Here is a 55,932-nt window from a genome sequence, read left to right as displayed (position 1 = left end):
CGACCGGCGCGCAGGAGCGGCCGTGGCCGGTGCCGGGCTGGACGTTGCCCGGCGTGATGGGCGTCGGCGCCGCGCAGACGCTGCTGAAAGCGTCGGGCCTCGCACCATCGGCCGACGCCGTGCTCGCGGGGAGCGGCCCGCTGCTGTGGTTGTTCGCCGCGCAATTGCTGAATGCCGGCCGGCGCGTGCGCGCGCTGATCGACACGACGCCGCGCGACGCGTGGCGCCACGCGCTCCCGCATGCGCTGCCGGCGCTGCGCGGCGCCGACTATCTGCTCAAGGGCTGGCGCATGCTGCGCGCGGTGCGCGATGCCGGGATTCCCGTGTATCGCGGCGCGACCGATATCCGCATCGGCGGCGACGACCGCGCCGAACGCATCCGCTTTCGCGACGCGCAGGGCGTCGTGCAAACGCTCGACACGTCGCTCGTGCTGCTGCATCAGGGCGTCGTTCCGTCGACGCAGCTCGCGCGTTCGCTCGGCTGCGCACACGAATGGGACGAATCGTCGGCGTGCTGGCGGCCACAGTGCGACGCGCGCGGCCGCAGCAGCGTGCCGCACGTGTGGATCGCGGGCGACGGCGCGGGCATCGGCGGCGCGCGGGCGGCGGCGCTCGCCGGCGAAGTGTCCGCGCTCGACATCGCCGCGCGACTCGGTGCGCTCGACGCGCAACGCCAGGCCGCACGCGAACGCCCGGTGCTGCACGCGTTGCGCCGCCATCTCGCGGTGCGCCCGCTGCTCGACGCGCTGTACACGCCGCCCGCCGCGCTGCGCCGCCCCGACGACGACACGATCGTGTGCCGCTGCGAGGAAGTCACGGCCGGCGAAATCCGCCAGCTCGCGGCGCGCGGCTGCCAGGGGCCGAACCAGATGAAGGCGTTGACGCGCTGCGGGATGGGACCGTGCCAGGGACGCTGGTGCGGCACGACGGTCGGCGAACTGATCGCCGACGTGCAGCGGCGCAGCGTCGGCGACGTCGGTCACTACCGGATTCGCGCGCCGATCAAGCCGGTCACCGTCGGCGAGATGGCCGACGCACTCGACCTGTCGAACGATTTTCAGCGCGGCGAATTTCCGAGCTGACGCGCCCGCCCACTCTTCCCCACACGAACGGAGCCTGACCATGAAGACGCGCCTCACGATTCTCCTTTCCGCCGCCGCGATGGCCTTCGCGTCGCTGGCGTCGGCGAAGGAATGGACGACCATCCGCATCGGCGTCGATCCGACCTACCCGCCGTTCGAGTCGACCGCGACCGACGGCAGCGTGAAGGGTTTCGACATCGATCTCGGCAACGCGCTGTGCGCGAAGCTGAAGGCGAAATGCGTGTGGGTGTCGAGCAGTTTCGACGGGCTGATTCCGGGGCTGCAGGCGCGCAAGTTCGACGTGATCCTGTCGTCGATGGCCGCGACCGAGCAGCGGCGCCAGCAGATCGACTTCACCGATCGCCTGTACCGCAACCAGACGCGATTGATCGCGCGTACCGGGTCGGGGCTGCTGCCGGACGCGGCGAAGCTCGCCGGCAAGCGCGTCGCGGTCGAACAGGGCACGATCCAGGAAACCTACGCGCGCGAGAAGTGGGCGGCCGCGAAGGTCGAGGTCGTGCCGTACCCGAGCTACGACCAGGCGTATGCGGATCTCGTCACCGGGCGCGTCGACGGCGTGCTGATGGATGCCGTGCAAGGCCAGCTCGGGTTCCTCGCGACACCGCGCGGCAAGGGCTTCTCGTTCGCGGGCGGCGTGGTGTACGACGCGAAGATCATGGGCAACGGCGACGCGGCCGGCGTGCGCAAGGCCGACACCGACCTGCGCGACGCACTCAATCGCGCCATCGCGCAGATTCGCAGCGACGGCACGTACAACCAGATCCAGTCGAAATACTTCGACTTCGACATGTACGGGAACTGACGGTGAATACGGGGGCGGTTCGGTTGGCGTCGCGCCGTCTCCAGGTTGTACGGATAAGTCCTTTTGGGACATAATCCATCAATCTTGAGTCCAACAAGGTCTGACATGCTCGACATCCGCCAGCTTCAGTACTTCATCGCGGTCGCGGAAGAGGAACACGTCGGCCGCGCCGCCGAACGCCTGCATATTTCGCAATCGCCGCTCAGCCGCCAGATCGCGCAGCTCGAGGAAAAGCTCGGCCTCACGCTGTTCGAACGCAGCCAGCAGCGCATTCGCCTGACGCGCGACGGGCGCACGTTCCTCAGCGAAGCGCACGCATTCCTGCGCCACGCGAACCGGCTCGAATCGCTCGCGCGCCGGCTCGGTCGCGGCGACGAAGGCGGCCTGTGCATCGGCTACCTCGAAACGGCCACGCACTCGGGCGTGCTGCCGCGCGCGCTGAAAACGCTGCGCGCCGGGCGCCCGTCCGTTCACATCGCTTTGTACAACTATCGATCGGCCGCGCAGCTCGAAGGCTTGCGCGAGCGCAGCCTCGACATCGCGCTCGTCACCGAGCCGCCCGCGCCGGACGATCCCGAACTCGAATCGACGAAGGTGCTGGACGATCCGATGCTGCTCGCGATGCCCGACGGGCATCCGCTCGCGAAGAAAAAGACGCTCGTCGCCGACGATCTCGCCGCGCAGGCATGGATCGGCGTCACGCAGCAGGACAGTGCGCCGCGTCACGGCGCATTCGTCGCGGCCTGCGCGAAGGCCGGCTTCTCGCCGGACATTTCGGTGGAAGCGACCGAGCCGCTCGCGGCGCTCGGCCTCGTGGCCGCGGGGCTCGGCGTGACGATGATCCAGCACAGCCTGCGTCACCAGGTGCCGGAAGGCGTCGTGCTGCGCGAGCTCCCGTGGTTCAGCTATCGCACGCCGCTGTGGGTCGCGTGGCACAAGGTCAACCTGCGGCCGCTGGTCGGCATCTTTCGCGAGATCCTGACCGGCGAGGAGGTCGTCGCGGCAGTCTGAAATTGAATCCATGAAAGCGCGGGGCGTTGTTGCAGCGCGACGCCTTGCGCGCCAGTGAAGACGGTGCCGATTGCTTCGCTACCCTGATCTTTGATGCGCGGTGCGCGACCCGTGATCGACGCGTGCCGCAGATGCGACGCCTTCGCTCAGTTCGCTGGCCGGAATGTACGGCAGCCAGTCGGGCAGCGACCCGAAGCCGCCGATCAGGTGCCAGACCGTGTCGGCCGACGCCGCGATCTCGATACCTGCAGGGGCCTGCGCCATGTCGTCACCCTTCACGATCCACGCTCGGTCGGCAGCGGCGCATTGGCCGCGATCAGACCTTGTTCGCGCATCTCGCGCCAGAAGTCCGCCGGAATCGCCACGTTCAGCGCCGCCTGGTCTTCCGCGATTCGCTCCGGACGGCTCGCGCCCGGAATCACCGCGACGGTGGCCGGATGCGACATCGAGAACTGTAGCGCGGCGGCCTTGATCGGCACGTCGTAACGCGCGGCGATCGCCTTGATCCGGTCGACCTTCGCGAGGATGTCCGGCGACGCCTTCTGGTATTCGAAATGCGTGCCGCCCGCGAGCACGCCCGAGCTGTACGGGCCGCCGACGACGATCCCGACGTTCCGCGCGGCCGCCGCCGGCATCACGCGTTGCAGCGCGCGCTCGTGATCGAGCAGCGTGTAGCGGCCGGCCAGCAGCATGCCGTCCGGTTGCGGTTCGGCAAGGTCGAGCACCAGCTCGATCGGTTCGACGCGGTTCACGCCGAGACCCCATGCGTCGATCACGCCTTCCTCGCGCAGCTTGCCCAGCACGCGGAACGCGCCCTTGCGCGCCACTTCGAATTGCGCGAGCCATTCGTCGCCGTAGAAGTCCTGCGCGATGTCGTGCACCCACACGATGTCGAGGCGGTCGGTGCGCAGGCGCTTCAGGCTGTCCTCGATCGAGCGCAGCGTCGCGTCGGCCGAGTAGTCGTTGACGATGCGGTTCGGCCGGCCGTGTTCGAACAGGCCGCCCTTTTCGCCGAGATCGCGCGCCGACACGTCTTCGATTTCGTCGAGGATCAGGCGGCCAACCTTCGTGCTCAGCACGTATTCGTCACGCGGATGGTTCGCCAGCGCGTCGCCGAGGCGGATTTCCGCGAGGCCGGCGCCGTAGAACGGGGCCGAATCGAAATAACGGATGCCGTGTTGCCACGCGGCTTTGACGGTAGCCGCGGCTTCCGCGTCCGGGATGTTGCGGAACATGTTGCCGAGCGGGGCGGTACCGAAACCGAGGATCTTGTTGCCGGGCAGCTTGTCTTTGAGACTCACGATTTTCTCCAGGGAAAGATGGAAAGCGCGTTCAGTCTAGGCACGCGGGTTAAGTCTGTCCAAGACGGAATTCGACACAGTTGAGTCCCGTGAGGTCTGATGAGGCGATCGGCGGCCTGTTTCGATCCGCGGCTGCAGCGCGCTGTTCGGGCGAACGGCCCGACCGGCAAGGCTGCCGACCGAATTCACGTTCGATTCATGACTCAGGATCAAAAATGATTTGGTCGGGCGGCCATTTTTCCCGGCTGCCGCGATACCTATATTGGGTGCACGCGCAACGACATCGACGCGGTCGACGTTGGTTGCGGCTCACTCAACCACACAGGTACCCATGATGAAAACGCTCGTGTCCTCCACCCTCGCCGCCCTGATCCTTTCCGCACCGGCGCTGTCGTTCGCGCAACCGGCCGACCATCAACCGACCCGTGCCGAAGTGAAGGCCGAGATGGCCCGCCTCGCGGCCGTCGGCTACACGCCGGCGCTGGATCACAACCAGTATCCGGCCGCGATCGTTGCCGCCGAAAAGCGCGTGCGCGAAAACGCCGTCGCGCAGGCAGCGCCGCACGCCGCCCCGCTCACCGATGAAACCGGTTACGGCAGCGAACCCCGCACCACCGGCGAATCCGGCCGCGCGATGATGATCAACGGCCGCGACTCGATCTATCGCGGTCATTGAGTCACGTCGGCACGCACGAGAGCACGCCTTTCGATACGCGCACCCGCTCGTCCGTCCCCTCCGCATGGCCGGCCCGAAGCGCCTGAACAGGCATTCGGGCCGCGCGCCGTCGCTGCACGTCCGCCCCCTCGCCCTGCTCCGCGAAACCGCTCGCGCGTCGCCGTTGCGGGCTGCGATTCGTGACTGCGCAGTACAAGTTCTTATGCCGCTTCATCGGTTTATCCGCCGCGCGCCGCACACGATACTTCGGACCGTCCGGCGCCATGCGCCTCACGAAGATCCCGATGCCTTTCATTCGTTGCTCCGGGAGCGAGACGGGCCATGCGGCGCACGTCCCGCGAGATGTCTTGCGTCGCAGTATCGATGGCCGGCGCCGGCGGCGGAAGGCGTGAATCACTCAAACAGTTTTGCGCGGCGGGATGATCGGCCGTGTCAGACGAACCCTTCTTCGACCAGCGTGCAGCCGTCGGCCGTGATCGCGTGCCGCTGGCCACGCGGCTCCAGCGCTCCGGTGCTCGGACACGCGCGTGCCAACGTTACCGCGCGTCGGCGTCGCCGAGCGACCCGAGAATCCGGTACGCGACCTTCACGCGATCCTCGATCGGCACATTGCCGTTCGCGAGCATCACGATTCCGATCCGCTTCGCGGGAATGAACGCGACGTACGTGCTGAAGCCGCCGGTCGACCCCGTCTTGTTGATCCAGGTCGCGGGGTTCGGCGCGAGCGGCGGCTGGATCGCGCTCGCCGGCACCGCATCGAACAGCATCTTCGGCGCGTTGCCCGCGAGCAGCGTCGGCAGTGCGACCGGGTATGGATACTGTTCCCAGATCAGATCCTGCGTGAGCGGCCCCGCGCGGAAATAGCCGGTGTGCGTGCGTTCGATCGCGCGCCGCAGGCGCGGCGCCGTCGGGATCATCTCCATGTTCGCCTGCACGAAGCGCAGCAGGTCGGCCGCCGTGGTCCGCACGCCGTACGCGGGCTGCCACAGCATGCCTTCCGTCATCCGCACCGGCTTGCCGTCCTTCGTGTAGCCCTGCGCATAGTCGGCCATGCGCGCGGCGGGCACGTCGATGGTCGTGTGCGTCATCCCGAGCGCGGGAAAGAGCCGCTGCGCCATCAGCGTCGCGAAATCCTGGTGCGTCGCCTTCGCGGTGAGCCAGCCGAGCATGCCGATCGCGACGTTCGAATACGTGCGATGCGTGCCCGGCGCATATTCGGGCCGCCACGCGTCGAGATAGCGGATCAGGCCCGCGTCGTCGCGGATGCTGCCCGGCACCTGCAGCGGCGTCCCGCCCGGCGTGTGCGTGCCGAGCTGGAGCAGCGTCACGACGCCGAACGGCTTGCCCTGCAGCTCGGGCAGATATTTGGCCACCGGGTCCGCGAGCGACAGTTCGCCGCCCTCCTGCGCGTCCGCGGCGAGCGTCGCGGTCAGCGTCTTGCTGACCGAGCCGATCTCGAACAGCGTGTCGCCGGTCACCGGCTTGCCGGTTTGCCTCGACATCACGCCGTAGTCGAACACGTACGGCTTGCCGTCGGCGACGATGCCGATCGCCACGCCAGGGATCGCGTACTGCTTCATCAGCGGCGCGATCTGGCGCGTGACGGTGTCGTGGAGCGCGTCCTGCGTGACGGCGGCCGCGCGACCGGCCGTGGCGGTCGCGCATGCGGCGACGAACAGGGTCGCGGCGAAGCGTGTCGCGTTGAATCGCATGGGTGCGGTTCCTTTCCTTTTCTAATGGTTGCATGGACAACGGATGCGGTCGCGCCGTGTGCAGCGCGCGGCGGCCGGCCTGTCGAAGCAGGACTATCCGCTACCGCCCGGCCGCCAACAATCGACGATATGTTGCGCGAGCCGAAAGAAAAACTTATGAGATACGCGGCAAGCAGGATGGGGCCGCGCCCCGCTCGGAGCCGCATGCTCGTTTTTCAGGAAAACCTGTCGGTTTCAACTGCATCGAATCCGGCCACCGATTGGCGCCGTATCGAAAATCGACGAAAAAGAGATAAGTCTTGTCAGATCCGCGGGTGCCGGCCAGCGGCGCGATTGATTCATCCGCATGGATCGAAGTAGACTCGCGGAAGCAAAAAATAAAACCCATCCTGAGAGAAACAATGAATCGCCCTTTCCCGATCGCCCGCTCCCGCGTCGTCGGCTCCCGCGTGGTCGCGTGATTTTCACGCACCGACCGACCTGAACCGAAATACGCGACGCCGCCGCGTTGCTGCGCGCGCACGTTCGCCGTTTCGTCGTTGAGCCAGAAGAACCGCCAGGGTCCCGCGCACACCGCCCGCGCACGCCCTGCCCGACCGGAGAGTGAGCCCGTGACCGCAACCGTGGCCGCGTCGGCCTATCGGCCGCGCGATGTCGTCAATGCGCCCGACATCAAGGCGGCCATCGCGCGCCGCAGCGCCGAGCGCGGCGATCCGGCCGAGATCCTCGCGTGGCTCGGCAACCATTTCTTCCGCTGGGTCGTCGGGGCGTTCGAGCAGGCGCAGCCGCTCGCTTCGCTGGCCGATTACCGCGCGCTTGCCGGCGCCGACCGGCCGGCGCCCGAGTGGCTCGTGCGCCGGTTCCGCGCGCAATCGGCATCTCCGGCATCCGGCCCGACGCCCGATGCGGCGCTGCCGCCCGCCGCTGAACCGCCGCCGCTCTACTTCATCGATCCCGAGCACATGCTGCTGATCGACCGCGAACGCGTGCTGGTCGAATTCCTGCGCTCGCGTGCCGGCACGCGGCTCGCGCAGAAACTGCAACGCATCACCTGCGCGATGGCGCTCGACATGTGGGAGCGCGAGCACCAGCGGATGCAGGCGCGCCGCGACAAGGGCTGGGTGCCGAGCAGCGGCCTCGCGCTGCGCGAGGTGTTGCGCACGCCGAACGGGATCGTGTTCGAATTCGTCGGCGATCATCCGGCGCTGCGCGAGGAACTCGCGTACGAGTCGTACTACATGCAGCACTGTCTCGGCCAGTTCGCGGATCGCCGCCGGCTGCGCGGCGGCTACGGCGAGCAGTACGCGCAAGCCGCACGGGACGGCCGGCTGCGCCTCTTCACACTGCGCGGCGCGGGCAACCAGCCGCACGTGACGATCAGCCTGCAGGCGAGCGGCGACGGCCTGCGCATCGACCAGATCAAGGGCAAGCAGAATCGCCATCCGGTGCGCCGCTATGCGGACGACGTCCGCCAGTTCCTGCGCGCGCTCGCGCCGCGCGGCGAGCGTCATCCCGATTGCGAGGGCATGGGCCTCGTGTTCGAACCGGATGCGCCGGGTGCGGCCACCGGCGCGTGGACCTTCGTCACCGACGTGCGCTCGTCCGACCATCTGCTGAGCGTGATGAGCGAGAACTTCCACCTGATCGAGCATTTCGAGCAACCGCCGGCCGTGCTGCAATGGCTGCTGCTGCGCAATGCACCGTATGCGCTCGGCCAGTTGCGGCAGATCGATCCGGCCGTCGCGGCGGCCGCGCGCCATGCGTTGCCGGCCGATGCGCTGCCGGCCGCGCGCGCACCCGACGCGCCGCCGGCCGCGACCGCATTCGAGATCGAAGGCATCGCGATCGATCCCGCGCTGTGCGCGGCGTTCGCGTTGCCTGCGCCGACGGACGGGAGCGCGTCATGCTGAAACTACTGCTTGGCGCGGCCGTGCTGGGGCTCGTGTGGTACGTGTGGCGCGCGTTCCGGGTCGCCGCACGGATGGTGCACGAAGTCGACGCCGACCAGGCCGCGGGCGCCGACAGCACGGTGCCGGTGCGCCAAACCGCGGCCGTCAGGCTCGCGCAGGCGCAGGCCGAGCAGGCGCCGCCGAACCGCCGCCGCTGGGCGCTCGCGCTCGCCGACATCCTGCTGATCCGCAACGGGCTGCGCTGCGATTGCGACGACCTCGTCCATGCGCTGCCCGACGCGCAGCGCGAACAGCTCGCGCGCCAGGTACGGCGCGAACTCGACCTGCCGGCCGACCTGCCCGAGTGGCAGATCGTGCAGCGCGTGCCGTCGATCCTCGCGGGCTGGATTCGCGGCGTCGGCCGCTCGCACGACGGCTTCTACGAACAGCTCGCCGCCGTCGGGCGCGTGCGCGACGCACTCGCGTTCGATTGCGCGCGCACCGCGTTTCTCGTGCGCTGCATCGCACTGCTCGGCTGGGCGTCCGACCAGCACGCGTGGATCGTGCTGCTGCTCAATGCGCAGCGCGCGCAGGACAGCTTCGACAGCTGGGAAGACTTCGGGCTCGCGTATGCGCGGGCACGCCAGCAGTGGCTGCGCGGCAGCGGCCAGGACGGCCCCGCGTCGTCGCGCGCCACGCAGGAAGTGCGCGAATACCTGCGCAATCCGTCCGGAAACTGGCTTTCGCTGCCGTGGAAGCGCTACCGCATCTTCGACCCCCAACCCGTTTCGTCATGACCGCCGATACCGACATGTCCTCCGCTTGCGCCGACCTGATTCCGCCCGCGACGTCCCGCTGGTCCATTTGCGACGTCGACGCGCTGCTGCGCGCCGGCGACTATGCCGCGCTCGACGCGCAACTCGATGCCGCACTCGCCGCCAGCTTCGCCGATCGCACCGCCGAGGCGCGGTACGTCGACGCGCTGCCGGCCGACGTGCAGCCGTGTATCGACGCCGGCGCCGACGGCCTCGCGCGCCTGCGCGCATGGCAGGCCGCGAACCCGCGCTCCGCGCACGCGTGGCTGTGCGAAGCGCATTACTGGCACCACTGGGCCTACGAATACCGCGGCAGCGGCTGGGCCGAAACGGTGACCGAAGCCGGCTGGATCGGCGCGCATGCGTGCGCGACGCTGACGCTCGTCGCCGCGCTGCGCGCGCTGGTGCTCGCGCCGACGTTGTGGAGCGCGCCGATGGTGATCTTCACGAGCGTGTCGTCGTTCGGCGAACCCGAGTGGCTCGCGCAGCTCGTGCGCGAGCGCCGCTGGCCCGTCACCGAACTGCAGTTGAACGCCGGCGCCGACGACGCAGCCACGCGCACCGAACTGCAACGCATGTTCGCGCGTTCGGGACTGAACCCCGACGTGCCGGTCGCCTGCCCGCCGGAATTTCCGGACGCGCTGCCCGGCCCGGTCCAGGGCAAGAAGCTGCGCAAGGAGAAGTGGTACTGGATGGAAGCGACGCTGCACATCCACCCGAAGCTGTTCTTCCCGATGCGCACGTTCATCTGGTACATGCAGCCGCGCTGGGGCGGCTCGCACGATCACGTCCGCGCGTTCGTCGCGTCCGACGCGTGCGCGCACCTCGACGCGGTCGAAAAGGACCGGCTGCTGCACGAGATCTGGCGCGACGACTACGCCGGCAATACGCTCGATGCGGATGACGACGACGACGATGCGCGCCACGCGATCACCGCGACGCTCGCGCGTGCGCAGGCGGCGCTGCATCCGTATCACCGTTGGGAAACGCTGAGCTGGCTCGCGCACAGCCATTACATGCGCGAGGACTACGAAAAAGCGTACGCCCGCCTGCAGGAAGCGGAACGCGACCAGCCGATCGACAACGACCAGAAGATGGCGATCGGCGTGCGACTGGCGCTCAGTCTCGATCCGCATGGCGACTGGCTGACCCGCGCGATCGAACGTGCATCGGACGCTCGCGCGTGCACGGCGGCAATGATCCTGCGCGGCTACGGACATCGTACCGGCACGTTCGGTTTCGCCCAGGACGACGCGCGCGGCGATGCATGGCTTGAAGCGGCACGCGTGAACGAGCCCGGCTCGCTCGCATGGAACCAGGTCGCCACCGCGCTGGAGTACGAAAACCGGCGCCCTGCCGATGCCGTCGCCGTCTGCAAGCTTGGCTACGAGGCAGGCGGCGATTCGTGCGATTACCTGCTCGGTTGCTTCTACAAGGACGGCACGCATGTCGAGGCCGACCCGTACCGCGCCGCCCACTACTTCCGCGAGTCGATGGAAGCCGGCGGCAACATGGCCGCGTATCGGCTCGGCTACACGTACTACCACATCGGGCAGACCAGCACGGACCGGGCCGAACGCGCGCGCATGCAGGTCGAGGCCGTCGAGGCCGCGCGCAAGGCGCACGAGATGGGGCATACCGACGGCCTCGAGTGCATGCTGATGTTCATCGGCGACATCGACGACTATCCGTCGCGCCATCGCTACGTCGACGAACTGCGCCGGCATGCCGAAGGCGGCCACCCGGCCGCAATGGCCGCACTGTCGTTCTTCCTTGCCGACGTCAACGACAAGTCGCTGTACGACTATCGCGAGAGCGTGCGCTGGATCATGGGGGCGCAGGCCATCGCGCCGGACGACGAGTACGTGCGCACCATCACGCGTGTCAGCCACGAGGACGGCATGCTCGGGAAGCTGCGCTACAAGCTGCAGCGCAAGCAGATCAAGGCGCACGAGATTCCCGGCGCCGACAACGCGATGGTCTGAACGCGGGCCGACGCACGCCGCCGCTCGTCCGCGGGCCGTGCGTCCTGCCCGCGTATCACCGTGGCAGCCGGTCGAGAAACGCCAGCATCGCCGAGTTGAACCGCGCGGGCCGCTGCAGCGGCGCGAAATGGCTCACGCCGGGCAGGATCGTCAGCGTCGCGCCCGGGATCGTCCGCGCGAGGTACGCCGCATGCTCGGGCCGGATGAATTCGTCGTGCTCGCCCTGCACGATCGCAACCGGCACGGCGATCGCCGCGAGATCCTGCGCGGTGTAATTCGGTTGCGTGCGCATCATTTCGCTGACGGCCGCGACGAACGCGTCGAACTGGTCCGGTGTCGCGGACAGTCGCGCATAGTCCTTCCGATGCCGCGCGAAACAGCGGTCGATCAGCGGACTCGGCGCCATCTCCTTCGTGCCGCCCGGATCCATGTTGCACGCGAAGAACAACACGCCGGCCGCGCGTTCCGGTGCGCGGGCAGCCAGCATGAGCGCGATGCATGCGCCGTCGCTCCAGCCGACGAAGCGTGCACGGTCGACGTGCAGCGCATCGAGGACGGCAAGCACGTCCGATGCCATGCGTTCGTACGAATAGGGGCGGTCGTCGCGCGTGCTGCGGCCGTGACCGCGGCTGTCGATCACGATCGCGCGGTAGCCGGCCGCGAGCAGCGCCGGCACCTGGTTGCCCCAGTTGCCGCCATGGCCGAGGCCGCCGTGCAGCAGCACGACCGCCGGCCCCTGGCCGAACGACGCGTGCCAGATGCGCGCGCCGTCGTGGTCGAGCCATCCTTCGGCATCGGCTGCCGGCAGCGGCGTGCCGCCGTGCGCGTCGAAGCGAACGAGTTCGTCGTCGTCGAGTTCCGCGTTCATCGTTCAGCCGTCCTTGAGAGGGAGACGAACTGACGATTGTAATGCGTGCGGCCGACGCCGCCGCGGCCGCTCAGGCCTGCGTCGACACCAGCCCGCCCGACTGCGACCCGCCGGATTTTTCCAGCGCCGCGGCGAGTTGCGAGATCGCCGTCGCGAGCGCGGCCGAAATCGCGCTGGCTTCCGCGTTCAGCGACTGCTGCTCGACGGCCGCGGCCGGGTCGTCCTTGGCGCGCTGGGCCGCGGTGGCCATCTGCCGCTCCAAGGTCGCGAGCTGCTTCTGCAGCCGCTCGATCAGCGCCTTCAGCTGGGCGACCGCCGGGTCCTCCGACGATGCGCCCGCTGCGCCGGGCGTTGCGCCGGTGGCGTCGGTCGAATCCTTCGTGCCGGGAGTGCTCGACGTGCCAGTCACGGCGGTGGCGCCCGTTGTGCCAGTTGTGCCCGTCGTGCTCGCGGCATCCGTCGCGCCGCCGGTGGACGACGTCGCGGCCGGCGGGTTCGCGGCCACGCCGCTGTCAACGAGCGGCGATCGCGTGGTCGTGGAGAAATCGATCTGCATCGTGTCGGTCCGTGTGTCGGTAAACGAAGTCACAGGGGCGGAAATCGCCTTCCAGTCCGTTTACGGCATTCATCACACGAAACTTGAATATCGGGGTCGGGTAGATTGCCCGTTGATGATCGCAATTGATCGCGAAAGGGCCAGATTGGCAGCATGACGGCACTGGTAAAATCGCCGCTTCGCCGGCCGGATGCGCACGTCGGACGCCTCGTTCAGGCCCGACCGCGCGATGCCGCCGGCTCCGACTCCCGGACTTTCGAGGCACGGCATACAACGTATGCCGACGACGCCCTCGCGGCTTCCCCGAGTCGCCTTTTCCGTCCGCTTGCACGCGTACCGCACGGCGCTCACCGCCCGAGCGGCGAACACCGTGCGGCACGCATTCACTTCATTACGCATTCGAGGAACACACGATGGCCCGCATCGGCGCCTTCTGCATCACGACGTGGCTCGCCGCCGCGATTCTTTACTTCGGCCAGCACTCCGTCGCAATGATCGCGCTCAGCGGTGTCGTGGTATTCGGCGGGTTCGATCTGCTGCGTCCGTAACCGCGGTCGTGCGACCCGGTGCGGCCGTACCGCGCGCATCCCCGCGTGCGCGTCGCCGGCTCGCGTGCCCCTTCAACCCTTGAAGGGGCGCATGCCGCTCACGACCGAACGGCCCGCATCGTTCCGCGTGATCCGCGCCGCCGGCGTGCGCGGCTGACAACGCTTCGTCGAGCCGCGCGGTGATGTTTTCCGCCATCTCGCAGCTGATCCGCAAGCCGCCGACAAGTCCCGCCGAGCCCGTCAGCGCGGCAACGTCCTCAACGAAGACGGCCCGCCCGTCAGCGCGATCCGCTTGCCCGTATCGCGCAGCTTGCCGCCATCGACCGCATACAGCGCAAGCTGCCGTTCGACGTTGAACTGCACGATCACGTGCCGGCTGTCGGCGGTAAACGCGATGCCCTGCGCGGCTTCGCCTCCCGGCACCTCGCTCACCTTCACGGCCTGCCCGTCGCGGATCTCGAACAGCAGCACCTTGCCGATCTTGTGGCGGCCCGGGTTGTCGGCCGTCAGGTTCGAGCCGTCCATTGCCTGCACGGCGATCCACTTCCCGTTCGGCGAAATCGCGACGCCTTCCGGCAGCGACGGCACCGTCAAATACTGAACCGTGCGGAACGGCACGCGCGACACGTCGATCAGCGCGACCGAATCGGCGTCGCCCGCGAGCGTGCCGGTATAGCCCGGCAGCCCGGCGAGCCCGACGTTGCTGACGACGGCCCAGCGGTTGTCGCTCGACACGTCGATCGTGTAAGGCGCGACGCCCGTACTCAGCCGCGTGCCGCTGTCGGTCACCTTGCCGTCGTCGACGTTCAGCACCGCGATGCCCTGCTCGTCGCGCAGCGACACGAGCGCGTGCTTGCCGTCGTGCGTGAAGCTGATCCCGGCCAGCCGCTTCTTGCCGATTTTCAGGTTGCCGTCGAGCGTCACCTGCGTGCCGTCGATGCGCAGGATCGATACGCTGCCGTCGACGTTGGCGACGATCGCGAGCCGGCCCGCGCGGTCGATCGCGATCCCTTGCGGATGCGTGCCGAGCTCGACGCGCGTGATCGCGGGCGGCGCGCTGTCGAGATTCACGACCTGCAGGAACGTGTCGAACACGAGCTGCTTCGCGGCCGTGTCGTAGCGCGTCGGCGCGCCGACCAGCGCGAGCTTCGCGTCGGGCGTGATCGCGACGGCCTGCGGCGGCCCCTGGATGCCGTTCTCGACGTCGACCTGCAAAGCAACCTTCGGCGGGAACGTGCTGGCGTCGAGCAGCGTCAGCGTGTCGGCGGGCGGGGCAGGCAGATAGGTGTCGCGGCCCTCGACGCGTTGATACTTGCCGTCGTTGCCGGACACGATCCAGTCGGCGGCGTGCACGGCAACGGCCGTCGTGGCGAGGGTCAGCGCGGCGAGCAGGCGCGCGCTGCGCAGGCGGAAGGGATTCGAATGCATGGCGGTCGGTTCTCCGGATCGGTTGCGGACGCAATGGATTGCCCGGCCCTGCTGCCCGACGGGCCGGCGCCATCGCATGATGCCCGAAAGCGCGCGCGCCCGGCGTCTCGCACCCGGTTCGGTTCCGTCAATCCGTGCGTCGCGTGCCCGCCGACCACTCGACGATGTCGTCGAGCGGATACACCGGCCGCGCGAGCTGCTCGTAGCGAAACAACCCGTAGTCCGAGCTCGTCACGCCGCGGCTGTCGCATTCGACCAGCGCGGACGAAATCGGCACGAACACCGGCCGGCAATACATCCGCGACTTCAGCAGCAGGAAGCGCGCGCGGCGCGGATCGACGCCGACGCTCTCGAACACGCCGAGATCCCACGGCTCCTGCGTGCGCTCGGTGACGACGAGCGTGGCCGTGCCGATATCGAGCACGGCCGCGCGTCCCATGTACGCACGCTGCCCGGTATACGTCGGCCCGGTAATCACGTATTCGCCGTCGGTGATCACGCGCACGATGCCCGTCGCGCGAAACGGTTCGCGCCGCACGCCGCCGTGCGACGGCAACCGGTTGCCGACCGGCACCGTGACGGTCGCGCCGACGCCCGCGTCGATCAGCGCCGCGACCGCTTCCGGGTCGCACAACGGCCCGCTGACGATTCCGTCGAGCCCGTGCGCGAGCGCGGCTTCGAGCAGATCCATCGTGTCGCACGGGCCGCCCGACATGCAGTTGTCGCCGTGATCGAGCATCAGCACCGGGCGGTCCGCGCCGTCGGCGAGCGCCGCGGCCCGCGCGACCGATTCGGCGAGCGGCGCGCTGCGATAGACGAACGCGTCGCGCGCGTCCCAGATCTGCCGTGCGATGCGCTCGGCCACTGCGTCAGCCGCGGCGCGGTCGCCGTCGGCCACCACGACCACGCTGATGCACGGCGCGGGGATATCCGCGAGCGAGAAGCCGGGCAGGATCGACACCGCGAGCATGCCGTCCGCCTCGGCCGCGCGCGCGGCCTCCACCGCGCGCCGCATCGCGCCTTCGGCGCTCGCGCTGCGCAGCGTCGACGTCATCAGCGGCGGCTGCCGCCATGCGAGCACGGGCCGCGCGCGGCCGTGAATCCGGTCGAGCAACACGCGCGCCGCATGCTCGCCGGTCTCGACCATGTCGACGTGCGGATAGGTCTTGAAACTGACGATCACGTCTGCGTTGTCGATCAGCTTCTGCGTGACGTTCGCGTGCAGGTCGAGCGCGACCGCGATCGGCGCATCGGGCAGCGCCGCGCGCACGCGCGCGAGCAGGTCGCCCTCGCCGTCCGCGCTCTGCTCGGCGACCATCGCGCCGTGCAGGTCGAGCATCACCGCATCGCAGCCGGGCGCGGCGGCAACGATCGCGTCGCAGATCGCCGCATACGCGTCGGCCGCGACGGGCCCGCTCGGGTTCGCGGCCGCCGACACGGGCGTCACGATGTCCGCGCCTTCGCGCTCGGCCGCATCGATGAACGCGGCCATCGCGGTACGCATTCCGTGATTCGCGCGATACGCGTCGTCGCCCCAGTCGGGGCCGTGGCGGCCGAACGCGGCGAGCGGCGTCGGCACCGGCGAGAACGTGTTGGTCTCGTGGTTCATCCGGGCAATCAGGATCTTCATTGCGCGGCGCCCTCCGCGATCCCGGCCGCGCCCAGCATCGCGTGCAGCAGCACGTTGCAGCCGGCTTCCAGATGCACCGGATCGGCGTCCTCGATCTCGTTGTGGCTGATGCCGTCCTTGCACGGCACGAAGATCATCGCGGTCGGCGCGACGCGCGCGAGATACACCGCGTCGTGGCCCGCACCGCTGATCACGTTCATCGACGACAGCCCGAGTGCACGCGCGCCGGCACGGACCTGCTCGACCAGCGCCGGATCGAACGGCTGCGGCGGAAAGTACACGACCGGCTCGATGTCGATCCGCATCCCGGCCGCCGCGCCCAGGTCCGCGCATGCCGCACGCAGCTCCGCATCCATCGCCGCCAGCATCGCGTCGTCGGCCGCGCGCAGGTCGACGGTCAGCGTCACGCGGCCGGGAATCACGTTGCGCGAATTCGGGTGCACGTCGACCCAGCCCACCGTGCCGCGTCCATGCGGCGGATGCGCACGCGCGATCTCGTTCACCTTGCGCACGAGATCGGCCGCGACCAGCAGCGCGTCGCGCCGCAGTTCCATCGGCGTCGGGCCCGCATGTGCCTCCATCCCGTGGACGGTCACGTCGTACCAGCGCTGTCCGAGCGCGCCCTCGACCACGCCGATCGTCGTGTCGTGCGCTTCCAGCACCGGCCCCTGCTCGATATGCGCTTCGAAATACGCGCCGACCGGATGCGCGCCGTGCCCGTCGTCCGCACTGCCCGCGTAGCCGATCGCGGCCAGCGCGTCGCGCACCGACACGCCGTCGCGGTCGCATTGCGCGAGTGCATGGTCGAGCGTGAACGCGCCCGCGAACACGCCGGAACCCATCATCACCGGGACGAAGCGCGACCCTTCCTCGTTGGTCCAGACCGCCACCTCGAGCGGCGCGCGCGTGCGCACCCCGGCGTCGTCGAGCGTGCGCAGCACCTCGAGGCCAGCCAGCACGCCGTAGTTGCCGTCGAACTTGCCGCCCGTCGGTTGCGTGTCGATATGGCTGCCCGTCGCCACGGGCGGCAGGTCGTCCCGTTCGCCGGCGCGCCGCGCAAAGATATTGCCGATCGCATCGACGCGCACCGTGCAACCGATGTCCTGCGCCCACGCGACGAACAGGTCGCGCGCGTCGCGATCGAGTTCGGTGAGCGCGAGACGGCACACGCCGCCCTTGTCGGTCGCGCCGATCCGCGCGAGCCGCATCAGGCTGTCCCACAGCCGCGCGCCGTCGACGCGCAAGCCGGACGCCGCGACGCCCGGAGTCGAATCCTGTACTTGCATCGTTGCCATTCCTCGCATTGAAAGGGCACGGCTCATGCGACGCCGACGCCCAGGTAGCGGTCCTTCACGTCGTGATCGGCCGCGAACGCCGCGTTGCTGCCTTCGTAGACGATCACGCCCTGCTCGATCACGAAGTGGCGATCGGCGAGCTGCGTGCACACTTCGAGGTTCTGTTCGACGAGCAGGATCGCGACGCCGGCCGCCTTGATCCGCTTCAGTTGCTCGACGATTTCCTCGACGATCACCGGCGCAAGCCCCTCGACCGGCTCGTCGAGCATCAGCAGCCGCGGATGATTCATCAGCGCGCGACCGATCGCGAGCATCTGCTGCTCGCCGCCCGACAACTGCGCGCCGCCGTTGCGACGGCGCTCCTTCAGGCGCGGAAAGATCCGGTAGATATCGTCGAGCTGCCACGGCGAATCGCGACGCGCGCCGAGCCGCAGGTTTTCCTCGACCGACAGCAGCCGGAAGATCCCGCGATGCTCGGGCACGAAGCACAGGCCGCGCGCGGCGATCCGGTGCGCGGGCTGCCCGGACACCGGTCGGCCCGCGAACGTCACCGTGCCGCCGGTCGGCGCGACGACGCCCGCGATCGTCTTGAGCGTCGTCGACTTGCCCGCGCCGTTGCGGCCGAGCAGCGTCACTGTCTCGCCTTCGTTCACGTTCAGCGAAATGCCCTGCAGCACGTGGCTCTTGCCGTAGCACGCATGAACCTCTTTCACGTCGAGCATCATGCGCGGCCTCCGGTGATCATGTTGCCGAGATACGCGCTGCGCACGCGCTCGTCGCCGCGGATCGCTTCGGGTTTGCCTTCGACCAGCACGCGCCCCTGCTGCATCACCGTGATCGTGTCCGAGATGTCCATCACGATGCCCATGTTGTGTTCGATCAGCACGACCGTGTAGTCGTCGCGCAGGCCGCGGATCAGCGTCTTCATGTCGTCGAGATCGTCGATGCCCATGCCCGACGTCGGCTCGTCGAGAAAGATCGCGCGCGGCCGCGCCGCCAGCGCCATGCCGACCTCGAGCCGGCGCTGCTGGCCGTGCGACAGCACGCCGGCCGCGGTATCGGCGAAGCGCTGCAGGCCGAGCCGCTCGAGGACGTCGTCGACGATGCCGTCATGCGCGAGCGCACCGCGCGGCGGCGTCCACGGATTCAACGCCCGCCGCGATTCGACGCCCTGCGCGGCGACGCGCAGATTCTCGCGCACGCTCAGGTTCGGAAACAGGCTCGTGACCTGGAACGAGCGCGCGATGCCGCGCCGCACGCGCTTGTGATCGGGTTCGTGCGACACGTCGTGACCGTCGAACAGGATCGAGCCCGACGTGATCGGCAGCGTGCCGGTCAGCGTATGGAACAGCGTCGTCTTGCCCGCGCCGTTCGGGCCGATCACCGAATGCACGGTGCGCGGCATGATGCGCAGATCGACGCCGCCCAGCGCGGTGAACTTGCCGTAGCGCTTGACGATGCCGCGCGCTTCGAGAATCGCTTCGCTCATTGCCGCTCCTTGACCGTGGCCGCCGCGCGATCGCTACGCCGCAGCGACGCCACGATGCGTTCGCCCAGCCCCCACAACCCACGCTGCATGAACAGGCTGACCGCGATCAAGACGAGGCCGAGCAGCAGCAACCAGCGCGGCCACAGCGTCGACAGCCAGTCCGCGAACAGCACGTAGAACGCCGCGCCGAGCACCGACGCGAACAGGTTGCCCGTGCCGCCGATCACCGTCATCACGAGGATCATCTCGCTCGTGTGGTAGTCGATGTTCGACAGCGGCGCGATGCCCGTCATCAGCGCGTGCAGCGCCCCGGCCAGGCCCGTGACCGCGCCCGAGATCACGAACGCCGCGAGCTTGAAGCGCTTCACGTCGTAGCCGGCCGCCGCCGCGCGCGCTTCGTTGTCGCGAATCGCGAGCAGCGTGCGGCCGAACACCGAGCGCGATACGCGCAGCAGCAGCCAGAACACCGCGACGAACAGCACCGCGACGAAGCCGTAGTAGCGCCACGGCGAAGCGAGCGACACGAGCGGTTGCCCGAATGCGGCGAGCGCCGGGCGCGGGATGTCGAGCAGCCCGTTGTCGCCGCCCGTCACGTTCGGCGTCGTATACGCGAGGAAATAGAACAGCTGCCCGAACGCAAGCGTCAGCATCACGAAATACGTGCCGCGCTGCCGGATCGAGAACCAGCCGACGAGTGCGGCCGCGACGGCACCGAGCACCGCGGCCGCGACCAGCGCGGCCGTCACGGACGCGACGCCGCGCGTCAGCACGAGCCCCGCCGCGTAGCTGCCGAGCCCGAAGAAGATGCCCTGCCCGAACGACAACAGCCCCGTGTAGCCGAGCAGCAGGTTGCAGCCGAGCGCGGCGAGCGCGAACACCAGCACTTCGGTCGCGAGCGAGCCCGAACTCAGCACAAGCGGCAACACGCACGCGGCCACCACCGCGAGCCAGCCTTCCGGCCGCTGCAACACGCCGCGCCACGGCTGCGGGCGTTGCGACGCCGCCGCGCCCGGCGGCAGCGGTTTCGACGAATCGATCATGCAGCCCTCCCCAGCAAACCGTTCGGACGCAGCAGCAGCACGGCCGCCATCGCGACGTAGATCATCAGCCGCGCGCCTTCCGGCCACAGCGTGCTCATCAGGCTCTGCACGATGCCGACCAGCAGCCCGCCGACGAGCGCGCCGAGAAAATTCCCCATCCCGCCGACGACGACCACGACGAACGCGACGCCGAGCGCCTCGATGCCCATGAACGGATCGACGCCGCGGATCGGGGCGGCGAGTACGCCGGCCAGCGCGGCCGTCGCCGCGCCGAGCGCGAACACGAGGCTGAACACGCGGGTCACGTTGATGCCGAGCAGCGACACCATCTCCGTCGACTCGCTGCCCGCACGCACCGTACTGCCGAGCCGCGTGCCTTCGAGCACCCACCACAGCAACGCGGCGAGGACGGCCGTGAACGCGATCACGAACAGCCGGTACTTCGGGTAGACGAAGCCGCCCCAGATCACGACGCCGTTCAGCGCGTCGGGCGGCGGCACGTTGTCGCCGAGCGGCCCCCACGCGAGGATCGCGCACTCCTGCAGCACGAGCGCGAGCCCGACCGTCGCGAGGATGTGGAATTCATGCTGCTGCGCGTACACGTGGCGCAGCACCAGCTTCTCGACGATCCACGCGAACGCGCCGACGACGAGCGGCACGAGCGCGAGCGCGACCCAGAAATTCGCCGACCATTGCAGCGCCTGGTAGCAGAGGTACGCCCCGAGCAGGTAGAACGCGCCGTGAGCGAAATTCACGAAGCGCAGCAGGCCGAACACGATCGACAGGCCGACCGCGAGCAGGAAATACAGCATGCCCACGCCGATGCCGTTGACGATCTGCAGCAGATAGACGTTCATGGCTTCCGTGTCGGAAAGAAAGGTAACGGACGCCCGCGGCGCGCGATGCGCCGCGAACGCATGCACGGCGTCACGCGAGCTTGCAGCCCGTCTTGTCGAGCGGCAGGAACGACTGGCCGGCGCTGACGATGTCGGCATAGTCGTCCGCATTCTTCATCCGGCCCTTCGGCTTGCCCTTCAGCAGGTAGTAGTTCTTCAGCACCTGGTGGTCGCCCTTGCGGATTTCCTCCGGGCCCGTGAGGCCGTCGTACTTCATCCCTTCCATCGCCGCGACGACCTTCTTCGGATCGGCGCTGCCGGCCTTTACCATCGCGTCGATCAGGATCTTCGAGCAGATGTACGAACCCGCGAGGCTGTAGTTCGGGTTCGCCTTGAACGCGGCGTTCGCGCGCTTCACGAGATCGCGGTTCAGCGGCGAATCGATGCCGTGCCAGTACTGCGCGCCGAAATACACGCCGTCGCAGATGTCCGGCCCGAGCGCCTCGAACTGCTCGAGGCCCGATGCCCATGCGAGCAGGATCGTGCAGTTGCGCTTCATCCCGAAGCTGACGGCCTGGCGCAGCGTGTCCGACGATTGCGAGCCGAAGTTCAGGATCAGCAGCACGTCCGGCTGCGCGGCCGCCGCGTTCGTCAGGTAGCCGCTGAACTCCTTCTCGGCGAGCGAGTGGTAGCTGTTGCCGACGTGCTCGATGCCCTTCTCCTTGAAGACCGCCTTCGCGGCCGACAGCAGGCCGTCGCCGAACACGTATTGCGGCGTGATCGTGTACCAGCGCTTCGCCTTCGGCAGCATCTGGATCAACGGGCGCACCGTCTGCTCGATCGCGCCGAACGTCGGCACCGACCAGCGGAACGTCGCCGCGTTGCAATCCTTGCCGGTGATCTCGTCCGCACCGGCCGTCGTGATGAACACGCCGTCCGCCTTCTGGACTTCCTTGCCCATCGCCAGCGATTCGGACGACAGGATGCCGCCCGCGAAGAAGCGCACGCCCTTCTGCTGCGCGATTTCCTGCACGCGCCGCACGGCGGTCGCGGGCTTGCCCTCGGTGTCGAGCGCCGTATAGGCGAGCGGCGCGCCGAGCACCTTGCCGTATTGCTTGACGACGAGCTGCATGCCGAGATCGGCATACTTGCCGTTGGCGGCGAACGGGCCGGACATCGGCACCGGGCAGGCAAGCTGGATGGGCGAGCCCTGCGCGAACGCGACCCGGGACGACATGCTGCCGAGCGCGCCCGGCACGGCCGACAGCGCGGCCAGTTTCAACAGTTCTCGGCGATTCAAGTTGAGCTCCTCATGAACGGGGACACACGCGATACGACCGACTGCCAAACCGTGCCCACGCCACTCCTGGATGCGCGCCGCCGGTTGATCCTATTTATCATGATAAATAGAATGAACCTGATGCTAGAGTTGATCAAAATTGGTGTCAATCAGGCAAAATTCCGTACCCGCGCCGGCACCTGTCGTCGACGATGACGCGGCGCGCAGCCACACAAAGGAGTCGTGAAGATGGTCATGGACCGAGCCAGGGCGGGCCTCGCGGTCGAAATCAAGCAGCCGAAGCGGGCCGATCTGGTCGCCGAGGAGATCAAGCGGCTGATCACCGAGAAGGACCTGAAGCCGGGTGACCGCCTGCCGCGCGAGGCCGAGCTGCAGCAGCTCTACGCGGTGAGCAAGAGCACAATCCGCGAGGCGCTGAAGTCGCTCGAGGTGCAGGGGCTCATCAAGGTCACGACGGGGCCGTCGGGCGGCGGGATGGTCGTCGAGGTGCCGCTCGACCGCACGCTTCAGCTGCTGCAGAACTATCTGTTCTTCAAGGACGTGACGATCGACGACATCTATACGGTGCGCAAGCTGCTCGAACCCGAGCTGGCCGCCGGCGCCGTGCCGCATCTAAGCGAGCGCGACTTCGCGGCGCTGGAGGCGAACATCGCGTCCTGCGACGGCGCGTCGGGCGTGCACGATCGCGGCCACATGCTGCGTCAGCGGCAGGAAGACACGACGTTCCACGACATCCTCGCGGCCGCGAATCCGAATCCGTTCCTGCGCTTCAGCTGCGAACTGATCAACGAGATGATCCGGCAGTTGATCGAGTTCCGGAACGACACGCCGCTCGTCGAGCACAAGCGCTTCGGCGAAGCGAACGTGTCGATCCACAAGGCGATCCTGCAGGCCGCGCGCGAGCGCGATGCCGAGCGCGTCCGGGCGCTGATGGTCGAGCACATGACCGAGGCGCCCAAGCACGTGAAGCGAATGAAAGGCAAGCTGCGCGGACGGTTGATCCTCGATTCCGAGATCCGCAGGCGCGCGGCCGCCGGTTCCGTTGCGGCACTCGATGCGGCCGCAACGGATCCGGAAGAACGCTGATCGGCGGCACACTCGCCGATGCGCTGCACCCGACCGAACGCACGCTGCGCCGTCGGCTCGACAAGGACGGCATCACGTTCCAGTCGCTGCTCGACGACGTGCGTCGCGACGACGCCGTGCGGTTGCTCGACGATCACGCGCTGACGGTCGCCGAGATCGCGGAGCGGCTCGGCGACAGCGAGCCGCGCAGCTTCCGTCATGCGTACCGGCGCTGGACCGGCAAGACGCCGCGCGAGACCCAAACAAACGGCAAATTGACGTAAATCGACTCGCGTAGAATGCCCCACCATCCATCCGAGCGGGGCCACGCTTCCATTCCACTCGCACCGGGCAATACCAACAACAACCGCGGCAATCGCGACGATCGTCGACCGACGAAGCCTTCATGAGCCAACCGATCCTGTACCTCCTCGCCGGCAACGGCAGCGCAGCCGACTGGTGGGACGACGCGCTGCCCCACTTCCGGCGCTATCGCCCCGTGCCGCTCGAACTGCCGGGCTTCGGCGATCATCCCGCGCCGCCGTGCGAGGATCTCGCCGCCTATGCGCAGGCGCTGCTGGACGCGACCGAACCCGGGCACGCGATCATGGCGGTCGGCGTCAATGCGCTGGTGGTCCTGCACGCGTTGCAGCGGCGCCCCGGCCACTTCGGCCGCAGCGTGCTGCTCGCCCCGGTCGGCGCGTTCCTGTGGGAGCGGCGCCTGCCGAAACTGATGGCGCCGAAGCCGCTGCGCAAGACCATCCACTGGCTGCTCGCGCACTACCCGGCGCTGTTCGCCCGCAAGTTCTCGAGCCGGACCTGGACGTCCGCGCAGTATCGCCGCATGGGCGCCGGCTATGCCCGTTGCCGCGCGTTCGTGCCGCACTGGGATCTCGTGCGCGCCGATACCGCGCTGCCGCTGCTCGAGTGGGTCACCGATCGCATCGAACTCGTGTGGGGCGGCCAGGATGCGGTGCTCGGCGTCGGGCAGGCCGCCGCGTGGTCGGCGATCCTCGCGCGCGCCGACCTGACCGTCACGCTGCAGCCCGGCTGGGGACACTATCCGTGGATCGATGCGCCGGCGGCGTTCGCGCAGTGGCTCGAAGGAGACGACACGGGCTTCGTCGCGCATACCAAAGGCGGGCGCCTCGCGCTGGCCGCGATGGCCGGGCTGCCGGTGCCGCCCGCGCTGTCGCTGACCGCTGCCGACGATCCGCGCCTGCCCGGCTTTCTCGCGAGCCAGCCGGACGCCGAGTGGGCGATCCGGTCGTCGAGCCATGGCGAAGACCAGGCCGATGCGGCGAACGCGGGCCTGCACACGACGTTCCTGCGCGTACCGGCATCGCAAGCGGCCGCGCGCGTGGCCGAACTGCTCGACGGCGGCCTCGAGGAAGCCGTCGTGCAGCGCTTCATCACGCCCGTGCTGTCGGGTATCGCGTTCGTGCGCCATCTCGCGATCGAAGTCGAATGGGTCGAAGGTCACCTCGAAACGCTCGCCGACGGGCAGGCCAGCCCGCAGCGCGCGATTCTGTCGCGGCTCGGCGAGCCGTGGCAGCGCGGCACGTTCGCGACCGCGCACGGCCTGACCGCGCAGCAGCTGTGGGCGTTCCTGCAACGTGTGCTGCGCGCGTTCCATTACGTGCCGGGCGACGTCGAATGGGCGTGGGACGGTGCGCAGCTGTGGCTGCTGCAGTACCGTCCGATCAGCACCTACGGCTGGCATCGTCACCTGACCGCCGCGAACATCGCGGAGATCCTGCCGCCGCAGCCGAGCCGGCTCGTCGAATATGCGCAACGGCGGGCGGCCGGCAGCATCCCGGCCATCATGGCGCGCTGGGACGCACGCGTGCTGCGCGACAACGAACCGTTCACCGCGCTGTACGGCGGCGCGTCGTACATCAACAACGACCTGTTCCTCGCGCGTCTCTCGGACTGGGGCGTGTCGGCCGCCCACTACAGCGGCGAGATCGGCGGTGCGACGCCGCCGCTGCGCTGGCGAGCGCTGCGCCTGCTGCGTGCGCTGCCGGTATTCTGGCGGATGCTGCGCGTCGCGCGCGGGCACCTGCCGACGCTCGCGCGCGGCCTGGAACGCTTCGACCGGGAACTGGCGACGCTCGTCGAACGGCGCGCCGACGGCCAGCAACTGGCCGACTGGTTCACGCGCTTCTACGTGTTCGTCGTGCAGGGCAACCTGTGCATCGCGTCATCGCTGGCGAGCAGCGGCGGCGCCCTGTGGGGGCGTCCGCCGACCGCGTACGGCCAGCTCGACGACAGCCCGCACCGCCTGCCGTGGGAAACCGATCCCGGCACCGCGCGGCCACCGGCCGCGGACCTGCCGCTGCAGCCGTTTCCCGACTGGCCGCTGCCGGTCCGCGTACTGCACGCGCTCGGCGCGCCCGGCATGCGCGGCTGGTATCTGCAGGTGCGCGAGTGGTATCGCGACAACCTGATGCGCGTGTTCTTCCGCCTGCATCACGCGATGCCGGCCACCGAGCGCGACACGTGGTTCGCGCCGCACCCCGAGCGCCGCGATCGCAACGGCAGCTTCTGGCAGGACGGCAGCGAAGGCACCGACGAGGCGGCCGGCTTCATGATCTATCCGGGTGACACGCAGGGCGTGCTCGGCCGCGACATCCTGCTCGAAGACACGCTCGACCCGGGCCGGCACGCGCGGTACCAGGCCGCCCGGGCGGTGATCGCGCGCATGGGCGGCCGGCTGTCGCACGGCGCGACGCTGCTGCGCGAACTGCGCAAGCCATCGGCCGTGCTGCCGCGCGTCGAGGCAGCGTGGGTGGGGCGCGAAGTGCGGCTCAGCGACGGCCGGCTGACGCTCGTCGAATAGGACGCGCGCCGGCGTGGCGATCCGGCAACCGCATCGCACGTCGCGGTTGCCGCCTACCGAATCGGTACGCATCAGCGCAGCGGCGTGCGGATTTTCCCGTCGACCTTCAACGTGCGCCGGTCGCGCGCGACCTCGTATTCGACCGTCTGCGCGGGCGTGACCGCGCCATAGGACCGGCCGTTCACATAGACGACGCCGTCGCGCAACTCGACCCTGTCGCCGTTGACCGTCGCGGTGGCGCGGTCTCCCTGCAACACCGCGCCCGAACAGCCGGCGGTCGAAAAGCTGCGGACCGACGTGTCCGGCATCGCGGCGTTCCCGCCGCCCGGGTCCGCCGCATGCGCGGCGCTGCATGGCAGCGCGTCCATGGTGCCGGCCGCGTGGAGCGGCACCGCCCCGATGCCGCTCCCGGCAAGCAACGCGATCGTCATCGGCAGCTGCTTGTTCATCGCGATCTCCGTGGTCGGCAGTCGTCGATCGATGGGTCGATCGGCGCCCTGCTCGCAGGTCGGCCAACGCCGCCCAGTATGCGGCCACTTCGCCGCGCGCGGCCATCCGCTTCCATACCCGTCGCGGCCCGTCGCGCCGGCTCGTCAACGCGCCTCGCCCGCCTGGCCATCGGCCGCTCGGAGGCGCCCCCTCGAAACAACCGATCCACGTGAAAATCGCCTTGCTCAAGTTGCGACCCGCAACTATTATTGATTGCGATACGCAACCGTTCGGGAGCAAACCATGGACCTCATCGACGCACCGGCCAAGCCGCGCGACGCAACCATCCTCGAGCTGCGCGACTTTTCGCGCAAACTGGTGCGCGAGCTCGGCTTCATGCGCGCGACGCTGGCCGACAGCGACTGGGCGCCGTCGGCCGTGCATGCGATCCTCGAGATCGGGATGGCGCCCGGCATCAACGCGAAGGATCTCGGCGCCATCCTGCGGCTCGACAAATCGAACACGAGCCGGCAACTCGCGCGGCTCGAAGCGGCCGGTATCGTGGAGCGGCGCGTGTCGACCGAGGATGCGCGTGCGATCGAGCTGTACCTGACCGCCGAAGGCAAAAAGCTCCAAAAAAGAATCGACACGTTCGCGACCGATCAGGTGTCGAATGCGCTGCGCCGCATGATGCCGGCCGACCAGCAGGCGCTGCTGCGTTCGCTCGCGCTGTATGCCGATGCGCTCGCGCAGGACAACGCGGCCAGGGCGAGCGTCGCGCCCGCCGATGCGCCGTCGGTTCGCGAAGGCTATCGGCCGGGCTGCATCGGCGACATCGCGAGCCTGCATGCACGCTTCTATGCGGAGCACTGGGGTTTCGGCGCGTTCTTCGAACAGCGGGTGGCGACCGAGCTGGCCGCCTTCGCGGGCGCGCTGCCGGCCGACGGCAAGGCGCTCTGGCTGTGCGAGGAAGACGGCCGGACGCTCGCGTCGCTCGCGATCGACGGCGACCCGGCGACGGGCGTCGCGCACCTGCGCTGGTTCATCGTCAACGACGCGTTGCGCGGCTCGGGCGTCGGGCGTCGGCTGATGACGCTGGCGATGCGTTTCGTCGACGAGCACCGGTTTCGCGAGACCTACCTGTGGACCTTCAAGGGGCTCGATGCCGCACGTCATCTATACGAGTCGTTCGGCTTTGCGCTGACGAGCGAATCCGCGGGCACGCAGTGGGGAACCGAAGTGGTCGAGCAGCGCTTCAGCCGGCCGGGGCCGGCTGGCGGTTGAGATCGGCGGACGTGATCGCAGCTGGCCGGACGGCGGACGCGAAACGGCGGGCAATGCGCGGAAACGGAAAAGGAAAGGAGAAAACGTCGATCCGGTACGGCGGCGAGGCCGGCGATGTCGCGATCAGGCCGGACACCGAATGAAAGACAGCCGGCCGGCCCGCCTGCGCGAACCGGCCGGCGCCGGATGGCCTTGCGGCGCGGCGGGCTTCAGCCCTGATCGTCGCCCGGCCACCAGGTCCTCGCCTCGCGGTCGACGGCGAGCGTGTCGAGATCCTTGCCTTCGAGCCATTTCGGCCGCGGGCCGCGCCCGGACCATGAGCGGCCGGTCGACGGATCGTAGTACTTGGCAGGCGCCTTGCGCTTGCGCTGGACGATGTAGCCGAGCGCGCTCAGCACTTCCTGCTGCGAAATTCCCAACAGTTCGACCTGTTCCTTGAAGGCCGCGAGCGCGGCTTGCTTCTCCTTCTGCTTCGCCTCTGACAGCTTGATGTTCAGGTCCCGAAGTTGTGCTTCGAGTTCCTGCAGGGCCTGGGTCATGTATTCATCCTCTTTGGGCATGTTTTTGCAAAAAGCTCCGATGGCCGAACCTACCACGAAGTTCCGCCTATAGGGGCTGTCAAATCGGTGAATCGTCCACCTGAGCCGGCATGATTTGCGCGACGCGCACCAAACGACGTCGTGCGTCACTGACAGGCAGGACCAGGCCGGCAACGGGCGGCACGCCGCGTACGCATGCACGGGACGAACGGCGGCGGCAAGTGATTCGCCGCCCCTGACACGGGCGCGGCATGGCGCGAATGATAGCAGTGCGCGGCGTCGTGTTGCAGAAGTCGCTGACCGGAGTCGATTCGGGCCCGACGGTTCAGCGGTTTTCGCTGCCGGCGCCCCACGCGATCCGGTCGAACAGCGTACGCAGCTTCGCGCCGCGCGCCGCATTCAGCGCGGTCGCATGCGCGACGCGTCCGGCCAGATGCGCGCGAAAATCCGGATGCGCGTCGCGATTCTGCGACGCCGGGCCATGCCGGATGCAGTTGGTCAGGATGGCCTTCAGGCGATCGAACGCGTCGCGCGCCAGGTTCGGATGGCGGTTGACGACCACGCCGGCCAGTTGCTGCCGCGTGCCGCGCGGCATCACGCGCGTCTTGCGCAATTGCAGCGCGAAGCCTTCCTCGAATGCGATCGCGGCGACCCGGATTTGCAGCCGCTCGACGTCGCGCGCCAGCGCATCGCCGCCGGAAAACGCGAGATCGTCCGCATAGCGCGTGTAGGTCGCATCGAGCGAACGCGCGAGCGCGGCGAGCCGCATGTCGAACCGGAACGCGCACAGGTTCGCGAGCGCCGGCGACGTCGGCGCACCCTGCGGCAGATGCCGTTCGCGATAGCGCTGGCGGCCGATCCAGTCGAACCGGTCGCGCAGGTCCGGCGCGAGCAGCCGTGCCGACGGCACGCGATTGGTGCACAGCCCGGTGAGCGTGCGCGCGACTTCGGCCGGATACCCGAGCGTCGCGAACAGCGCATGGACGCGCGCGGCGCGCACCGACACGAAGAAATCCGCGAGGTCGAAGCGCACGACGACGTCGCGATCCGCATGCGGCGCCGCGAACGACACGATCCCGTGCCCCTTGCGAAAACCGTGTACCGCGCCATGCGGCGCGATGCGATCGAGCAGCTCGTGCAGGATCCGACGCTGCGCTTCGCGCAGCCGCCCCTTCGGGATTTCGACGAGGCGGCACCCGCCGCTGCGCTTGTCGACCGAGACGTACGTGTAGTGATGCAGCGGCGTGGCGCTGCCGCGCGCGTCGACGCGCCAATGATCGGACAGCCAGTCGAGTGCCGGCGTGCTGATGCCGAGCCAGCCGGCGAGATCGCCGGGCGTCGGCCATTGCGGCACGTCGCAGCCGGCGAGCGGCGCCGGCGGCGGTCGCTGGACCAGCGGCCGGCGCACGATGCGGACCACCGCCGGCCGACGGTCGCCATACCATGCACGCACGAACGCGGGCGCGTCGGCAAGGACCGCCGCGAGCACGTCGGTGTCGGTATCGGCCCAGTTCGCGGCGAAGCGGACGAGCGCGACGTCCGCGCATTCGTACGTCCACGGCGGCGCGTCGCCGAGCACGGCCGCCATCCGCGCGACGACGCCGTCGCGCTCGGGCGAACCGGCGAGCATCGCGTCGGCAATCGTACGGGTGGTGTCGCGCAGGGATGAGTGCATGGACGAAGAGGGGCGGGACGATGAGCCAACGTGGCTGGTACTGCGAGTGCAGTCGTTGCGCAACGCGCAACATGCGCACTTGCGACGCATCGGCGTATCGATCTGATCCACGGGGTAGCCCCGTAGTCCTGGAACATCGGCTGCCTGTTCCGGGCGTGTGCTTGACCCGCCGCCCCGCGTCGCGACTTTAATCGGCGACGACGCCAGGTGTCAAATCGAGCCGGACGACGCGCGATGCGCGGCGGCATCGCGATGCGGTCGCCCGATTTCCCGACGCGCCGGCCGAAGCGGCAAACGGCCCGCTCCGCCCAGCGCCACCCTGCTTCCCTACATGTTGCCCGCCAGATGAAACCGCGACGCCGGATGCCACAGCCTGACCGACGTGGCGACCTGCTCGCCGACCCACGTCCGGCGTCGCAGCAGCAGACACGGTTCACCGATTTCCATCACGAGATGCCGGCGCACCTGCGCATTGGGCTTCTCCGCGTAGATCTGGAACTCCGCACGCTGGATCGGCGCCAGTCGCACCATGTAATGGTTCGGCGTCTCGATCGTGAAGTCCTGCTCCAGATACGCGGGAAACAAGGCCGGATTGACGTAGCGATCCTCGAACTGGATCGGTTCGTCCTCCTCGTAATGCACGATCCGCGAATGAAACACGGGCCCCGCGCGCAGTCCGAGCGCGTCGATCGCATCCGGGTCGACGCTGCGCTCGATCATCAGCACGCGCGCACTGTGCCGATGGCCGCGCTCGGCGATCTCGTCCGCGATGTTGCGGATCTCCAGCACCGTCGATTCGTAATGCCGGCGCTCGACGAACGTGCCGGCGCCCTGGATGCGCGTCAGCACGCGCTCGGCCGTCAGTTCGCGCAGCGCGCGCGACACCGTCATCCGGGCCACGCCGAATTCCTTGACCAGTTCCGCCTCGGTCGGGATCGCGGCGCCGGGCTTCCAGTCGCCCTTCGCGATCCGCTCGACGACGTAGCGCTTGATCTGCTGATAGGCCGGCAGCGCCCGCGCCGGTACGGTGTCGACCGATGCCTTCGCAGGCCGTGCGGAAAGTCTGCGTTCCGTTTCGCTCATGCGCCCTCGACCGGATGAATGTGGGGTGATCGGCCCGTCCTCGACCGTCGTCACTGCAACGACGGCGGCGCACCGGCGACGATGCCGGCCGCGATCGCGATATCGTCCGCGAGCGGCCGGTCGTCGTGATACGCCGGCACGCGTTCGCGCACCTGCCGCCACAGCGCGTCGGTCGATGCGGCCCGCGCCGTTTCGGCCGGCTGCAGGTCGTACGCCTGCGCGGCGGCCAGCAGCTCGATCGCGAGCACGCGCGTCGTATTCTCGATGATGTCGAGCGCCTTCAGCGCGGCCGGCGTCGCGTGACACAGGTGATCTTCCTGCAGCCCCGACGTGATACCGCCGTCGAGGCTCGCCGGCGCGGCAAGCCGCTGATTCTGCGCGACCAGCGCGACCGCCGTGTACTGCGCGATCATGAACCCCGAGCAACTGCCGCCCGGCGCGGCAAGAAACGCCGGCAGCCCGCTGACGAGCGGATTCACGAGCCGGTCGAGACGCCGCTCCGCGATCGCCGCGACCTGGGCCATCGCCGCCGCGAGGCTGTCCATCGCGAGCGCGATGCCCGCGCCGACCGCATGCGCCTGCGAATGCACGGCCGGCGCCTCCCGCGTGCCGGCGACGATCGGATTGTCGGTGACGGACGCGAGTTCGCGATCGACGACCTCCGCCGTGACGTCGAACACGTCGCGCGCCGCGCCGTGCACGTGCGGAATCGTGCGCAGGCTGAGCGGATCCTGCGTATGCCGGCCGCTCGCCGCGACGAGCATGCCGCTGTCCGCCAGCAATGCACGCAAACGGGCGCCGACCTGCCCGATACCGGGCGAAATCCGCAGCGCGAGCGAAGCCGGATCGAATGCGGCGAGCTGCCCGCCGAGGTTCTCGAAGCTCATCGCCGCGATCCAGTCGGCCCAGTCGAGCAACCGTTCGGCGCGAACCAGCGCGAGCGCGGCCAGCCCCGTGACGCACGGCGTCCCGTTGACGAGGCTCAACCCCTCCTTCGCACCGAGGACGAGCGGTTCGCGGCCGATGCGCCGCAGCGCCTCGTCGCCGCGCACGCGTTCGCCGCGATGGCGCGCATGGCCGTGCCCGACGCAGACGAGCGCGACGTGCGCCATGTGAGTCAGGTACCCGACCGAGCCGTGCGCCGGCACTTCGGGCAGGCAATCGTGCTCCAGCAGCGCGACGAGCTGTTCGACGACGTCGGCCCGTACACCCGAATGACCGTGCGCATAGTTGTTGATCGCGGCCGCGATGATCGCGCGCGTTTCGGCCGCGCCGAGCGGCATGCCGACGCCTACCGCATGACTCATCAGGATGTTGTGCGACAGCGTGCTCTGCTGGGCCGGCGATACGATCACGTCGCACAGCGCGCCAACGCCGGTATTGACGCCATAGGCGCGAATCCCGCGCGCGACGATCTCGTCGACGAGTTCGCGAGCGGCCACGACCCGCGCGCGCGCATCGTCGGCCAACGCCAGCGGCTCGCCGGCCGCCACCGCCGCCACCTGCCGCCAGTCAAGCGGCTGCGCCGCACGGAATACGGTCATGGCAGCCTCAGTTCGTGGTGCGGTCGTGGTGGCTCGACACGAATTGCCGGAAGCGCTCGGAGGTCTGCCCGCCGAACACTTCATTGGGCGTCCCGTCCGTATCGACCTCGCCCTGATGCAGGAACATCACGCGATTCGACACGTGGCGCGCGAAACCCATTTCATGCGTGACGACCAGCATCGTGCGCCCCTCTTCCGCGAGCGAGCGCATCACGCGCAGCACCTCGCCGACCAGCTCCGGGTCGAGCGCCGACGTCGGTTCGTCGAACAGCATCACCTTCGGATGCATCGCCAGCGCGCGGGCAATCGCGACGCGTTGCTGCTGGCCGCCCGACAGGTGTGCGGGATAGTAGCCGCGCTTGTCCGCGAGACCGACGCGTGCGAGCAGCGCCTCAGCCTCCTCCACCGCTTCCGCGCGACTGCGCTTCTGCACGCGCAGCGGCCCCTCGACGAGGTTGTCGAGCACCGTCATGTGCGACCACAGGTTGAAGTTCTGAAACACCATCCCGAGCTGCGAGCGAATCCGGTCGACCTGGCGCCGGTCGCTCGGATGCAGCTTGCCGTCGCGCGCGCGCTTCATCGCCAGTTCTTCGCCCGCGAGCGCGACGGAGCCGTCGTCGGGCGTCTCGAGCAGGTTCAGGCAGCGCAGGAACGTGCTCTTGCCCGATCCGCTCGCGCCGAGGATCGAGATGACGTCACCCTCGTGCGCGTCGAGCGAAATGCCCTTCAACACGTGATGATCGCCGAACGACTTGTGGATGTTTCTGACCGACAGCGCAACGGGAGCAGTGGTGTTCATCGGATTCTCTTTGAAAGGACCGGGCGCTCAGGAGGCGGCGCGCTGAGGATTGCGCGCCGCCGCGGCGGACGCACCGGACGGCTTCGGCGCACGCAGGTGCCCGGAGAGCCGCCATTCGAGCGCGCCGAGCAGGCGCACGACGATGAAGTTCAGGCCCAGATAGATGAGGGCCGCGCAGACGAACACCTCGGTCGTCCGGTAGGTTTGCTGAATGATCTGCTGCGCGACGCCCGTCACTTCCCACACCGTGACGAGGCTCGCCAGCGCGGTCGACTTGACGAGCAGCACGGCCTCGGTCGAGTACGCGGGCAGGCACTGGCGCAGCGCGATCGGACCGATCACGCGCCGCAGCAGCGCGAAGCCCGACAGGCCGATCGAATAGCCGGCCTCGATCTGCCCGACCGGTACGGCCATCAACCCGCCGCGCAGGATTTCGGCCGTATAGCCGGCCGTGCACAGCGCCAGCGACAGCACCGCGCAGACGTACGGCTCGCGCAGCACCGGCCACATGAAGCTGTCGCGGATCACGCCGAACTGGCCGAGCCCGTAATACACGAGGAACATCTGGATCAGCAGCGGCGAGCCGCGAAACACCAGGATGTAGGCGCGCGCGAAGCGGTTCGGCAGCCAGCTCGGCGACACGCGCATCGTGACGATCACGAGCGACAGCAGGCCGCCGAGCACGAGCGATGCGAAGAACAGGCCGAGCGTGGTCGGTACGGCCGCGAGCAGCTGGCGCAGCGTATCGACGAGAAATGCGAAATCGATGGACATGCCCGTTCTCCGTCAGTTGCGCGCGAAATTGCGGCGGAACGACCGGCCGACGATCGCTTCCGCCCGGTTGAACACGCGGTTCGACAAGCCCGTCATCAGCAGATACAGCGCACCGCCCGCGACGAAGAACACGAAGTACTGGTGCGTCGAATTGGCGGCGATCTGGCTCGTGCGCAGCAACTCGGCAAGACCGGTGACCGAGATCAGTGCGGAGTCCTTCAGGCTCAGTTGCCACACGTTGCCGATACCGGGCAGCGCGAAGCGCAGCACCTGCGGCACCAGGATGCGCCGCAGCACCATGCTGCGCGGCATGCCGATCGAGCGCGCCGCTTCGAGTTCGCCCTTCGACACCGCGAGCACCGCCGCGCGATAGACCTCCGCCTGATAGGCGCCCGAGATCATCCCGACCGCGAGCGCGCCGATCACGAACGGCGGCACGCCGATGAAGCCTTCCGCGCCGAACCACTGGCCGACGGCCGTCACGAGCGTCGAGCCGCCGAAGTAGAACAGATAGATGACGAGCAGTTCGGGCACGCCGCGAAATACCGTCGTATACAGATCGCCGAGCAGGCGCAGGGTGCGGTAGCGCGACAGCTTCGCCGCCGCGATCGCCGCGCCGATCACCGCGCCGACCGCGAGCGCCGCGAGCGTCAGCGCGACCGTCATCAATGCGGCGAGAAGCAGCACACCGCCCCAGCCTTCGGTACCGAAGCCGAGCATTTCAAGAATCTCCATGCGTGCCTCCCTGCATGCGTTGAGTGAATCCGGCTGAATGCATGCCGCCGCGCGTCGTTCGACGACCTTACGCGGCGGCGACCGAACGTGCGCTTACGGCGTGACGTCGGTCTTGAACCACTTGTCGGCGAGCTTCTTCACGGTGCCGTCCGCGAGCGCCGCGGCGATCGCCGTATCGAACTTCGTCTTCAGGTCGGCATCCTGCTTGCGAAACGCGAGCCCCTCGCCCGGCCCCCAGATCGGGCCGCCGAGCTTCGGCCCCGCGAGCACGATCGATGCGTTGTCCTTCTTCGCGTTGTTCGCCGCGTAGTACGTGACGTCGTCGAACGATGCATCGATGCGCCCCGCGACCAGATCGAGATCGCGTTCGGGCGACGTCTTGTACACGCGGATCGACGCGATGTCCTTGAAGCTGTCGTTGATGAATTTCGTGTAGACGGTGCCCGACTGGATACCGATCGTCTTGCCCTTCAGCTGCTTGCGCAGCGTGTCGACGGTCGGCTTGTCCGCGTTGGCGTCGCCCGTGAGCTTGACGATCGGCGCGCCGGGCGCGGCCTTCGGCAGGATCTTCGTATCGGTGACGGCGAACGTCGCCGGCGTCGCCGCATACGGACGCGAGAACAGCAGGATCTTTTCGCGCTCCGGCGTGATGGAAATCGCATCCATCAGGATATCGAACTTGCCGGCCTGCAGGCCGGGGATCATCCCGTCCCAGTCCTGCGCGACCATGTTGCACTGCACCTTGATCCGCTCGCACACGTTGGCGAGCAGTTCCGGCTCGAAACCGCCGAGCTTGCCGCCCGGCAGCGTGAGGTTCCACGGCGCGTAGCCGCCTTCGAGCGCGACCGTCACCGTCTTCCATTCCTTGGCCTGTACCGGTGCCGCCAGAGTGGCCGCCGCAGCCGCGATGACGCCGATCGTCCTGATTGCCCACTTGATGCGCTTGCCGTTCACGAGATTTCTCCTTGCGTTGAGGTTCGCCAATCCCTTCGGTGCAGCAAGCCGCCTCAGGAATTTGTCTATACAAGCATGCAAGAAGAAAAACAGCGAAGCAAGCCGTGGTCAATAAAAACCGCGGAAACGCGGGAAATCCCCTAATTTCAAGGGTCTAGCGTGCATCGTTGCGGGGAAATCCGGCACATGTTTGGTGCAATTCGACTGATCGAATCTCAAGGATGACTAGACAAATTTTGAATTCGATCGCCGCTGCGCTCGACCGTGAAACACGTCTGACGATCGGCGAGTGGATGTCGGCGAGGTATCGTGAGCCGTGAAGGACGCCGACCCTACCGCGCCTGCGGCGCATCGCGCAGCACGGACCGCAACGCAGTATCGAACGGCGTCGCGTAATCGATCCCGAGCGCGCGCACGCGCGCGGCATCCAGATGGCAGTCGTACGGGCGCGGCGTCGCGTCGGTCGGCTGGGCGATCGGCGCGAGCGACGCGTCGATGCCGAGCGCGGCCGCGATACGCTGCGCGATGTCGTACTTCGTCATCGGCTCCTCGCTCGACCAATGGCGAATGCCCGTGACGGATTCACCCGCGAGATGGCGCAGCGTCAGGTCGTGGATGACCTGCGCAACGTCGGGCGTGTAGGTCGGGTAACGGATCGCCCATGCGTCCATGCCGACCGCGTCGGCGCCCGGCCGCGCCGACGCGACGACGGCCGGCACGAGGCTCGTGACGGCCGATTCGCTCCAGTCGGCGATCGGGCCGAAGAGCAGCGGCAGGCGCAGCACGCACGACAGCGGCGAGGCGGCCAGCAGCGCGGCCTCGCCTTCCAGTTTGGTACGGCCGTAGATGTTCAGCGGGTTCGGGGCGGCGTCCTCGCCGTAGGGGGCTGCCTTGCCGTCGAAGACGTAGTCGGTCGAGATGCCGAGCGTCCATGCGCCGTATCGCGCGGCAAGCGCGCCGACGCGGGCCGGTGCGGTGACGTTGATGGCGCGGGCGGCGGCCGGGTCGCGTTCGCAGACGTCGGGGCGGCGTTCGGCGGCGCAGAGAATCACCGCTGCCGGTCGGTGAGTTTCGAAAACGCGTTCTAGGGACGGCTGATCGAGAACGTCGAGCTCGACGACGTTTTCCGGCGGCAACGCGAGCAGTTTCGCGCCGGCGGTTTGCGGGTTCCGGATAGTTGCCAGCAGCGTCAGCGACGATTCGCGAGCCAGGGAGGCCGCAACCGCGCGGCCGAGCAGGCCGGAGGCGCCGATGAGGAGGATGGTTTTGTGCAGGGTCGACGGAGATGGGTTTGGCATCGGTGCGATCAATCACGGGAAACGAATGGATTATCGAGCCTATTGAATCGCAGGAACGATCGCCGCGCAACGCTTCGGTCTACTGGCTCGCATCCGGTCGCGAACATGTGCACCGATCTCTCCGTCGCCCGAAAAGGCAAAACCCGGCGCACTCGCGCGCGCCGGGCTCCCGATACCGAACGGAAACGTCGCCCTGCGTTACTTCCGGTCGACCGAATACCGCCCCGGCCCGCTCAACGCGAGCAACAGCAGCCCGCCGACGATGCTCACGTTCTTGTAGAAGTTGATCATCGCCATGTACTGCTCCATTCCCTGCAGCGCCCAGTAGCGATGGCCGATCAGCGCAGTCGCGAGCGTATAGGCGGCGAACGCCAGCGCGAGCGGACGCGTATAGAAGCCGATCGCGATCAGCACGCCGCCCACCAGCTCGACCGCCACCGCGATCGCGGCCGCCAGCTCGGGTGCCGGGTTGCCGGTCGACGCCATGTACGCGACCGTGCCCGAGAAACCGGTCAGCTTCTGCCAGCCGAACAGCACGAACAGGATCATCATCAGCACGCGAGCGGCCAGCAGCAGCTCGTCCTTCTTCGACTCCAGCGAAACGTAACGCATAGCAATCACCCTTGAATTGACGGTTTGATGCGTCCGGTGCCGCTGCGCGCTCAATCGGCGCGCGATGCCGGCAACGGATCGCTCTTCGCGCAATCGGACGGCAAGCCATCTGGCCTGCCACCGAAGAATCCGTCCGGTGGCGCCGCGACTGGCGGCACGCTCCGGACCGGTTCTGGCGAAGCACGGGTGCAGTCTACTGTCACGCCTGAAATCATCAATATGCCAAAACGTGATTCGCCGTCTCGAATTAGTGGACAATCGGCGAGGATCGATCCGTCACACGACGTCTGCTGGCCATGCAAGCCGCCGCCTCCGTCTGTCAGCAAGATGAAGCTCCTTTACGTTACGGAATCAGTTGATAGTCGACACCGCGCTCGCGGATCTCGGGCGGTTCGCGTTCGTGATGGGGTGAATGGCCGTCGAATGACAGCCGGCGGTACGGCGGCGCAGCGGTATGACGGTACGCGTTGCCGCCACCGGCGTGATGGGAATCGCGATGTTTGGATGGCGCCGCGATTGCGACGCATCGTGCAAGACGGATCGTTCCAGCAGGCAACGAGCGTGCCAGCCACGTGCTCAGCACGCGATGCGATCGCGTGCCACGCCACTGGCGTGACACGCGTCCTCCGTTACAACGCAGCGATCCGCCGGCGGAAATGTTCGGTACCGGCGACGATCTTGTCGAGCACCGCGTCGAGCGCCCAGAAGCGTTCGCGCACGTCGTAGTCGATCGCCCGGCACTTGATCGACCCGAACGTGCCGATCCGCTGGTGATACAGCTTCGCGAGCGCCGGGTAGCCCAGCGCCTCCGAGACCGCCGAGACGACGAGGAACGTCGACAGTTCGTCGGCGAGCGCCGGATTCGACTCGCCTTGCGTGCGCAACCACCGGTAGAGATCGGGATGGAAGTTCGTGAACACGCCGTTGAAACCGGCGGAGCCGGCCTTCATCGCGTCCCACGCGATCGCGGCGTTCGCGTTCAGGATCTTCAGCGGCGATCCCTCGGCAAGCGCGACGCGCCGCTTCACCGTCGCGAGATCGCAGCTCACGTCCTTCAGCATCACGAACCGACCCGTGTCGATGCACGCGCGCAGTTCGTCATCCGACAGAAGCCGCCGGTAAGGCGCCGGACATTCGTACAGGCCGAGCGGGAGATCCGACGGCAGTCGCGCGAGCAACCGGTGCAGATGGTCGAGCAACGCGGCGCTGCCCTTGCGTTGCGGATCGAGCCGGTTGGTCACGAGCACGACGCCCTGCGCGCCCGATTCGGCCGCCGCGCACAGTTCGGCGACCTGCGCGTCGAGATCGTCGCTGATGTGGCCCGACGCGACGACCGGCACGCGCCCGGCCACGCGCTCGACCACGAAGCGCGCGAGCGCCGCGCGTTCGGCCAGGCTCAGGAACTGCATCTCGCTCGATTGCGCGACCGCGAACAACGCATCCGAGCCGTGCGCCAGATACCATTCGATGAGCCGCTCGAGCCCGGCGTAGTCGATCGCGCCGGCGTCGTCGAACGGCGTCAGCATCACCGGCACGATCCCCTCGATGGTCACGTTCGATTGCTGCGGATGTTGCATCGGTTTCTCCTTCCTTCAGTGAATGCGAATGCAGGCTGCACGATCACGCCGGCAACGGTCCGGGCGCGGCGTTCGCGGCCTGTTCGGGAATCGGCTTGCGCACGAGCAGCAGATAGGCCATCGCGCCGGCGAACGCGATCGCCGCCGCGGTGAGCAGCGCGGGCACGAACGACCACTTCTGCGCGATGATGCCGGTCAGGATCGGCGCCAGCGCACCGCCGATGAAGCCGCCGAAATTCTGGATTGCGCCGAGCGACGCGATGCGGCTCGGCGGTGCGGCCGCCGTCGCGAGCGCCCACGAGCACGCCGACGCCGCGTTCGCGAGAAAGATCACGACCGAAATGCATGCGAGCGCAACCGTATTGCTCTGCACGAGCGCGGCCGGAATCGTGAACGCGACCATTCCGAGCATCGCGGCCACCACCGCGTTGCGCCGGCTCACGACCGGCGACCGGCTGCGGCGCGTGACGAAATCCGACAGCCAGCCGGCGACGAGCGAACCGACGAACCCGCACAGGAACGGCACCGATGCGGCGAATCCGGTACGAATCAGGCTCATGTGCCGCTCCATCGTCAGGTAGCCCGGCAGCCAGGTGAGGTACACCCAGTTCAGGTACACGGAGCCGAAGAAGCCGATCAGCATCCCCCAGGTCGTGCCGTGCGAGAACAGGCTGCGCCATTCGACGAAGGTCAGTTTCGGCGCGGCGGCGACGCTTTGCGCATCGGCATCGAGATAATTGCGCTCGGCGGTAGATAGTTGCGCGCGCACCGGATCGCGATACAGCGCGAACCACACGACGGCGACGACGAGACCGAGCGCCCCGGTCACGACGAACGCCCAGCGCCAATGGAACGAGGCCACGAGAACCGACAGCAGCAGCGGCGCAAGCGCGGTACCGAGCGGCGACGCGGCATTGAAAATGCCGGTCGGCGTGCCGCGCGCCCGCAGCGGAAACCAGTTGCTCACCACGCGCGCGGCCGACGGGAATTGCGGCGCCTCGCCGATGCCGAGCACGATGCGCGCGACGATGAACCACCCGAACGTGGACACGAGGCCGCCCGACGCCTGCGCGAACGACCAGACGATCAGCCCGATGCCGAGCAGCCGGCGCGGGCCGATGCGGTCGACCAGCCCGCCGACCGGAAACTGGCACAGCGCATAGCTCCATGAGAAGGCCGACAGCAGCAGCCCCATCTGCGCGAGCGACAAGCCGAGATCGCCGCGGATCGCCGAACTTGCGACGGCCAGCGTGCCGCGATCGAGATAGTTGACGATCCCGCTCGCCATCAACAGCGCGAGCGCGATGCGTTGACCGCGCCGGATCCGGGGCGGCGCGTGCGGAACAGATGGGTTGTCGTTCATGTCGATTGTCTCCATGTCACTGATAGGGGCCGGGTTCGGCCGTTCCGTCGCATGCGGAATTCAGGTGTCCGACCGTATGACCTCGTCGCGCGTCGGGATCGACGTCTGCGCGCCGTGGCGCGTGACGCTGATCGCGGCCGCCCGCTGGCCGAAGCCGATTGCGTCGTCCATCGACGCGCCGCCGGCCCGCGCGGCTGCAAACCCGCCGACGAACGTGTCGCCGGCCGCGGTCGTATCGACGGCCGCCACCGCGATCGCACGATGATGGCCGCTGCCTGCGCTGCCGCGCCAGCAGACGCCGCGCGCGCCGAGCGTGACCAGCACGTTGCCGGCGCCCTTCGCGCACAGCGCCTCGGCGGCGCGCGCGGCCGACACGTCGTCCCCGACGGCGATGCCGGTCAGCGACTCGGCCTCGGTTTCATTGACGACGAGATAGTCGACCCGCGCCAGCAATGCATCGAAGAGCGGCTGCGCGGGCGCGGGATTGAGCAACACCGGCGTGTGGTGCGCGCTGGCGCTGGCAATCGCGCGCGCCACGGTGGCGACCGGCACTTCGAGCTGGCACACGAGCAGCGCGGCCTCGGCGATCGCGTCGCGCGCCGCGTCGATCCGGTCGGCATCGACGCACGCGTTCGCGCCCGGCACGACGACGATGCTGTTCGCACCGCCGTCGTCGACCGTGATCGTCGCGACGCCGGTCGCCGTGCCGCCGATCCGGTGCAGGTGCGTCACGTCGATGCGCTCCGCCGCCAGCGCGGCGTGCAGGCGCGCACCGAACGCGTCGTCGCCGACGCAGCCGATCATCGCGACCGACGCGCCGAGGCGCGCGGCCGCCACCGCCTGGTTCGCGCCCTTACCGCCGTGAACGGTCTCGAACGTCGTGCCGAGCAGCGTCTCGCCCGGCACCGGCAGGCGCGGCGCGCGCGTGACGAGATCGATGTTGACGCTGCCGACGACGGCGATACGCGGTGACGGGATGCCGTTCATTGCTTGATGTAACCGCTTACATTTGCGACCGACAAAATGACCGAAAAGGCCGTCGTCTCGGAAAATTTCGCCATACGGATTGGAAAAGTGTCTGACATAATAGGGAATCAGCAGCAAGATAGCGCTTACATTCTGGCAGGCTCGATCGAGAATGCAAGCGGGCCATCATGAATCGAGGGTAAACAATGACGCCAATGACGCTTCTGACGGCACACGGCAGCGGCACGGTCGCCACGTGCGGAGGCAACCGATGAGCACGCCCCGCGCACGCCGCGGCAGCGGCCGCTCGGTGCTCGGCGACGTCGCGAAACTGGCCGGCGTGTCGACCGCGACCGTCTCGCGCGTGTACAACGATCCCGGCAAGGTGTCGGCCGACGTGCAGCAGCGCGTGCGCGACGCGGCGCTCGCGCTGAACTGGATCCCGAATGCGGCCGGCCGCGCGCTCGCGTCCACGCGCACCCACATCACGGGCGCGATCATTCCGACCCTTGACGATCAGGTGTTTGCGTCGCAGGTCGCCGGCATGCAGACGGTCATGGCCGAGCACGGCATCACGCTGTTCCTCGGCTGCTCGAACTACGACCCCGCGCAGGCGCTCGCGCAGGTGCGCGCGATGCTGTCGCGCGGCGTCGAAGCGGTGTCGCTGGTCGGCGAAGCGTATCCGCCGGAACTGTTCGAACTCCTTGCGATGCATCGCGTGCCGTACGTCGTCACGTATGCGTACCGCGACGACAGCCCGCACTGCTGCATCGGCTTCGACAACCGCGCGGCGTTCGCGCGGCTCACCACGCACCTGCTCGATCTCGGTCATCGCGATTTCGCGATCATCATGCAGCCGTCGACAGACAACGACCGCGTGCAGGCCCGACTGCGCGGCATTCACGACACGCTGGCCGCGCACGGGCTCGCGGTGCGCCCCGTGCATCAGCACGAAGGCGCGGCCACGATCGCGTTCGGGCGCGCGAGCCTGCGCGCGATCGCCAGCAGCGACGCGGCGACGCGGCCGACCGCCGTGATCTGCGGCAACGACGCGCTCGCGCTAGGCGCGCTGCTCGAAGCGCAGGCGCTCGGCATCGACGTGCCCGCGCAGTTGTCGATCACCGGGTTCGACGACATCGCGCTCGCGCGCGAGATCCAGCCGCCGCTGACGACGATGTGGGTCGACACCGACGCGATCGGGCGTCAAGCTGCGCATGCGTTGCTCGACGCGCTCGAAAACGGCGCCACGGGGTCCGGCCATGCGGTCCAGCCCGAGTTGCGCATACGGGAATCGGCGGCGCCGCCGGCGCGGACGCAGGCGCGCGCGGCGCGGAAGAACAAGACGTAGCGGGGCAGCGCCCTGTTTACTGCGTCACGTCGATCGGCAGCGTCTTGTCGAGATTGTCGTGCCACGCGTTGATCGTCTTCGGCACCGTTTTCTTCCACGCGGGCACGTTCGAGTAGTAACGCATCCGGACGTTGTTCTTCGCATCGAACACGAGCAGCCCGATCCACAGATCGGTGCCGCGGCGCATCACGATCGCCGCGTTCGTCGTCGCGATGCCGCGCACCCAGTACGACGTCACGTGTGCGTTGAGGCCATCGAGGTCCTTCTCGTCGGCGCTGAGATTGACCACGTCGACGAGCGTCTGATAGTCGGCGCCGAGCAGTTTGTGCGCGGCCGCGTTCTGCTGTGCGTCCGCGACGACCTTGAGGCTCAGCAGGTCGGCCGGCGGCTTTGACTGCGACTGCGCGGCGGTCACGTAGTTGCCTGCGTACATGACGCCCATACCTGCGTCGCAATCGACATCGGCACCCTGCTGCGTGACGCGGATGCGTCCGCCCTTCCGGTCGAAGTCAAGCCGGCATTTGTCCCGGCGATAGGTTCCGCTGTCACCGTGCAGCACGATGTTGCCGTCGAGCCCGCCATCATGGGCGCCGTTGTTGGCGCTCAGCTCGAAATGCAGGCGCGGCACCGTGCCGGTAAACGTCAGCACACCGCCGAACGATGGGTTGTCGCTGTCGAGATACCACGTCTGCTGCCAGCGATCGGCGGCCAGCGGCATGCCGTTCAGGCTCGCGAGCCGTTCGCGGTAGCGGTCGCCCAGGCACGACGCATCGCTGCCGCACTGGTCGCGTTGCTTGAGCCACTTCAATTGCGCGGCCTTCAGCGCGGCCGTATCGCCGCCCTTCGCGAGCGCCCGCTTCCACGCTGTCGACAGATCGCCGTCGAGCTTCGACAACGCAGTGTCCGCACAGATCGTTTTTTCGGTCGGCGACGCGGCCTTCGCGCAGTCGAAGCCGGCCGCATACGCGACGGGCGGCAGCCACATCAGCAGCACGGCCGCCGCGACGGATAACAGGTACGTGCTCCGCTTGCCGCTTGCGCAACGTGCAGCGTGTGCGCGCGGATTCGATCGGTTGTGAATGGTCATCGGCTTGATCGTCGCTGGGTCGCGCATCCGTAGAAGCTACGTGCACGCGACATTCGAGGTAAAAACGCCCGGCCCGGCATGCGACGCATGGCGCCGCCCGGCGAAGCGTAACCCGAATGCGCGACGCCGATCAATCGACGTTCGATGTTGTCGCAACCAATGTCGGCGACCCTGCCGCAGTGCAACGCACGATACCGTCGCGCAACGCAGTTTCCGTCACGCGACCGATGATCCCGACGCACACGATCACGCGATCGCCGTCACGCGTGGCGGGCCCGCCGTCTTCCATCGACGAGAACCGGATGCGCCGCAACCTGCCACACACGTCTGGCAATCGCACCGGCTGCATCGGCCACGCACATGACGCCTTTCGCGCGCAGGACGAGACGAGCCGACAATGACGTCAGCCGTCGAACGGCACCAGCTCATAACTCGTGCTCCGCCCGCCGGACGCCGAGCGCCGCAACATGCGCTGCTCGACGAGCGCCGTGATGTCGCGCAGCGCCGTGTCTTGCGAGCATTTCGCGAGAGCGGCCCACTTGGTGGTCGTCAGCTTCCCTTCGAAGCCGTCGAGCAGGCGATTCATGACCTTGACCTGGCGTTCGTTCAGCGCGACGCCCGCGCATCGCTGCCAGAAGCGCGCCTTGATCAGCACCGCATCGAGCGTCGTGTGCGCATGATCGATGGCCCGACCCAGCGTATCCAGAAACCACGCGAGCCACTCGGTGACGTCGAGCGAGCCGCGCTGCGTGCGCTCCAGCACGTCGTAATACGCGTTGCGCTCGCGCTCGATCTGCGCGGACAGGCTGTAGAAACGCTGCGGGCTTCGATCCGCGCGCGCCAGCACCAGATCGCCGAGCGCGCGCGCGATACGACCGTTGCCGTCGTCGAACGGGTGGAGCGTGACGAACCACAGATGGGCAAGCCCGGCCCGGATCAGCAACGGCTCGGCCGGCGGCGCGTTGAGCCACGCGAGAAAGCGCGCGATCTCGTGCGTCAGGCGTACGGCCGGCGGCGCCTCGAAATGCACGCGCTGCCGGCCGATCGGCCCGGAGACCACCTGCATCGGCCCGCTCGCCTCCGTGCGCCATCCGCCGACCGTGATCCGCGACAGCCCCGAATAGCCGGTCGGAAACAGCGCGGCATGCCACCCGAACAGCCGCGCTTCGGTGACCGGTGCGGCCGAATGGGTCGTCGCATCCAGCACCATGTCGACGACGCCTTCGACGTGGCGATCGACCGGCGCCAGCGCGCCGATGTCGACCCCGAGCCTGCGCGCGATCGACAACCGGACCGATGCGACATTCAGGTTCTCGCCCTCGATCGCGCTGGTCTTGACGACGTCCTCCGTCAGCGCGGCCAGGCTCGCCTCGTCGCGCAATGTCAGGCCGACATCCGCCAGTCGGCCGACCAGCATGCCTTGCGCACGGCTGACGTCGGCAAGCGGCGCGGCGAGGGCCGGAAGGTCGAAGCGCCATGCCGGCCAGTCGGCCGATTCCCAGAGGAAGGTGTAATCTCCGCTCATGATGCGGAGATTATCCACCCATTCGCCGCAGCACTCAATAATCTCCGCAAATTCTGCGGAGATTACGCGCCCCATTCACCGCAAGCGGCCGGCTACCGTACCCGGCCCGCCGCGCTCGCCTCCGCCCCGGCCGGCTCCCCGAGCCGTTCCGCGAGAAACCCGATGAACGTGCGCAGCGTGACGAACCCTTCCCGGTGCTGCGGAAACACCGCATTGAGCGTGATCGGCGGCGGCACGTACGCGTCGAGCACCGGTACGAGCGCGCCGCTGTCGAGCGCCGCGCCGACGATGAAGTGCGGCAGCAGCGCGATGCCGAGCCCCGCGATCGCGGCGTCGCGCACCACTTCGCCGTTGTTCGCGACGAGCGGCCCCTGCACGTCGAACGTGCGCGCCGCGCCGTCGACGCGGAACTCCCAGCCGACCCGCCGCTCGCGCCCGTACAGCACGCACGTGTGGCCGGCGAGATCGGCCGGCGTCTGCGGCGTGCCGTGCCGCTTCAGGTAAGCGGGGCTCGCGCACGCGATCATCCGCCACGCGCCGAGCGGACGCGCGATCAGCGTCGAATCCTCGAGCGAGCCGATCCGCAGCACGAGGTCGAAACCCTCGCCGATCAGGTCGACGCGCCGGTCGGTCAGGTCGAGGTTCAGCCGCACGGCCGGGTGCGCGGACAGGAATTCGGCGATCAGCGGCGACACGTGCGTGATCCCGAACGACAGCGGCGCGCTGATCTTCAGCGAACCATGCAGCTCGGTGCTGCGCACCGACATCGCCTGCTCGGCGTCGGCGATCTCCGCGAGGATCCGCTGCGCGCGCGCATAAAACTCCTGCCCCGATTCGGTCACCGCGAGATTGCGGGTATTGCGATGCAGCAGCCGCACGCCGAGCGACGCCTCCAGCGCCATCGTGCGCCGGCTGACGAACTGCTTGGACAGCATCAGCTGATCGGCCGCCGCCGTGAAACTGCCTGCGTCGACGGTCGCGACGAAGATCCTCAGGTCGTTGAGTTCCATATTGTCCACTCCAGAGCGACAGTCATTATCTCTGCAGCGATTTATTTGTCAAATCGATTGACCTAAGATTCATCTCAACGAACAGCCGAGCCCACTTCCGAGGTCCGGCGACTTCAAGGACAAACAATCATGATCGATATCCGTGCAGCAAACCAACGTGGCCGTGCGGAGCATGGCTGGCTCAGCTCCCGTCATACGTTTTCGTTCGCGAATTACTACGATCCGAAGCAAGTCGGCTTCTCCGACTTGCTCGTGATCAACGACGACCGCGTCGCCCCGGGCCGCGGCTTCGGCACGCACCCGCACCGCGACATGGAAATCCTGTCGTACGTGCTCGACGGCGCGCTGGAACACAAGGACTCGATGGGCACCGGTTCGGTGATCGTGCCGGGCGACGTGCAACTGATGAGCGCCGGCACGGGCGTGCGCCACAGCGAGTTCAACCACTCGCCGGACACGCCGGTCCACTTCCTGCAGATCTGGGTCGGGCCGGCCGAAAAGGGCGCCGAGCCGCGCTATCAGCAGACGAATGTCGCGGCCGACGACAAGCGCGGCAAGCTCGCCCTCGTCGTGTCGCCGAACGGCGATGCCGGTTCGCTGAAGATCCGGCAGGACACCCGGATTTACGCGGGCCTGTTCGACGGCGACGAAAGCACTACGCTGGAACTTGATCCGAGCCGCTTTGCCTACGTGCACGTGGCGCGCGGCAGCGTGACGGTCAACGGCGTGACGCTCGGCGAAGGCGACGGCGCACGCATCCGCGGCGAACAGGCGCTGACGATCGCCGACGGCAAGGACGCCGAGGTGCTGGTGTTCGATCTGCGTCCGGTCGAAGTGACGGCCGAATGGGCGTGATGCCCGTTCGGGAAACCGGGCCCCGCTGACCGCGGGGCCCTTTTAATCGGAGATTCGCAACATGGCCAAGGTTCTCGTTCTGTACTACTCGTCCTACGGGCACGTCGAAACGATGGCGCAGCACATCGTCGAGGGTGCGAAATCGGTGCCCGGCGTCGAGGTCACGCTCAAACGCGTGCCGGAAACGATCCCCGTCGACCAGGCCCGCGCGATCGGCGTGAAGGTCGACCAGGCCGCGCCGGTCGCCACGGTGGACGAACTCGCCGACTACGATGCGATCATCTTCGGCACGCCGACCCGCTTCGGCAACATGGCCGGCCAGATGCGCACGTTCCTCGACCAGACCGGCGGCCTATGGATGAAAGGCGCGCTCGTCGGCAAGATCGGCAGCGTGTTCGCGTCGACCGGCACGCAGCACGGCGGCCAGGAAACGACGATCACGTCGTTCCACACGACGCTGCTGCATCACGGGATGGTGATCGTGGGCGTGCCGTATGCGTGCAGCGGCCTCGTCAACATGAACGAAATCACCGGTGGCACGCCGTACGGCGCGACCACGCTCGCGGGCGCGGACGGCAGCCGCCAGCCGAGCGCGAACGAACTCGACATCGCGCGCTACCAGGGCAAGCACGTGGCGGAACTCGCGAGCAAGCTCGCGTCGTAACGCGGCGGGCTCGCGGGCCCGCCGTCCTGCCCTTCCGCAGATGAACGAACGGCGCCGGTTCGACCGGCGCCGTTCGTGCTGTGCCACGCGTTCGACCGTTACTGGCCCGAAGCCGGCGCGGCCGGCGCCGCGTTCGTCGCGGGCGCCTTCTGCACGGCATTCTGCGGATAGTTGCTCTGATCGCCGGTCAACCGGTAGCCGCTGCCGGTGCCGATCGCCTTCAGGTCCGACGCGTGCCGCGCGCGGGCCGCCTTGCGCGCCGCCTTCTTCTGCGCCTTGGCGAGTTGCTTCTGCGTCGGCGCGGACGCCGCCGCGTCCTGCGCGTATGCCGCCGGCGCGGCGGTCAACAACAGACCGAACGACGCCGCTACTGCTACTGCCACCGAAACCACGCGAGACTGCTTCATGGCCGATCTCCTTGTCGATTGTTGAGTGTGGGTCGGACACCGGCGTGCACGCGATGGCTTGCGACAACGGCGCCGATGCAACGTTAGCCGATCGGCGCGCAAATGTCCGTGTGCGTTCCTGAATTGTCCTGATAACGTCAACGATACATGCGCGCCGGGTGCGCCGCCCTTTCGGCGTGCCGTCCGCGCCATCGGGGAAACCGATACCCGGGGCGGGCGCGGGCCGACGCTCAGATCCAGCGCGACAGCACCGGCAGCAGGACCGGTACGACGAATGCCGTCAGCACGCCGTTCAGCCCCATTCCGAGCCCGGCGAACGCGCCGGCTTCCTCGCTGACCTGGAACGCGCGCGCGGTGCCGATCCCGTGCGACGCGACGCCGAGCGCGAAGCCGCGCACGGCCGGCTCGTCGATCCGCAGCAGATTGAGGATGCCGCGCGCGCACACCGCGCCGAAGATCCCGGTCGAGATCACGAGCACGGCGGTGAGCGACGGAATGCCGCCGATCTCGGCGGCGACGGCCATCGCGATCGGCGTCGTCGCCGATTTCGGCGCGAGCGACGCGATCGTCTGGTGCGACGCCCCGAACAGCGCGGCGATGCCGACCGCCGACACGATCGCCGTCAGCGAACCCGCGAGCAGGCCGACGAGCAGCGGCAGCGCGCTGCGCCGCAGCTTCGACCACTGGCGGTACAGCGGCAGCGCGAGCGCGACGGTCGCGGGGCCGAGCAGGAAATGGACGAACTGCGCACCTTCGAAATACGTCGGATACGGCGTATGCGTGAGCGTCAGCAGCACGACGATCATCGCGACCGCGATCAGCACCGGATTCGCGAGCGGATTGAAACGCGCCCGCGCATAGACGGCCTGCGCGAACAGATACGCGACCAGCGTGATGGTCAGGCCGAGCAGCGGGCTCGCGGCGAGATAGACCCAGATCGCGCCAAGCTTCGGGAACGCCGTCATTGCGCACCCTCCGCGGTGCCGCCCGCGCGGCGCTGGCGCCGCAGCAACGCGCGCGTGACGAGCGCCGTCACCGCGATCGCGAGCGTGGTGCTGACGGCCAGCGCGACGACGACCGCGGCCGCGTCGCCGCGCACGCGGTCGGCCGACACCATGATGCCGACGCCGGCCGGCACGAACAGCAGCGACAGGTGACGCAGCAGCTCGAGCGCGGTCGGCTCGATCGCATCGGCCGCCTGCGGGCGCAGCATCACGAAGCCGAACAGCAGCAGCATGCCGATCACGGGGCCCGGCACCGGCAAGCCGAACAGATAAGACACGCCTTCCCCGAGACACTGGAAGATCAGCAAGACCGCGAACGCCTGCAACATGAACCGCTTCTCCCGAACGTGGCCGCGCTGCCGTGCAAGCGCGGCCGATGAGCCGGCGGCTGGCGACGCCGGCGTGAACGATACGCGCGATCGTACCAACAATGCCGGCGGCCGGGCGCGATTGGGTGATCGACACGCTGCCGGGCATGAACGAAACGCCCGCACGCAAAAACGGCGGGCAACGTGCCCGCCGTCCTGTCGTTCAAGTTCGAATGGCCGTCGACCGCGTTACTTCAGCCGCGTCGCGATTTCATTGGCCATCGCCTTCGTCGCGGCCTTCGTCGGCGCATCGTCGGCCAGCGCGTTCAGCAGGCCGAAATCATGGATCGTGCCGTCGTAGCGCGTGGTCGTCGCGTCCACGCCGGCCGCGTCGAGCTTGCGGCCGTACGCTTCGCCTTCGTCACGCAACACGTCGAACTGCGCGACCTGGATCAGCGCGGGCGGCAGCCCCTTCAACTGCGCGACGCTCGCGCGCAGCGGCGATGCGTAGATCTCGTTGCGTTGCGCTTCGTTCTTCGTATAGGCGTCCCAGAACCACTTCATCAGCGGCCGCGTCAGGAAGTGGCCTTGCTGATACGCGTTGTACGAACCCGTGTTGAAATTGTGGTCCGTGACCGGCCACATCAGCCCCTGGAAGCGGATCGCGGGGCCGCCCTTGTCCTTCGCCATCAGCGCGACGACGGCCGACATGTTCCCACCGACGCTGTTGCCGACCACCGCGAGGCGGCTGCCGTCGACGCCGATCTCCGCGCCGTGCGCGGCCACCCACTTCGTCGCCGCATACGCCTGGTTGATCGCGACCGGATAACGCGCTTCCGGCGACGGCGTGTAGTTCACGAATACCGCGACGGCGCCCGACTGCACGACGAGATCGCGCACGAGGCGCTCGTGCGTCGGGAAATCGCCGAGCACCCAGCCGCCGCCGTGGATGAACACGAATACCGGCAGCGTGCCCGTCACGCCTTGCGGGCGCACGATCGTGACCGGCACCGACAGGCCGTCCTGTTCGATCGTGCGGTTCGACACGTCGATGCCGGACAGATCGACCTTCACGCCGTTCTGCGCGTCGACCAGCACCTGGCGCGCCTTCGCGGGGCTCAACGTTTCGAGGCCCGGGCCCTTCTGGCCGTTCAGCGCGGCGAGGAACGCGCTCGTCTTCGCGTCGGGACCGACGGCATCGGCGCCGGCGGCGAACGCGGCAGGCGCGGTGGACAGGGCGGCTGCAACGGCGGCGGCGATCAGCAGCGGCTTGACGATCTTCATGGTGCGACTCCTTGGTCGAATCTTCGAATGGCGATGAATGGTTGGCAGTGCGACTTATTGGACGAGCGTGAGCGTGACGTCGATGTTGCCGCGCGTCGCGTTCGAGTACGGGCAGACGACGTGCGCGCGGTCGATCAGCGTTTGCGCGATGTCGCGATCGAGGCCCGGCAACGAGATCTTCAGCTCGACTTCGATGCCGAAGCCGTTCGGGATCGCGCCGATGCCGACGCTGCCTTCGATCGCCGCGTCCGCGGGGATCGCGATCTTGTCGCGCGCCGCGACGAACTTCATCGCGCCGATGAAGCACGCGCTGTAGCCGGCGGCGAACAGTTGTTCGGGGTTCGCGCCCGCACCGCCCGCGCCGCCGAGCTCGCGCGGCGTGGTCAGCTTCAGGTCGAGGCCGCTTTCGGGCACCGTCGCACGGCCGTCGCGGCCGCCGGTGGCTTTTGCATGGGCGCGGTACAGCACTTTTTCGATCGACATGACAGACTCCTTTTCAGCAAGTGAATGAAACACCCTTCGAACCGGGGACGGCGTGCCGGCGGATTCCGCACCGGCGTCGCATTTGTTTATCTACTCATAGATAGACAAACATCCCCAAAAAATGCAGCCGAATGATCCCGCCTGCGCCAGATTATCTATCTACTACATGATAGACAACGAGATTCAATAAAAAGGCGGCGAACCGCCTCCCTGCTTGCGCCGTCCGTCAGGACCGCGTTTTCCAGACGGACTCGACGTCCTCGAGACGCGCCCGCGTGTGAAACAACCGGCTGGCCAGCACGCTGCCCTGGAACGCCGCATACAACGTGCGCGCCGCGGTTTCCGGCTCGCCGCTGAACTGCAGCGTGCCTTCCTTCGCGCCTTGCGCGAGCAATTCCGCAAGCCAGCTTTCGTTGGCCTTGAAGAACGCCTGCACGGCCTGCCGCACGTTCTCCGGCAAGGTTTCGATGTCGGACGCGAGCATCCCGCACAGACAGATCAAATTGCCGTCGCCGAGCGTGCGGCCGAACATCTTCGTGTACAGGCTCAGCTTCACGTCGGCCGGCAACGCCGGATCGATCGCCTGCACGGCCGCGAGGACTTCGTCGCTGTAGGCCGCCACCGCTTCCAGCACGAGATCGTCTTTCAACGGGAAGTAGTAGTGGATGCTCGACGTCTTCACGCCAACCAGGTCGGACAGGTCTCGATAGCTGAAGCCGTTGTAACCGCGCTGCATCATCAACGTGATCGCGTGGTCGAGAATCTGTTCGCGGACGGTCGGTTTCGTTTCCATGGATCGAACTTTATCTACTCATAGATAGAGAGTCAAGCGGTTTTTTCGGGACGCGTGCGATGAGCCTTCCCGCGAGCCCGGTGCGCAAGTCCGGCGCCATTCGCACGGCCGGCGCGGCTTACAACCGGCCTGCAGCACGATCGAATCGATGCGACACTTGAAACTTGGCCGGGCGCTGCGCGACGTCCATCGCCCGGACGGATGGGCCGGCACACGATGACCGCCTCGCATCCGGCCCGGTATCATCGGCCCGCCCGCCGCGTCGGGCCGTATAAGGAGAACAAGTCGATGTATTCGTGGTTTGAACGGCGCCTGCCGACTTTCCCGCTCGAAGATCCCGTCACGCCGCCGAAGGGATTCTTCTCGTTCGTCTGGGCGTGCACGAAAGGCGCGCGCGGCTGGATCCTGCTGATCGCATTGACGTCGGCCGCGCTGGCCGCGTACGAAGCCGCGTTGTTCGCGATGATGGGGCACGTGGTCGACTGGCTGTCGTCGTCGACGCCGGCCGGATTCGGCGGCCGCCACTTCGGCACGCTCGCCGGTTTCGCGGCGATTCTCGTCGGCAGCGCGCTGCTGATCGCACTGCATACGATGGTCAAGCACCAGGTACTCGCGATCAACTTTCCGATGCGGCTGCGCTGGCTGTTTCACCGGCTGATGCTCGACCAGAGCCTGTCGTTCTACGCGAACGAGTTCGCGGGCCGCGTGACGACCAAGATCATGCAGACGGCGCTCGCGGTGCGCGACGCGCTGTTCATGTCGGTCGACGTCGTGATCGGCGTCACCGCGTACCTGATCGGCATCCTCGTGCTCGCCGCGAGCTTCGACTGGCGGCTGATGATACCGCTCGCGCTGTGGGCGCTCGGCTACGGCGCGGCATGCGCGTATTTCGTGCCGCGCCTCGGCGCGGTCGGCAGCCGGCAGGCCGACGCGCGCGCGCTGATGACGGGCCGCATCACCGACGCGTATTCGAACATCACGACCGTGAAGCTGTTCTCGCATACGCGGCGGGAAGCCGACCACGCGCGCCACGCGATGGAGGCGTTCAAGGCGACCGGCGACGCGCAGATGCGGCTCGTCAGCGCGTTCGAGATCGTCAACCACCTGCTGTCGACGCTGCTGCTGGTCGGCTCGGCCGGGCTCGCGCTGTCTCTGTGGATGCACGGCGAGGCGAGCGCGGGCGTCGTCGCGGCCGTGATCGCGATGGCGCTGCGCCTGTCGAGCTACTCGCACTGGATCATGTGGGAAATGACGGAACTGTTCGAGAACGTCGGCACGATCCAGGACGGCATCAACACGCTGACGAAGGTGCGCAGCGTGGTCGACGCGCCCGATGCGAAGCCGCTTACGGTGCAGCGCGGCGAGATCGTGTTCGACAACGTGCAGTTCGCGCACGAGGACAACGATCGCGCGGTATTCGACGGGCTGAACCTGACGATCCGGCCGGGCGAGCGGATCGGCTTGATCGGCCGCTCGGGCGCCGGCAAATCGACGCTCGTGAACCTGCTGCTGCGCTTCTACGACGTGGGCGGCGGCGCGATCCGGATCGACGGACAGGACATCGCGCACGTCACGCAGGACAGCCTGCGCGCCGCGATCGGGATGGTCACGCAGGATACGTCGCTGCTGCACCGGACGATGCGCGAAAACCTGCTGTACGGCCGCCCCGACGCGACCGAGCGCGAGATGCAGGACGCGGCCGTGCGCGCGGAAGCGGCCGAGTTCATCGACCGGCTGCGCGACCGCCACGGCCGCAGCGGCTACGACGTCGAAGTCGGCGAGCGCGGCGTGAAGCTGTCGGGCGGCCAGCGCCAGCGCGTCGCGATCGCGCGCGTGATGCTCAAGGATGCGCCGATCCTCGTGCTCGACGAAGCGACCAGCGCGCTCGATTCCGAGGTCGAAGTCGCGATCCAGCGCAGCCTCGACACGCTGATGAGCGGCAAGACGGTGATCGCGATCGCGCACCGGCTGTCGACGATCGCCGCGATGGACCGGCTGATCGTGCTCGACGAAGGGCGCATCGTCGAGGAAGGCACGCACCAGCAGTTGCTGCAGGCGGGCGGCATCTACGCGGCGCTGTGGGCGCACCAGAGCGGCGGGTTCCTCGGCGAGACGGCGGACGCGGAAAGCGTGGCGGAGTAGGGACTGCCTGTGACGATGCACGAGCGATCCGCATGCCGCGCGTCAATCCGTTGCGCGCGCATCCATCGCCGCGTCGCCTCATAACGATCCGACAATTTATTGGTTCCCTCGACGATACGCCGTCCGTATCGTTCACCGATTCGTCAGGCCAATCGACCAACGGGGGAATCCAACCATGAAACAGATCCGGTCATTCGCGCTGCTCGCCCTGCCGGCCACGCTCTTCGCCGCTGGCGCCCACGCACAAAGCAGCGTCACGCTGTATGGGATCGCCGACGCGGGCATCGCGTACGTCCACAACGCGCAAAACGCGAACGGCAGCAACGCGTCGAGCCTCGTGAAGTTCAGCAGCGGCAACCTGTCGGGCAGCCGCTGGGGGCTGCGCGGCATCGAGGATCTCGGCAGCGGCCTGTCCGCGCTGTTCCAGCTCGAGAACGGCTTCAACATCGGCACCGGCGCGCTCGGCCAGGGCCAGCGCGAATTCGGCCGCAAGGCCGTCGTCGGCCTCGCAAGCAGCACGTACGGCACCGTGACGCTCGGCCGCCAGTACGATCCGGTCGTCGATCTCGTGCAGGGCCTCACGCAGGACAACTACTTCGGCGGCGTGTTCGCGACGCCGGGCGATCTCGACAACTACGACAACAGCCTGCGCGTCAGCAACTCGGTGAAATACACGAGCCCGCTGATCGCCGGCTTCCAGTTCGCGGCGCTGTACGGCTTCGGCGGCGTCGCCGGCGCGACCGGCAGCGGCCGCACGTACAGCTTCGGCGCGAGCTACGCGAACGGCCCGCTGTCGCTCGGCGCCGGCTTCTTCTACGCGAACGGCGGCACGACGGTCGCGAACGGCGTGCGCACGTGGTCGAGCAGCTCGGACACGCTCTTCAACACCGTGATCAACCAGGGCTTCTCGAGTGCGAAGTCGATCCAGATCGTGCGCGTGGCCGGCCAGTACGTGGCCGGGCCGGCGACCTTCGGCCTCGCGTATTCGAACACGCAGTACGGCGCGGACACGCTGTCGGCATTCAGCCAGAACGCGAAGTTCAACAACGGCTCGGCGTTCTTCAACTGGCAGTTCTCGCCGGCGCTGCGCGCGGGCGTCGGCTACAACTACACGTCGCTGACGGGCCCGGCTTCCGCGCACTACAACCAGGTCAACCTCGGCGCGGATTACGCGCTGTCGAAGCGCACCGACCTGTATG

55 protein-coding genes and 2 pseudogenes (2 of these 57 cut by a window edge) are annotated in these 55,932 nt (G+C 68.1%); 19 read left to right on the top strand and 38 right to left on the bottom strand.

Annotation, left to right across the window (positions count from 1 at the left end; genetic code table 11):
- From J8I35_RS00515 to J8I35_RS00505, 3 genes are all read left to right on the top strand, one after another.
- Positions 1–1,082, top strand: partial view of a (2Fe-2S)-binding protein gene (locus J8I35_RS00515; RefSeq protein WP_209924197.1) — the 3' portion only. Its footprint begins 355 nt before the window's first position; only the last 1,082 of its 1,437 coding nucleotides appear in the window; the start codon falls outside the window, past its left edge; its stop codon occupies positions 1,080–1,082.
- A 40-nt stretch (positions 1,083–1,122) separates the two neighbouring features.
- Positions 1,123–1,905 (top strand): ABC transporter substrate-binding protein, encoded by a 783-nt coding sequence (locus J8I35_RS00510; protein WP_050013617.1) that lies wholly within the window; start codon positions 1,123–1,125, stop codon positions 1,903–1,905.
- 105 nt (positions 1,906–2,010) lie between these two features.
- Positions 2,011–2,916, top strand: a complete 906-nt coding sequence (locus J8I35_RS00505) for a LysR substrate-binding domain-containing protein (protein WP_209924196.1) — start codon at positions 2,011–2,013, stop codon at positions 2,914–2,916.
- A 138-nt stretch (positions 2,917–3,054) separates the two neighbouring features.
- Here the strand turns inward: J8I35_RS00505 and J8I35_RS00500 are convergent.
- Both J8I35_RS00500 and J8I35_RS00495 read right to left on the bottom strand, forming a co-directional pair.
- A pseudogene (locus J8I35_RS00500) lies at positions 3,055–3,180 on the bottom strand (SRPBCC family protein); the annotation flags it as partial.
- Between the two features lie 11 nt (positions 3,181–3,191).
- Positions 3,192–4,217, bottom strand: a complete 1,026-nt coding sequence (locus J8I35_RS00495) for an aldo/keto reductase (RefSeq protein WP_209924195.1) — start codon at positions 4,215–4,217, stop codon at positions 3,192–3,194.
- A gap of 331 nt (positions 4,218–4,548) precedes the next feature.
- Between J8I35_RS00495 and J8I35_RS00490 the strand changes: the two genes are divergently transcribed.
- Positions 4,549–4,893 carry a DUF4148 domain-containing protein gene (locus tag J8I35_RS00490; RefSeq protein WP_209924475.1) on the top strand — a complete coding sequence of 115 codons (345 nt, stop codon included), beginning with the start codon at positions 4,549–4,551 and terminating at the stop codon, positions 4,891–4,893.
- Position 4,894: 1 nt separating this feature from the next.
- On the opposite strand, the gene J8I35_RS00485 is transcribed toward J8I35_RS00490, so the two are convergent.
- The 3 genes from J8I35_RS00485 to J8I35_RS00475 form a co-directional block, all read right to left on the bottom strand.
- Positions 4,895–5,188, bottom strand: coding sequence for a hypothetical protein (locus tag J8I35_RS00485; protein WP_209924194.1), 294 nt, complete (start codon positions 5,186–5,188; stop codon positions 4,895–4,897).
- Positions 5,189–5,429: 241 nt separating this feature from the next.
- A complete protein-coding gene (gene ampC / locus J8I35_RS00480) occupies positions 5,430–6,605 on the bottom strand; it encodes a class C beta-lactamase (RefSeq protein ID WP_209924193.1) in 1,176 nt (391 codons plus the stop codon).
- 154 nt (positions 6,606–6,759) lie between these two features.
- Positions 6,760–7,128, bottom strand: a complete 369-nt coding sequence (locus J8I35_RS00475; RefSeq protein ID WP_209924192.1) for a hypothetical protein — start codon at positions 7,126–7,128, stop codon at positions 6,760–6,762.
- An 88-nt stretch (positions 7,129–7,216) separates the two neighbouring features.
- On the opposite strand from J8I35_RS00475, the gene J8I35_RS00470 reads away from it, so the two are divergent.
- Genes J8I35_RS00470 through J8I35_RS00460 form a run of 3 tightly spaced genes read left to right on the top strand, consistent with a single transcriptional unit; the run spans position 7,217 to position 11,294 of the window.
- The gene (locus tag J8I35_RS00470) at positions 7,217–8,515 is read left to right on the top strand and encodes a hypothetical protein (protein ID WP_050013625.1); all 1,299 of its coding nucleotides are present in this window, start codon (positions 7,217–7,219) and stop codon (positions 8,513–8,515) included.
- On the top strand, positions 8,509–9,291 hold the full coding sequence (locus J8I35_RS00465; protein ID WP_209924191.1) for a DUF1266 domain-containing protein: 783 nt from the start codon (positions 8,509–8,511) through the stop codon (positions 9,289–9,291). The genes J8I35_RS00470 and J8I35_RS00465 overlap by 7 nt, the downstream gene beginning before the upstream one ends.
- A 14-nt stretch (positions 9,292–9,305) precedes the next feature.
- The gene (locus J8I35_RS00460; RefSeq protein WP_245170037.1) at positions 9,306–11,294 is read left to right on the top strand and encodes a DUF4034 domain-containing protein; all 1,989 of its coding nucleotides are present in this window, start codon (positions 9,306–9,308) and stop codon (positions 11,292–11,294) included.
- Positions 11,295–11,349: 55 nt separating this feature from the next.
- Here J8I35_RS00460 and J8I35_RS00455 read toward each other — a convergent pair whose 3' ends face one another.
- Together J8I35_RS00455 and J8I35_RS00450 are read right to left on the bottom strand one after the other, a co-directional pair.
- The gene (locus J8I35_RS00455; protein WP_209924189.1) at positions 11,350–12,162 is read right to left on the bottom strand and encodes an alpha/beta hydrolase; all 813 of its coding nucleotides are present in this window, start codon (positions 12,160–12,162) and stop codon (positions 11,350–11,352) included.
- Positions 12,163–12,232: 70 nt separating this feature from the next.
- Positions 12,233–12,667, bottom strand: a complete 435-nt coding sequence (locus tag J8I35_RS00450; protein WP_348522247.1) for a hypothetical protein — start codon at positions 12,665–12,667, stop codon at positions 12,233–12,235.
- Between J8I35_RS00450 and J8I35_RS34930 the strand changes: the two genes are divergently transcribed.
- Together J8I35_RS34930 and J8I35_RS34790 are read left to right on the top strand one after the other, a co-directional pair.
- Entirely contained in the window at positions 12,561–12,875 is a 315-nt protein-coding gene (locus J8I35_RS34930; RefSeq protein ID WP_260429667.1) for a hypothetical protein, read from the top strand. The two genes, J8I35_RS00450 and J8I35_RS34930, sit on opposite strands and share 107 nt — an antisense overlap.
- Positions 12,876–13,131: 256 nt before the next feature.
- Positions 13,132–13,266: a hypothetical protein gene (locus tag J8I35_RS34790; RefSeq protein WP_006405345.1), complete on the top strand. Its 135-nt coding sequence runs from the start codon at positions 13,132–13,134 to the stop codon at positions 13,264–13,266.
- A 240-nt stretch (positions 13,267–13,506) separates the two neighbouring features.
- Here the strand turns inward: J8I35_RS34790 and J8I35_RS00445 are convergent, their stop codons facing one another.
- From J8I35_RS00445 to J8I35_RS00410, 8 genes are all read right to left on the bottom strand, one after another.
- Positions 13,507–14,694: a beta-propeller fold lactonase family protein gene (locus J8I35_RS00445; protein WP_124630044.1), complete on the bottom strand. Its 1,188-nt coding sequence runs from the start codon at positions 14,692–14,694 to the stop codon at positions 13,507–13,509.
- Between the two features lie 127 nt (positions 14,695–14,821).
- A complete protein-coding gene (locus J8I35_RS00440; RefSeq protein ID WP_209924187.1) occupies positions 14,822–16,324 on the bottom strand; it encodes a M81 family metallopeptidase in 1,503 nt (500 codons plus the stop codon).
- Entirely contained in the window at positions 16,321–17,610 is a 1,290-nt protein-coding gene (locus J8I35_RS00435) for a Zn-dependent hydrolase (protein WP_050013657.1), read from the bottom strand. Before J8I35_RS00435 ends, J8I35_RS00440 begins: the two co-directional genes overlap by 4 nt.
- A gap of 32 nt (positions 17,611–17,642) precedes the next feature.
- On the bottom strand, positions 17,643–18,344 hold the full coding sequence (locus J8I35_RS00430; RefSeq protein ID WP_050013633.1) for an ABC transporter ATP-binding protein: 702 nt from the start codon (positions 18,342–18,344) through the stop codon (positions 17,643–17,645).
- Positions 18,341–19,108 (bottom strand): ABC transporter ATP-binding protein, encoded by a 768-nt coding sequence (locus J8I35_RS00425; protein ID WP_050013634.1) that lies wholly within the window; start codon positions 19,106–19,108, stop codon positions 18,341–18,343. The genes J8I35_RS00430 and J8I35_RS00425 overlap by 4 nt, the downstream gene beginning before the upstream one ends.
- A complete protein-coding gene (locus J8I35_RS00420) occupies positions 19,105–20,148 on the bottom strand; it encodes a branched-chain amino acid ABC transporter permease (protein WP_050013635.1) in 1,044 nt (347 codons plus the stop codon). The genes J8I35_RS00425 and J8I35_RS00420 overlap by 4 nt, the downstream gene beginning before the upstream one ends.
- Entirely contained in the window at positions 20,145–21,005 is an 861-nt protein-coding gene (locus tag J8I35_RS00415; RefSeq protein WP_050013636.1) for a branched-chain amino acid ABC transporter permease, read from the bottom strand. The genes J8I35_RS00420 and J8I35_RS00415 overlap by 4 nt, the downstream gene beginning before the upstream one ends.
- Positions 21,006–21,075: 70 nt before the next feature.
- A complete protein-coding gene (locus J8I35_RS00410) occupies positions 21,076–22,284 on the bottom strand; it encodes an ABC transporter substrate-binding protein (RefSeq protein WP_050013637.1) in 1,209 nt (402 codons plus the stop codon).
- A 228-nt stretch (positions 22,285–22,512) separates the two neighbouring features.
- Between J8I35_RS00410 and J8I35_RS00405 the strand changes: the two genes are divergently transcribed.
- From J8I35_RS00405 to J8I35_RS00395, 3 genes and pseudogenes are all read left to right on the top strand, one after another.
- The gene (locus J8I35_RS00405) at positions 22,513–23,370 is read left to right on the top strand and encodes an FCD domain-containing protein (RefSeq protein WP_209924186.1); all 858 of its coding nucleotides are present in this window, start codon (positions 22,513–22,515) and stop codon (positions 23,368–23,370) included.
- Between the two features lie 11 nt (positions 23,371–23,381).
- Positions 23,382–23,633 (top strand): annotated as a pseudogene (locus J8I35_RS00400) (helix-turn-helix transcriptional regulator); the annotation flags it as partial.
- A gap of 122 nt (positions 23,634–23,755) precedes the next feature.
- On the top strand, positions 23,756–26,191 hold the full coding sequence (locus J8I35_RS00395) for a PEP-utilizing enzyme (protein WP_209924185.1): 2,436 nt from the start codon (positions 23,756–23,758) through the stop codon (positions 26,189–26,191).
- A 71-nt stretch (positions 26,192–26,262) separates the two neighbouring features.
- On the opposite strand, the gene J8I35_RS00390 is transcribed toward J8I35_RS00395, so the two are convergent.
- A complete protein-coding gene (locus tag J8I35_RS00390; protein WP_209924184.1) occupies positions 26,263–26,640 on the bottom strand; it encodes a sugar ABC transporter ATPase in 378 nt (125 codons plus the stop codon).
- A gap of 283 nt (positions 26,641–26,923) precedes the next feature.
- Here J8I35_RS00390 and J8I35_RS00385 point away from each other — a divergent pair, with 283 nt between their 5' ends.
- Positions 26,924–27,904 (top strand): helix-turn-helix domain-containing GNAT family N-acetyltransferase, encoded by a 981-nt coding sequence (locus J8I35_RS00385; protein WP_050016592.1) that lies wholly within the window; start codon positions 26,924–26,926, stop codon positions 27,902–27,904.
- A 209-nt stretch (positions 27,905–28,113) separates the two neighbouring features.
- On the opposite strand, the gene J8I35_RS00380 is transcribed toward J8I35_RS00385, so the two are convergent.
- The 13 genes from J8I35_RS00380 to rbsK form a co-directional block, all read right to left on the bottom strand.
- Positions 28,114–28,443 carry an H-NS histone family protein gene (locus J8I35_RS00380; RefSeq protein WP_050016590.1) on the bottom strand — a complete coding sequence of 110 codons (330 nt, stop codon included), beginning with the start codon at positions 28,441–28,443 and terminating at the stop codon, positions 28,114–28,116.
- A gap of 325 nt (positions 28,444–28,768) precedes the next feature.
- On the bottom strand, positions 28,769–30,118 hold the full coding sequence (locus J8I35_RS00375) for a reverse transcriptase family protein (RefSeq protein ID WP_209924474.1): 1,350 nt from the start codon (positions 30,116–30,118) through the stop codon (positions 28,769–28,771).
- A 327-nt stretch (positions 30,119–30,445) separates the two neighbouring features.
- Positions 30,446–31,201 (bottom strand): histidine utilization repressor, encoded by a 756-nt coding sequence (gene hutC / locus J8I35_RS00370; protein WP_124555139.1) that lies wholly within the window; start codon positions 31,199–31,201, stop codon positions 30,446–30,448.
- Between the two features lie 50 nt (positions 31,202–31,251).
- Positions 31,252–32,745: a histidine ammonia-lyase gene (gene hutH / locus J8I35_RS00365; RefSeq protein WP_050016584.1), complete on the bottom strand. Its 1,494-nt coding sequence runs from the start codon at positions 32,743–32,745 to the stop codon at positions 31,252–31,254.
- A 7-nt stretch (positions 32,746–32,752) separates the two neighbouring features.
- Entirely contained in the window at positions 32,753–33,544 is a 792-nt protein-coding gene (locus tag J8I35_RS00360) for an ATP-binding cassette domain-containing protein (protein WP_050016582.1), read from the bottom strand.
- A 27-nt stretch (positions 33,545–33,571) separates the two neighbouring features.
- Positions 33,572–34,318, bottom strand: a complete 747-nt coding sequence (locus J8I35_RS00355; RefSeq protein WP_050016580.1) for an ABC transporter permease subunit — start codon at positions 34,316–34,318, stop codon at positions 33,572–33,574.
- Between the two features lie 12 nt (positions 34,319–34,330).
- A complete protein-coding gene (locus tag J8I35_RS00350; RefSeq protein ID WP_050016578.1) occupies positions 34,331–35,053 on the bottom strand; it encodes an ABC transporter permease subunit in 723 nt (240 codons plus the stop codon).
- Between the two features lie 93 nt (positions 35,054–35,146).
- Entirely contained in the window at positions 35,147–36,007 is an 861-nt protein-coding gene (locus tag J8I35_RS00345; RefSeq protein ID WP_050016577.1) for a transporter substrate-binding domain-containing protein, read from the bottom strand.
- A 332-nt stretch (positions 36,008–36,339) separates the two neighbouring features.
- Positions 36,340–37,305 carry an SDR family oxidoreductase gene (locus J8I35_RS00340; RefSeq protein ID WP_209924183.1) on the bottom strand — a complete coding sequence of 322 codons (966 nt, stop codon included), beginning with the start codon at positions 37,303–37,305 and terminating at the stop codon, positions 36,340–36,342.
- 198 nt (positions 37,306–37,503) lie between these two features.
- Positions 37,504–37,917, bottom strand: coding sequence for a DoxX family protein (locus J8I35_RS00335; RefSeq protein WP_050016574.1), 414 nt, complete (start codon positions 37,915–37,917; stop codon positions 37,504–37,506).
- Between the two features lie 629 nt (positions 37,918–38,546).
- On the bottom strand, positions 38,547–39,494 hold the full coding sequence (locus tag J8I35_RS00330; RefSeq protein ID WP_124555142.1) for a dihydrodipicolinate synthase family protein: 948 nt from the start codon (positions 39,492–39,494) through the stop codon (positions 38,547–38,549).
- Between the two features lie 43 nt (positions 39,495–39,537).
- Complete coding sequence (locus J8I35_RS00325) at positions 39,538–40,857, bottom strand: MFS transporter (RefSeq protein WP_050015698.1); 1,320 nt, start codon at positions 40,855–40,857, stop codon at positions 39,538–39,540.
- Positions 40,858–40,917: 60 nt separating this feature from the next.
- Complete coding sequence (gene rbsK, locus J8I35_RS00320; protein ID WP_050015576.1) at positions 40,918–41,844, bottom strand: ribokinase; 927 nt, start codon at positions 41,842–41,844, stop codon at positions 40,918–40,920.
- Positions 41,845–42,094: 250 nt separating this feature from the next.
- Between rbsK and J8I35_RS00315 the strand changes: the two genes are divergently transcribed.
- Positions 42,095–43,171, top strand: coding sequence for a LacI family DNA-binding transcriptional regulator (locus J8I35_RS00315; protein WP_050015578.1), 1,077 nt, complete (start codon positions 42,095–42,097; stop codon positions 43,169–43,171).
- 16 nt (positions 43,172–43,187) lie between these two features.
- Here the strand turns inward: J8I35_RS00315 and J8I35_RS00310 are convergent, their stop codons facing one another.
- Positions 43,188–44,258, bottom strand: coding sequence for a lysozyme inhibitor LprI family protein (locus J8I35_RS00310; protein WP_080334320.1), 1,071 nt, complete (start codon positions 44,256–44,258; stop codon positions 43,188–43,190).
- 116 nt (positions 44,259–44,374) lie between these two features.
- On the opposite strand from J8I35_RS00310, the gene J8I35_RS00305 reads away from it, so the two are divergent.
- The gene (locus J8I35_RS00305; protein WP_209924182.1) at positions 44,375–44,659 is read left to right on the top strand and encodes a hypothetical protein; all 285 of its coding nucleotides are present in this window, start codon (positions 44,375–44,377) and stop codon (positions 44,657–44,659) included.
- A 2-nt stretch (positions 44,660–44,661) separates the two neighbouring features.
- Here J8I35_RS00305 and J8I35_RS00300 read toward each other — a convergent pair whose 3' ends face one another.
- Positions 44,662–45,783 carry a Fic family protein gene (locus tag J8I35_RS00300; protein ID WP_209924181.1) on the bottom strand — a complete coding sequence of 374 codons (1,122 nt, stop codon included), beginning with the start codon at positions 45,781–45,783 and terminating at the stop codon, positions 44,662–44,664.
- A 92-nt stretch (positions 45,784–45,875) separates the two neighbouring features.
- Complete coding sequence (locus J8I35_RS00295) at positions 45,876–46,793, bottom strand: LysR family transcriptional regulator (RefSeq protein ID WP_089490136.1); 918 nt, start codon at positions 46,791–46,793, stop codon at positions 45,876–45,878.
- Between the two features lie 129 nt (positions 46,794–46,922).
- Here J8I35_RS00295 and J8I35_RS00290 point away from each other — a divergent pair, with 129 nt between their 5' ends.
- Together J8I35_RS00290 and wrbA are read left to right on the top strand one after the other, a co-directional pair.
- The gene (locus J8I35_RS00290; RefSeq protein ID WP_050015583.1) at positions 46,923–47,648 is read left to right on the top strand and encodes a pirin family protein; all 726 of its coding nucleotides are present in this window, start codon (positions 46,923–46,925) and stop codon (positions 47,646–47,648) included.
- Positions 47,649–47,709: 61 nt separating this feature from the next.
- Positions 47,710–48,312 carry an NAD(P)H:quinone oxidoreductase gene (gene wrbA / locus J8I35_RS00285; protein ID WP_012337108.1) on the top strand — a complete coding sequence of 201 codons (603 nt, stop codon included), beginning with the start codon at positions 47,710–47,712 and terminating at the stop codon, positions 48,310–48,312.
- A 98-nt stretch (positions 48,313–48,410) separates the two neighbouring features.
- On the opposite strand, the gene J8I35_RS00280 is transcribed toward wrbA, so the two are convergent.
- The 6 genes from J8I35_RS00280 to J8I35_RS00255 form a co-directional block, all read right to left on the bottom strand.
- Positions 48,411–48,719: a hypothetical protein gene (locus J8I35_RS00280; protein WP_089490137.1), complete on the bottom strand. Its 309-nt coding sequence runs from the start codon at positions 48,717–48,719 to the stop codon at positions 48,411–48,413.
- A gap of 230 nt (positions 48,720–48,949) precedes the next feature.
- Positions 48,950–49,684 carry an LrgB family protein gene (locus J8I35_RS00275; protein ID WP_050015589.1) on the bottom strand — a complete coding sequence of 245 codons (735 nt, stop codon included), beginning with the start codon at positions 49,682–49,684 and terminating at the stop codon, positions 48,950–48,952.
- On the bottom strand, positions 49,681–50,052 hold the full coding sequence (locus J8I35_RS00270) for a CidA/LrgA family protein (RefSeq protein WP_089490138.1): 372 nt from the start codon (positions 50,050–50,052) through the stop codon (positions 49,681–49,683). The genes J8I35_RS00275 and J8I35_RS00270 overlap by 4 nt, the downstream gene beginning before the upstream one ends.
- 228 nt (positions 50,053–50,280) lie before the next feature.
- Complete coding sequence (locus J8I35_RS00265) at positions 50,281–51,315, bottom strand: alpha/beta hydrolase (protein WP_124555149.1); 1,035 nt, start codon at positions 51,313–51,315, stop codon at positions 50,281–50,283.
- Between the two features lie 54 nt (positions 51,316–51,369).
- Entirely contained in the window at positions 51,370–51,798 is a 429-nt protein-coding gene (locus J8I35_RS00260) for an organic hydroperoxide resistance protein (RefSeq protein WP_050015594.1), read from the bottom strand.
- 226 nt (positions 51,799–52,024) lie between these two features.
- Positions 52,025–52,591, bottom strand: coding sequence for a TetR/AcrR family transcriptional regulator (locus J8I35_RS00255; RefSeq protein ID WP_209924180.1), 567 nt, complete (start codon positions 52,589–52,591; stop codon positions 52,025–52,027).
- A 288-nt stretch (positions 52,592–52,879) separates the two neighbouring features.
- On the opposite strand from J8I35_RS00255, the gene J8I35_RS00250 reads away from it, so the two are divergent.
- Both J8I35_RS00250 and J8I35_RS00245 read left to right on the top strand, forming a co-directional pair.
- On the top strand, positions 52,880–54,733 hold the full coding sequence (locus J8I35_RS00250) for an ABC transporter ATP-binding protein (RefSeq protein ID WP_209924179.1): 1,854 nt from the start codon (positions 52,880–52,882) through the stop codon (positions 54,731–54,733).
- Between the two features lie 175 nt (positions 54,734–54,908).
- Positions 54,909–55,932, top strand: partial view of a porin gene (locus tag J8I35_RS00245; protein ID WP_209924178.1) — the 5' portion only. It continues 149 nt past the right edge of the window; 1,024 of the gene's 1,173 nt are visible here — the first part of the coding sequence; the start codon lies at positions 54,909–54,911; the stop codon falls past the right edge of the window.

The organism is Burkholderia sp. CpTa8-5 (genome assembly GCF_017815045.1).
In the GTDB taxonomy this organism is placed as follows: domain Bacteria; phylum Pseudomonadota; class Gammaproteobacteria; order Burkholderiales; family Burkholderiaceae; genus Burkholderia; species Burkholderia sola.
Note: the sequence above shows the minus strand (reverse complement) of the source record. Positions and strands in the feature narration are given on the sequence as shown.

Bases quoted from the DNA above. Each gene is read 5' to 3' on its own strand.
- J8I35_RS00510 (WP_050013617.1), top strand. From the start codon at position 1,123: ATGAAGACGCGCCTCACGATTCTCCTTTCCGCCGCCGCGATGGCCTTC.
- J8I35_RS00505 (WP_209924196.1), top strand. From the start codon at position 2,011: ATGCTCGACATCCGCCAGCTTCAGTACTTCATCGCGGTCGCGGAAGAG.
- hutC (WP_124555139.1), bottom strand. From the start codon at position 31,201: ATGAGCGAAACGGAACGCAGACTTTCCGCACGGCCTGCGAAGGCATCG.
- J8I35_RS00260 (WP_050015594.1), bottom strand. From the start codon at position 51,798: ATGTCGATCGAAAAAGTGCTGTACCGCGCCCATGCAAAAGCCACCGGC.
- J8I35_RS00405 (WP_209924186.1), top strand. From the start codon at position 22,513: ATGGTCATGGACCGAGCCAGGGCGGGCCTCGCGGTCGAAATCAAGCAG.
- J8I35_RS00340 (WP_209924183.1), bottom strand. From the start codon at position 37,305: ATGCCAAACCCATCTCCGTCGACCCTGCACAAAACCATCCTCCTCATC.
- J8I35_RS00435 (WP_050013657.1), bottom strand. From the start codon at position 17,610: ATGCAAGTACAGGATTCGACTCCGGGCGTCGCGGCGTCCGGCTTGCGC.
- J8I35_RS00330 (WP_124555142.1), bottom strand. From the start codon at position 39,494: ATGCAACATCCGCAGCAATCGAACGTGACCATCGAGGGGATCGTGCCG.
- J8I35_RS00445 (WP_124630044.1), bottom strand. From the start codon at position 14,694: ATGCATTCGAATCCCTTCCGCCTGCGCAGCGCGCGCCTGCTCGCCGCG.
- J8I35_RS00455 (WP_209924189.1), bottom strand. From the start codon at position 12,162: ATGAACGCGGAACTCGACGACGACGAACTCGTTCGCTTCGACGCGCAC.
- J8I35_RS00360 (WP_050016582.1), bottom strand. From the start codon at position 33,544: ATGAACACCACTGCTCCCGTTGCGCTGTCGGTCAGAAACATCCACAAG.
- J8I35_RS00375 (WP_209924474.1), bottom strand. From the start codon at position 30,118: ATGCACTCATCCCTGCGCGACACCACCCGTACGATTGCCGACGCGATG.
- J8I35_RS00350 (WP_050016578.1), bottom strand. From the start codon at position 35,053: ATGGAGATTCTTGAAATGCTCGGCTTCGGTACCGAAGGCTGGGGCGGT.
- J8I35_RS00305 (WP_209924182.1), top strand. From the start codon at position 44,375: ATGCGCGACGCCGATCAATCGACGTTCGATGTTGTCGCAACCAATGTC.
- J8I35_RS00355 (WP_050016580.1), bottom strand. From the start codon at position 34,318: ATGTCCATCGATTTCGCATTTCTCGTCGATACGCTGCGCCAGCTGCTC.
- J8I35_RS00415 (WP_050013636.1), bottom strand. From the start codon at position 21,005: ATGAACGTCTATCTGCTGCAGATCGTCAACGGCATCGGCGTGGGCATG.
- J8I35_RS00275 (WP_050015589.1), bottom strand. From the start codon at position 49,684: ATGACGGCGTTCCCGAAGCTTGGCGCGATCTGGGTCTATCTCGCCGCG.
- ampC (WP_209924193.1), bottom strand. From the start codon at position 6,605: ATGCGATTCAACGCGACACGCTTCGCCGCGACCCTGTTCGTCGCCGCA.
- J8I35_RS00295 (WP_089490136.1), bottom strand. From the start codon at position 46,793: ATGGAACTCAACGACCTGAGGATCTTCGTCGCGACCGTCGACGCAGGC.
- J8I35_RS00335 (WP_050016574.1), bottom strand. From the start codon at position 37,917: ATGCGTTACGTTTCGCTGGAGTCGAAGAAGGACGAGCTGCTGCTGGCC.
- J8I35_RS00425 (WP_050013634.1), bottom strand. From the start codon at position 19,108: ATGAGCGAAGCGATTCTCGAAGCGCGCGGCATCGTCAAGCGCTACGGC.
- J8I35_RS00250 (WP_209924179.1), top strand. From the start codon at position 52,880: ATGTATTCGTGGTTTGAACGGCGCCTGCCGACTTTCCCGCTCGAAGAT.
- J8I35_RS00310 (WP_080334320.1), bottom strand. From the start codon at position 44,258: ATGACCATTCACAACCGATCGAATCCGCGCGCACACGCTGCACGTTGC.
- J8I35_RS00465 (WP_209924191.1), top strand. From the start codon at position 8,509: ATGCTGAAACTACTGCTTGGCGCGGCCGTGCTGGGGCTCGTGTGGTAC.
- J8I35_RS00395 (WP_209924185.1), top strand. From the start codon at position 23,756: ATGAGCCAACCGATCCTGTACCTCCTCGCCGGCAACGGCAGCGCAGCC.
- J8I35_RS00430 (WP_050013633.1), bottom strand. From the start codon at position 18,344: ATGATGCTCGACGTGAAAGAGGTTCATGCGTGCTACGGCAAGAGCCAC.
- J8I35_RS00265 (WP_124555149.1), bottom strand. From the start codon at position 51,315: ATGAAGATCGTCAAGCCGCTGCTGATCGCCGCCGCCGTTGCAGCCGCC.
- J8I35_RS00420 (WP_050013635.1), bottom strand. From the start codon at position 20,148: ATGATCGATTCGTCGAAACCGCTGCCGCCGGGCGCGGCGGCGTCGCAA.
- rbsK (WP_050015576.1), bottom strand. From the start codon at position 41,844: ATGAACGGCATCCCGTCACCGCGTATCGCCGTCGTCGGCAGCGTCAAC.
- J8I35_RS00270 (WP_089490138.1), bottom strand. From the start codon at position 50,052: ATGTTGCAGGCGTTCGCGGTCTTGCTGATCTTCCAGTGTCTCGGGGAA.
- J8I35_RS00460 (WP_245170037.1), top strand. From the start codon at position 9,306: ATGTCCTCCGCTTGCGCCGACCTGATTCCGCCCGCGACGTCCCGCTGG.
- J8I35_RS00315 (WP_050015578.1), top strand. From the start codon at position 42,095: ATGAGCACGCCCCGCGCACGCCGCGGCAGCGGCCGCTCGGTGCTCGGC.
- J8I35_RS00485 (WP_209924194.1), bottom strand. From the start codon at position 5,188: ATGAAAGGCATCGGGATCTTCGTGAGGCGCATGGCGCCGGACGGTCCG.
- J8I35_RS00390 (WP_209924184.1), bottom strand. From the start codon at position 26,640: ATGAACAAGCAGCTGCCGATGACGATCGCGTTGCTTGCCGGGAGCGGC.
- J8I35_RS00325 (WP_050015698.1), bottom strand. From the start codon at position 40,857: ATGAACGACAACCCATCTGTTCCGCACGCGCCGCCCCGGATCCGGCGC.
- J8I35_RS00380 (WP_050016590.1), bottom strand. From the start codon at position 28,443: ATGACCCAGGCCCTGCAGGAACTCGAAGCACAACTTCGGGACCTGAAC.
- J8I35_RS00255 (WP_209924180.1), bottom strand. From the start codon at position 52,591: ATGGAAACGAAACCGACCGTCCGCGAACAGATTCTCGACCACGCGATC.
- J8I35_RS00290 (WP_050015583.1), top strand. From the start codon at position 46,923: ATGATCGATATCCGTGCAGCAAACCAACGTGGCCGTGCGGAGCATGGC.
- wrbA (WP_012337108.1), top strand. From the start codon at position 47,710: ATGGCCAAGGTTCTCGTTCTGTACTACTCGTCCTACGGGCACGTCGAA.
- J8I35_RS00300 (WP_209924181.1), bottom strand. From the start codon at position 45,783: ATGAGCGGAGATTACACCTTCCTCTGGGAATCGGCCGACTGGCCGGCA.
- J8I35_RS00280 (WP_089490137.1), bottom strand. From the start codon at position 48,719: ATGAAGCAGTCTCGCGTGGTTTCGGTGGCAGTAGCAGTAGCGGCGTCG.
- J8I35_RS00490 (WP_209924475.1), top strand. From the start codon at position 4,549: ATGATGAAAACGCTCGTGTCCTCCACCCTCGCCGCCCTGATCCTTTCC.
- J8I35_RS34790 (WP_006405345.1), top strand. From the start codon at position 13,132: ATGGCCCGCATCGGCGCCTTCTGCATCACGACGTGGCTCGCCGCCGCG.
- J8I35_RS00440 (WP_209924187.1), bottom strand. From the start codon at position 16,324: ATGAAGATCCTGATTGCCCGGATGAACCACGAGACCAACACGTTCTCG.
- hutH (WP_050016584.1), bottom strand. From the start codon at position 32,745: ATGACCGTATTCCGTGCGGCGCAGCCGCTTGACTGGCGGCAGGTGGCG.
- J8I35_RS00385 (WP_050016592.1), top strand. From the start codon at position 26,924: ATGGACCTCATCGACGCACCGGCCAAGCCGCGCGACGCAACCATCCTC.